General features: G+C 47.3%; 57 protein-coding genes, 1 rRNA gene and 2 riboswitches (1 of these 60 running past the window's edge). Of the genes, 2 read left to right on the top strand and 56 right to left on the bottom strand.

The window, feature by feature from the left end:
* The 45 genes from RCO25_RS23785 to RCO25_RS23565 all read right to left on the bottom strand — a co-directional run.
* Nucleotides 1-1,325: the 5' portion of an ABC transporter ATP-binding protein gene (locus RCO25_RS23785; RefSeq protein ID WP_308998608.1), read on the bottom strand. The gene continues 223 nt to the left of window position 1, outside the view; 1,325 of the gene's 1,548 nt are visible here — the first part of the coding sequence; its start codon is at nt 1,323-1,325; its stop codon lies off the left edge, out of view.
* A gap of 179 nt (nt 1,326-1,504) precedes the next feature.
* Nucleotides 1,505-2,560, bottom strand: a complete 1,056-nt coding sequence (locus RCO25_RS23780) for a BMP family lipoprotein (protein WP_308998607.1) — start codon at nt 2,558-2,560, stop codon at nt 1,505-1,507.
* Between the two features lie 349 nt (nt 2,561-2,909).
* Nucleotides 2,910-4,916 carry an ATP-dependent zinc metalloprotease FtsH gene (gene ftsH / locus RCO25_RS23775; protein ID WP_308998606.1) on the bottom strand — a complete coding sequence of 669 codons (2,007 nt, stop codon included), beginning with the start codon at nt 4,914-4,916 and terminating at the stop codon, nt 2,910-2,912.
* Nucleotides 4,917-5,014: 98 nt separating this feature from the next.
* On the bottom strand, nt 5,015-5,554 hold the full coding sequence (hpt, locus tag RCO25_RS23770; RefSeq protein WP_308998605.1) for a hypoxanthine phosphoribosyltransferase: 540 nt from the start codon (nt 5,552-5,554) through the stop codon (nt 5,015-5,017).
* A gap of 51 nt (nt 5,555-5,605) precedes the next feature.
* Entirely contained in the window at nt 5,606-7,018 is a 1,413-nt protein-coding gene (gene tilS / locus RCO25_RS23765) for a tRNA lysidine(34) synthetase TilS (protein WP_308998604.1), read from the bottom strand.
* 36 nt (nt 7,019-7,054) lie between these two features.
* On the bottom strand, nt 7,055-7,978 hold the full coding sequence (locus RCO25_RS23760; RefSeq protein WP_308998603.1) for a protein kinase domain-containing protein: 924 nt from the start codon (nt 7,976-7,978) through the stop codon (nt 7,055-7,057).
* Nucleotides 7,962-8,687: a VWA domain-containing protein gene (locus tag RCO25_RS23755; RefSeq protein WP_308998602.1), complete on the bottom strand. Its 726-nt coding sequence runs from the start codon at nt 8,685-8,687 to the stop codon at nt 7,962-7,964. Before RCO25_RS23755 ends, RCO25_RS23760 begins: the two co-directional genes overlap by 17 nt.
* 470 nt (nt 8,688-9,157) lie before the next feature.
* A complete protein-coding gene (gene spoIIE, locus RCO25_RS23750) occupies nt 9,158-11,650 on the bottom strand; it encodes a stage II sporulation protein E (protein WP_308998601.1) in 2,493 nt (830 codons plus the stop codon).
* A 501-nt stretch (nt 11,651-12,151) separates the two neighbouring features.
* On the bottom strand, nt 12,152-12,670 hold the full coding sequence (locus RCO25_RS23745; protein ID WP_053373356.1) for a S1 domain-containing RNA-binding protein: 519 nt from the start codon (nt 12,668-12,670) through the stop codon (nt 12,152-12,154).
* A gap of 148 nt (nt 12,671-12,818) precedes the next feature.
* On the bottom strand, nt 12,819-13,127 hold the full coding sequence (locus tag RCO25_RS23740; RefSeq protein ID WP_308998600.1) for an FtsB family cell division protein: 309 nt from the start codon (nt 13,125-13,127) through the stop codon (nt 12,819-12,821).
* An 8-nt stretch (nt 13,128-13,135) separates the two neighbouring features.
* Nucleotides 13,136-13,744 carry a spore cortex biosynthesis protein YabQ gene (gene yabQ / locus RCO25_RS23735; RefSeq protein WP_308998599.1) on the bottom strand — a complete coding sequence of 203 codons (609 nt, stop codon included), beginning with the start codon at nt 13,742-13,744 and terminating at the stop codon, nt 13,136-13,138.
* Nucleotides 13,741-14,028 (bottom strand): sporulation protein YabP, encoded by a 288-nt coding sequence (gene yabP / locus RCO25_RS23730; protein WP_308998598.1) that lies wholly within the window; start codon nt 14,026-14,028, stop codon nt 13,741-13,743. The genes yabQ and yabP overlap by 4 nt, the downstream gene beginning before the upstream one ends.
* Nucleotides 14,029-14,191: 163 nt before the next feature.
* Nucleotides 14,192-14,935: a hypothetical protein gene (locus RCO25_RS23725; RefSeq protein ID WP_308998597.1), complete on the bottom strand. Its 744-nt coding sequence runs from the start codon at nt 14,933-14,935 to the stop codon at nt 14,192-14,194.
* 193 nt (nt 14,936-15,128) lie between these two features.
* Nucleotides 15,129-15,413, bottom strand: a complete 285-nt coding sequence (locus RCO25_RS23720; RefSeq protein WP_308998596.1) for an RNA-binding S4 domain-containing protein — start codon at nt 15,411-15,413, stop codon at nt 15,129-15,131.
* A gap of 3 nt (nt 15,414-15,416) precedes the next feature.
* Nucleotides 15,417-15,689 carry an HU family DNA-binding protein gene (locus tag RCO25_RS23715; protein WP_053373361.1) on the bottom strand — a complete coding sequence of 91 codons (273 nt, stop codon included), beginning with the start codon at nt 15,687-15,689 and terminating at the stop codon, nt 15,417-15,419.
* 183 nt (nt 15,690-15,872) lie between these two features.
* The gene (gene yabN, locus RCO25_RS23710; RefSeq protein ID WP_308998595.1) at nt 15,873-17,366 is read right to left on the bottom strand and encodes a bifunctional methyltransferase/pyrophosphohydrolase YabN; all 1,494 of its coding nucleotides are present in this window, start codon (nt 17,364-17,366) and stop codon (nt 15,873-15,875) included.
* 212 nt (nt 17,367-17,578) lie between these two features.
* The gene (locus tag RCO25_RS23705) at nt 17,579-19,339 is read right to left on the bottom strand and encodes a polysaccharide biosynthesis protein (RefSeq protein WP_308998594.1); all 1,761 of its coding nucleotides are present in this window, start codon (nt 19,337-19,339) and stop codon (nt 17,579-17,581) included.
* A gap of 166 nt (nt 19,340-19,505) precedes the next feature.
* A complete protein-coding gene (spoVT, locus tag RCO25_RS23700; protein ID WP_308998593.1) occupies nt 19,506-20,048 on the bottom strand; it encodes a stage V sporulation protein T in 543 nt (180 codons plus the stop codon).
* A gap of 296 nt (nt 20,049-20,344) precedes the next feature.
* The gene (locus RCO25_RS23695) at nt 20,345-20,470 is read right to left on the bottom strand and encodes a hypothetical protein (RefSeq protein WP_308998592.1); all 126 of its coding nucleotides are present in this window, start codon (nt 20,468-20,470) and stop codon (nt 20,345-20,347) included.
* A 57-nt stretch (nt 20,471-20,527) separates the two neighbouring features.
* Nucleotides 20,528-21,301 (bottom strand): ABC transporter ATP-binding protein, encoded by a 774-nt coding sequence (locus RCO25_RS23690; RefSeq protein WP_308998591.1) that lies wholly within the window; start codon nt 21,299-21,301, stop codon nt 20,528-20,530.
* 48 nt (nt 21,302-21,349) lie between these two features.
* Nucleotides 21,350-21,509, bottom strand: a riboswitch (guanidine-I (ykkC/yxkD leader).
* Nucleotides 21,510-21,817: 308 nt separating this feature from the next.
* Nucleotides 21,818-22,513 (bottom strand): urea ABC transporter ATP-binding subunit UrtE, encoded by a 696-nt coding sequence (gene urtE, locus RCO25_RS23685; RefSeq protein ID WP_308998590.1) that lies wholly within the window; start codon nt 22,511-22,513, stop codon nt 21,818-21,820.
* A complete protein-coding gene (gene urtD, locus RCO25_RS23680) occupies nt 22,491-23,264 on the bottom strand; it encodes an urea ABC transporter ATP-binding protein UrtD (RefSeq protein WP_308998589.1) in 774 nt (257 codons plus the stop codon). The genes urtE and urtD overlap by 23 nt, the downstream gene beginning before the upstream one ends.
* Nucleotides 23,236-24,318, bottom strand: a complete 1,083-nt coding sequence (urtC, locus tag RCO25_RS23675) for an urea ABC transporter permease subunit UrtC (RefSeq protein ID WP_308998588.1) — start codon at nt 24,316-24,318, stop codon at nt 23,236-23,238. Before urtC ends, urtD begins: the two co-directional genes overlap by 29 nt.
* A gap of 21 nt (nt 24,319-24,339) precedes the next feature.
* On the bottom strand, nt 24,340-25,245 hold the full coding sequence (gene urtB, locus RCO25_RS23670; RefSeq protein WP_308998587.1) for an urea ABC transporter permease subunit UrtB: 906 nt from the start codon (nt 25,243-25,245) through the stop codon (nt 24,340-24,342).
* A 108-nt stretch (nt 25,246-25,353) separates the two neighbouring features.
* Nucleotides 25,354-26,631, bottom strand: coding sequence for an urea ABC transporter substrate-binding protein (urtA, locus tag RCO25_RS23665; protein WP_308998586.1), 1,278 nt, complete (start codon nt 26,629-26,631; stop codon nt 25,354-25,356).
* A 338-nt stretch (nt 26,632-26,969) separates the two neighbouring features.
* Nucleotides 26,970-27,977, bottom strand: a complete 1,008-nt coding sequence (locus tag RCO25_RS23660) for an ABC transporter substrate-binding protein (protein WP_308998585.1) — start codon at nt 27,975-27,977, stop codon at nt 26,970-26,972.
* A gap of 136 nt (nt 27,978-28,113) precedes the next feature.
* The gene (locus RCO25_RS23655) at nt 28,114-29,700 is read right to left on the bottom strand and encodes an ABC transporter substrate-binding protein (RefSeq protein WP_308998584.1); all 1,587 of its coding nucleotides are present in this window, start codon (nt 29,698-29,700) and stop codon (nt 28,114-28,116) included.
* An 84-nt stretch (nt 29,701-29,784) separates the two neighbouring features.
* Nucleotides 29,785-30,840: a peptidylprolyl isomerase gene (locus RCO25_RS23650; RefSeq protein WP_308998583.1), complete on the bottom strand. Its 1,056-nt coding sequence runs from the start codon at nt 30,838-30,840 to the stop codon at nt 29,785-29,787.
* Nucleotides 30,841-30,911: 71 nt separating this feature from the next.
* The gene (mfd, locus tag RCO25_RS23645; RefSeq protein ID WP_308998582.1) at nt 30,912-34,499 is read right to left on the bottom strand and encodes a transcription-repair coupling factor; all 3,588 of its coding nucleotides are present in this window, start codon (nt 34,497-34,499) and stop codon (nt 30,912-30,914) included.
* Between the two features lie 49 nt (nt 34,500-34,548).
* On the bottom strand, nt 34,549-34,779 hold the full coding sequence (gene fin, locus RCO25_RS23640) for an anti-sigma-F factor Fin (protein ID WP_169090087.1): 231 nt from the start codon (nt 34,777-34,779) through the stop codon (nt 34,549-34,551).
* Nucleotides 34,780-34,842: 63 nt separating this feature from the next.
* A complete protein-coding gene (pth, locus tag RCO25_RS23635) occupies nt 34,843-35,403 on the bottom strand; it encodes an aminoacyl-tRNA hydrolase (RefSeq protein ID WP_308998581.1) in 561 nt (186 codons plus the stop codon).
* Between the two features lie 188 nt (nt 35,404-35,591).
* On the bottom strand, nt 35,592-36,242 hold the full coding sequence (locus RCO25_RS23630; protein ID WP_308998580.1) for a 50S ribosomal protein L25/general stress protein Ctc: 651 nt from the start codon (nt 36,240-36,242) through the stop codon (nt 35,592-35,594).
* A gap of 341 nt (nt 36,243-36,583) precedes the next feature.
* A complete protein-coding gene (glmU, locus tag RCO25_RS23625; protein WP_308998579.1) occupies nt 36,584-37,978 on the bottom strand; it encodes a bifunctional UDP-N-acetylglucosamine diphosphorylase/glucosamine-1-phosphate N-acetyltransferase GlmU in 1,395 nt (464 codons plus the stop codon).
* Nucleotides 37,979-38,282: 304 nt separating this feature from the next.
* A complete protein-coding gene (gene spoVG, locus RCO25_RS23620) occupies nt 38,283-38,564 on the bottom strand; it encodes a septation regulator SpoVG (protein ID WP_028609566.1) in 282 nt (93 codons plus the stop codon).
* A 129-nt stretch (nt 38,565-38,693) separates the two neighbouring features.
* Nucleotides 38,694-39,092: a RidA family protein gene (locus tag RCO25_RS23615; protein ID WP_308998578.1), complete on the bottom strand. Its 399-nt coding sequence runs from the start codon at nt 39,090-39,092 to the stop codon at nt 38,694-38,696.
* A 51-nt stretch (nt 39,093-39,143) separates the two neighbouring features.
* A complete protein-coding gene (gene purR / locus RCO25_RS23610; RefSeq protein ID WP_308998577.1) occupies nt 39,144-39,971 on the bottom strand; it encodes a pur operon repressor in 828 nt (275 codons plus the stop codon).
* Between the two features lie 82 nt (nt 39,972-40,053).
* A complete protein-coding gene (gene ispE, locus RCO25_RS23605; protein ID WP_308998576.1) occupies nt 40,054-40,908 on the bottom strand; it encodes a 4-(cytidine 5'-diphospho)-2-C-methyl-D-erythritol kinase in 855 nt (284 codons plus the stop codon).
* A 136-nt stretch (nt 40,909-41,044) separates the two neighbouring features.
* Nucleotides 41,045-41,230: a small, acid-soluble spore protein, alpha/beta type gene (locus RCO25_RS23600; protein WP_308998575.1), complete on the bottom strand. Its 186-nt coding sequence runs from the start codon at nt 41,228-41,230 to the stop codon at nt 41,045-41,047.
* A gap of 198 nt (nt 41,231-41,428) precedes the next feature.
* The gene (gene veg, locus RCO25_RS23595; RefSeq protein WP_053373389.1) at nt 41,429-41,704 is read right to left on the bottom strand and encodes a biofilm formation stimulator Veg; all 276 of its coding nucleotides are present in this window, start codon (nt 41,702-41,704) and stop codon (nt 41,429-41,431) included.
* Between the two features lie 261 nt (nt 41,705-41,965).
* On the bottom strand, nt 41,966-42,850 hold the full coding sequence (gene yabG, locus RCO25_RS23590) for a sporulation peptidase YabG (RefSeq protein WP_308998574.1): 885 nt from the start codon (nt 42,848-42,850) through the stop codon (nt 41,966-41,968).
* A 75-nt stretch (nt 42,851-42,925) separates the two neighbouring features.
* The gene (gene rsmA / locus RCO25_RS23585; RefSeq protein WP_308998573.1) at nt 42,926-43,849 is read right to left on the bottom strand and encodes a 16S rRNA (adenine(1518)-N(6)/adenine(1519)-N(6))-dimethyltransferase RsmA; all 924 of its coding nucleotides are present in this window, start codon (nt 43,847-43,849) and stop codon (nt 42,926-42,928) included.
* Between the two features lie 4 nt (nt 43,850-43,853).
* Nucleotides 43,854-44,402 (bottom strand): ribonuclease M5, encoded by a 549-nt coding sequence (rnmV, locus tag RCO25_RS23580; protein ID WP_308998572.1) that lies wholly within the window; start codon nt 44,400-44,402, stop codon nt 43,854-43,856.
* Nucleotides 44,403-44,526: 124 nt separating this feature from the next.
* On the bottom strand, nt 44,527-45,675 hold the full coding sequence (locus tag RCO25_RS23575) for a resuscitation-promoting factor (protein ID WP_308998571.1): 1,149 nt from the start codon (nt 45,673-45,675) through the stop codon (nt 44,527-44,529).
* Between the two features lie 251 nt (nt 45,676-45,926).
* Nucleotides 45,927-46,107: riboswitch (cyclic di-AMP (ydaO/yuaA leader) on the bottom strand.
* Between the two features lie 184 nt (nt 46,108-46,291).
* The gene (locus tag RCO25_RS23570) at nt 46,292-47,065 is read right to left on the bottom strand and encodes a TatD family hydrolase (RefSeq protein WP_308998570.1); all 774 of its coding nucleotides are present in this window, start codon (nt 47,063-47,065) and stop codon (nt 46,292-46,294) included.
* Between the two features lie 17 nt (nt 47,066-47,082).
* The gene (locus RCO25_RS23565; protein WP_308998569.1) at nt 47,083-48,381 is read right to left on the bottom strand and encodes an HD domain-containing protein; all 1,299 of its coding nucleotides are present in this window, start codon (nt 48,379-48,381) and stop codon (nt 47,083-47,085) included.
* Nucleotides 48,382-48,652: 271 nt separating this feature from the next.
* Between RCO25_RS23565 and RCO25_RS23560 the strand changes: the two genes are divergently transcribed.
* Nucleotides 48,653-48,907, top strand: a complete 255-nt coding sequence (locus RCO25_RS23560) for an AbrB/MazE/SpoVT family DNA-binding domain-containing protein (RefSeq protein ID WP_028609554.1) — start codon at nt 48,653-48,655, stop codon at nt 48,905-48,907.
* Between the two features lie 129 nt (nt 48,908-49,036).
* On the opposite strand, the gene rsmI is transcribed toward RCO25_RS23560, so the two are convergent.
* From rsmI to RCO25_RS23510, 10 genes are all read right to left on the bottom strand, one after another.
* A complete protein-coding gene (rsmI, locus tag RCO25_RS23555) occupies nt 49,037-49,918 on the bottom strand; it encodes a 16S rRNA (cytidine(1402)-2'-O)-methyltransferase (protein WP_308998568.1) in 882 nt (293 codons plus the stop codon).
* A complete protein-coding gene (locus tag RCO25_RS23550) occupies nt 49,915-50,583 on the bottom strand; it encodes a tRNA1(Val) (adenine(37)-N6)-methyltransferase (RefSeq protein ID WP_308998625.1) in 669 nt (222 codons plus the stop codon). The genes rsmI and RCO25_RS23550 overlap by 4 nt, the downstream gene beginning before the upstream one ends.
* A 160-nt stretch (nt 50,584-50,743) precedes the next feature.
* Nucleotides 50,744-51,145, bottom strand: a complete 402-nt coding sequence (locus RCO25_RS23545) for an initiation-control protein YabA (protein ID WP_308998567.1) — start codon at nt 51,143-51,145, stop codon at nt 50,744-50,746.
* Nucleotides 51,146-51,207: 62 nt separating this feature from the next.
* Nucleotides 51,208-52,011 carry a PSP1 domain-containing protein gene (locus RCO25_RS23540; RefSeq protein ID WP_053373398.1) on the bottom strand — a complete coding sequence of 268 codons (804 nt, stop codon included), beginning with the start codon at nt 52,009-52,011 and terminating at the stop codon, nt 51,208-51,210.
* Nucleotides 52,012-52,014: 3 nt separating this feature from the next.
* Nucleotides 52,015-52,992, bottom strand: a complete 978-nt coding sequence (gene holB, locus RCO25_RS23535; protein WP_308998566.1) for a DNA polymerase III subunit delta' — start codon at nt 52,990-52,992, stop codon at nt 52,015-52,017.
* A 33-nt stretch (nt 52,993-53,025) separates the two neighbouring features.
* On the bottom strand, nt 53,026-53,469 hold the full coding sequence (locus tag RCO25_RS23530; RefSeq protein WP_308998565.1) for a YaaR family protein: 444 nt from the start codon (nt 53,467-53,469) through the stop codon (nt 53,026-53,028).
* Nucleotides 53,470-53,485: 16 nt separating this feature from the next.
* Nucleotides 53,486-53,815, bottom strand: a complete 330-nt coding sequence (locus tag RCO25_RS23525) for a cyclic-di-AMP receptor (protein WP_054025787.1) — start codon at nt 53,813-53,815, stop codon at nt 53,486-53,488.
* Nucleotides 53,816-53,947: 132 nt separating this feature from the next.
* Nucleotides 53,948-54,598 carry a dTMP kinase gene (gene tmk, locus RCO25_RS23520; protein ID WP_308998564.1) on the bottom strand — a complete coding sequence of 217 codons (651 nt, stop codon included), beginning with the start codon at nt 54,596-54,598 and terminating at the stop codon, nt 53,948-53,950.
* A 114-nt stretch (nt 54,599-54,712) separates the two neighbouring features.
* Complete coding sequence (locus RCO25_RS23515) at nt 54,713-56,212, bottom strand: aminotransferase class I/II-fold pyridoxal phosphate-dependent enzyme (RefSeq protein WP_308998563.1); 1,500 nt, start codon at nt 56,210-56,212, stop codon at nt 54,713-54,715.
* A gap of 104 nt (nt 56,213-56,316) precedes the next feature.
* On the bottom strand, nt 56,317-56,508 hold the full coding sequence (locus RCO25_RS23510; RefSeq protein WP_308998562.1) for a sigma factor G inhibitor Gin: 192 nt from the start codon (nt 56,506-56,508) through the stop codon (nt 56,317-56,319).
* A gap of 232 nt (nt 56,509-56,740) precedes the next feature.
* Here RCO25_RS23510 and RCO25_RS23505 point away from each other — a divergent pair, with 232 nt between their 5' ends.
* On the top strand, nt 56,741-57,271 hold the full coding sequence (locus tag RCO25_RS23505; protein WP_308998561.1) for a transposase: 531 nt from the start codon (nt 56,741-56,743) through the stop codon (nt 57,269-57,271).
* Between the two features lie 107 nt (nt 57,272-57,378).
* Here the strand turns inward: RCO25_RS23505 and rrf are convergent.
* Nucleotides 57,379-57,495, bottom strand: a 5S ribosomal RNA gene (gene rrf / locus RCO25_RS23500).
* Nucleotides 57,496-57,671: the final 176 nt, after the last annotated feature.

Here is a 57,671-nt window from a genome sequence, read left to right as displayed (position 1 = left end):
TATTCAATAGCGCCGATATCCAGCCCGCGAGTCGGCTGCACGGCAATCAACAAATCCGGATCCTTGTTCAGCTCACGCGCAATAATGGCCTTCTGCTGATTGCCTCCTGATAACGCGCGCGCATGGGTATGAATGCCCGATGATCGAACGTCAAACTCCTTCACGAGCTTATCGGACAGCACATCCATTGCTTTGTAATCAATGAACATCGACCTTCCGAACACCGGTTCGAAGTATGTGTTTAAAATCATATTTTCACTAACGCTGAAGTCGAGTACTAAACCATGCTTATGCCTGTCCTCTGGAATATGGCCTACGCCGGCTACCGATACTTGCCGCGGAGAACGGTTGGTCATATCATGGCCGTTCAGCTTCACACTGCCGCTATCGACCTTACGCATTCCTGTAATCGCATAAATGAGCTCGCTTTGCCCGTTACCGTCAACTCCCGCTATCCCGACAATTTCTCCGGCCCGGATATTAAAGCTAACGCCATTCAAAGCATTTTTGCCTTGTTCGCCCTTCATCTGTAAGGCATCTACCGATAAAATAACCTCGCCAGGCTCTTGCTTTGTTTTCTGAACTTCAAAGGAAACGTCCCGGCCAACCATCAGCTCCGCAAGCTGCTGCTCATTTGTCTCTTTCGTTGTCACGGTTTTGATCACCTTGCCGCGTCGAATAACAGTTACAGAGTCTGCAAGCGCCATAACCTCTTTCAATTTGTGCGTAATGATAATAATCGATTTGCCTTCCGCAGCCAGGTTGCGAATAATCTCAATTAGCTCCTCGATTTCCTGAACGGTCAATACGGCAGTCGGCTCGTCAAAAATAACGATTTCCGCACCGCGGTATAACGTTTTTAGTATCTCAACACGCTGCTGCATACCTACTGTAATATCTTTAATTCGCGCCTGAGGATCTACTTTAAGACCATAACGCTCGGAGATTGTCCGAACCTTCTCATTTGCAAGCTTGTAGTCAATTTTCAACCCTTTTACAGGCTCATTTCCAAGTACAATATTTTCTGATACTGTAAACGGCTGCACGAGCTTAAAATGCTGATGCACCATGCCGATGCCTAGATCAATAGCCTTTGAGGCACCCTCTATAACAGTCTGTTTTCCGTTAACCCAAATTTCACCCTCATCTGGCTGATAAAGGCCAAAAAGGATGTTCATAAGCGTCGATTTTCCTGCGCCATTCTCGCCGAGCAGCGCATGAATCTCACCTTTTTTCAATTCAAAATTGATGGAATCATTGGCAACCAGTCCAGGAAACCGTTTGGTGATTCCTTTTAATTCTACTGCTGTTATGCTCCGGTCCATTCTTCATCATCTCCCCGGTTTTTACCCCTATGTAAACATGAATCGCAAATTAAGAATCCGATAAGCGAGAAAACTTATAGATTCTTTTGATAAAAATGAATAAAGACCGGCCGAAGCCGGTCTTATCTGATCCATCGACAAACGATCCTCAATCAAAGGATACCATTGAATGGTGAAAACTATTCAGTCGGTACTTTGATTTCGCCGCTAACGATTTTTGCTTTGTATTCTTCTACTTTAGCAAGCACATCAGCAGGAACGTTCTTTTCAGATGTATCCGGCAAACCAACAGCATCATGTTTCAAACCTAGCTCTTGCGTCGTACCGCCTGCAAAATTCCCGGCGATCAAATCTTTCGATACTTTATGAACCGCCGCTTCAACGCCCTTCATCATCGATGTAAGCGTGATTTCATCACCAAATTCTAGCGATTGGTCTTTATCTACACCGATAACCCATACATCGTCTCCATTGTCCTTACGGGCTTTTGCTTCATTAAATACTCCGTTACCTGTTCCGCCAGCTGCATGGAAAATAATATCCACTCCGCCATCGTACATTGTAGCAGCAGCCAATTTACCAAGGTCGGACTTACCAAAATCACCAGTATAATCTACCTCAACCTTAGCATCAGGTTTAACGGCAGTAACGCCTGCTTTAAAGCCAGCCTCAAACTTTTTGATAACCGGGATTTCCATTCCGCCTACAAAGCCAATTTTGTTTGTTTTGGTCATAAGACCCGCCACAACGCCCACCAGGAAAGAACCTTCATGCTCAGCGAAAGTAATAGAAGCAACGTTTGGCGCTTCAATAACACTATCGATGACAGCGAGCTTAGCATCAGGGTTCTCTTTTGCTACTTTGCTAAGCGCATCATTGAATAAGAAACCGATACCCCAAGTCAGGTTGTAGCCTTCTTTAACGAAGCTGTTCAGATTCGGCTCCATATCGGCTTCGCCTTCACTCTCCAAGAACTTAGTAGCAGCACCCGTCTCGGCTGTTACAGTCTCAAGAGCCTCCCAAGCGCTTTGGTTGAAGGATTTGTCATGTACGCCTCCTACATCAGTAACCATGCCGATCTTAAAGTCTTTACCCGTTCCATCGGATTCAACTTTAGTACCCTCATTAGTACCTGTGTTTGCTCCGCCCTCATTGTTATTCTTCGCTCCGCAAGCCGACAACACTAGTGTCAACGCGATCATCATTACAAGCATTAAGCTAAATGTTTTTTTCATGCGTGTTCTCTCCCTTGCCCTGAGTTTTGGTAATGCTGTGCAACCCCTGTTTACCTTCTTATTCTTGCTGATCTTGGCCGCTATTATTTCATTATAGTTACAAAAAAATAAACGTCAATGATTTAATGTAAGGTTATGTAACATAAAACCATCAATTTTACATTCGTGTAGTATTTATGTAACATATGGACAAAAAATATAAACTATCGTGTTAGCTTTTTTGTTTTTTCGCTATTGGTTTATACCCGTATTATAGGCTAAACCCGAACATTAATAAAGAAAAAAATAGTCGTCCTGCCACTTATTACAAGCAGCAGGACGACTATAGCTAGCCATTAATATTAGAAATCTACTCGTTCTTGTCCGGATCTTCTACGTTATCGCGCTTCTCCAGGACTGGATCTTTCGCTTCATCCTGTTCACGAGTTTGGATGCGTACCTTCACATCGCCAATCGTTTCAACAATTGGCTCAGTAGTCGGTTCAGTTGTAGTTGCAGTTGCAGTTGCGTCAGAAGACGGGCTGCCATCCAAAGAACCTGTTTCAACTAAACGTTTGATTTGCTCGAGTTCGAGCGTTTCCACGCTAAGCAGCGTTTGAGCAATCAAGTGCATTTCCTTGCTCTTCTCTGACAATAGCTTCTTCGCGCGATCGTAGCATCCCGAAATTATGGATTGCATTTCTTGATCGATCTCATATGCAATCGCATCGGAATAGTTTTGTTCATGGCCGATATCGCGACCCAGGAACACCTGACCTTGCGAGCTGCCAAATTGCATTGGACCAAGCTTATCGCTCATCCCGTATTCCATAATCATAGCACGCACGATGCTAGTCGCTTGTTTAAAGTCACTGTAAGCACCTGTACCGATTTCTCCAATGAACAGCTCTTCTGCTACACGGCCTGCAAGCAAGCCGGTAATTTTATCAAGCAGCTCTTGCTTGGTAACAAGCATACGGTCTTCCTTCGGAAGCATGATGACGTATCCGCCTGCGCGGCCGCGAGGAATAATCGTAACTTTATGAACCATATCCGCATGCTCCAGGAAGAAGCCTGCAATGGTATGTCCCGCTTCATGGTATGCGACAATTCGTTTCTCGCGATCACTAACGACACGGCTTTTCTTCTCCGTACCGACAATGATTCGGTCAATCGCATCATCAACCTCTACCATAGCGATATCTTTTTTATTGCGACGAGCAGCCAGAAGCGCTGCTTCATTAAGTAAGTTTTCAAGATCAGCGCCGCTGAAGCCTGTCGTACGCTTGGCAATAATCTCAAGCTTAACGTCCTTAGCAAGCGGTTTATTGCGAGCATGTACTTTCAATACAGCTTCGCGGCCTTTCACGTCTGGACGGTCAACCGTAATTTGACGGTCAAAACGGCCTGGACGGAGAAGGGCTGGATCCAGAATATCCGGACGGTTGGTTGCCGCAACGATAATAATACCTTCGTTAGCGCCAAATCCATCCATTTCAACAAGCAACTGATTGAGCGTTTGCTCACGTTCATCATGTCCGCCGCCAAGACCAGCGCCACGCTGACGACCTACAGCATCAATCTCATCGATAAAAATGATACATGGTGCGTTTTTCTTCGCGTTCTCGAAAAGATCACGTACACGGGATGCGCCGACACCGACGAACATCTCTACGAAATCAGAACCGGAGATACTGAAGAAAGGCACGCCCGCTTCCCCTGCAACTGCACGAGCAAGCAAGGTTTTACCTGTACCCGGAGGACCCACAAGCAATACGCCCTTAGGAATACGTGCGCCTACCAGATTGAACTTGCGCGGATCCTTCAAGAAGTCAACAACCTCAACGAGCTCTTGTTTCTCCTCGTCAGCGCCTGCAACATCCTCGAATGTAATCCGTTTCTTCTCATTATCATAAAGCCGCGCTTTGCTCTTGCCAAAGTTCATGACTTTGCCGCCGCCGCCCTGCGCTTGATTCATTAAGAAGAAGAACAGGACAAAAATAATGACAAACGGAATAATGGAGGTGAGGAATGTAAGCCAAATGCTTGGCTGGTCCATTTCCTTGCTCTCTAGCTTAAAACCGAATTGCTCCTGCCAAGCGAGGATCTTCTCCTCTGCTTTGACGCTGACCCTCGATACAAATTGATCGCTTTCTGCGCCTGCAGGCTTTGTATTATATTTACCAGAAACAAAATAAGTTTGATTCTCATACTTAACACTCAGTTCCTTTACATTGCCTGATTCAACCGCAGCGCGAAGCTCGTCATATCGCAATCCAACTGTCGTGTCATTTTGGCTGCTGATAAATTGAAAAATCCCAACGGTCACCAAAAAGATAATTAAATAAAAACCAGTATTACGGATGATCCGATTCATCCCCAACCTCCTCTCAGACGCTTAAAATATTTTACCATATCATGACTTTCCATAACAATAGAGGTATACGGAGAAGGGCATGTACGGGTGAATCGCTGCTATTTTTCATAGACCTGCGGCTTCAAAATACCAATATAAGGTAGATTACGGTATTTTTCCGCAAAATCCAGTCCATAACCGACAACAAACTCGTCCGGCAGCGTAAAGCCTTTGTAATCCGCTTCCAGTTCAACTGTGCGGCGCGCCGGTTTATCGAACAAGGTTACAACTGTAACAGACTTCGCGTTTCGACGTTCGAGAACATCAATTAAATAGCTGAGCGTTAGCCCGCTATCGATAATATCCTCGACGATCAGAACATCGCGGCCTTCGACCGAAACATCAAGATCCTTGATAATTTTAACTACGCCAGATGACTTTGTGGATTGCCCATAGCTGGATACGGCCATAAAATCAATTTCAAGCGGTACTGTTATTTCCTTGACCAAATCGGCCATAAAAATAAACGCGCCCTTCAATACACAAATAACGAGCGGATTACGCCCGCTAAAATCTTTGCTCAGTGTTTCGCCAAGCTCTTTTACCTTCTCACCAATTTGCTGCGCGTCGTACAATACTTCTTGAATATCATTTTGCAAAGTAGAAATCCCCCTACGCCTTAACTATGTTTATGAGTGTACCAGTGCTTCTTATTCGTTGCCTGCCCTTATGAACAACACGTCTATTGTGTGCGCATCCGTCAGAGCATGACTTGATCTTCGAATGCCCGGAATCCAGAGCAACCTCCCAGCTGCATCGAACAGCAAAGGATAAAGCTCCCGCTTCAGCGGTGCGATTTTCTCATCAACGAACATATCTTGCACTTTTTTTGAGCCATTTAATCCTAAAACCTGAATTCTGTCCCCCGGACGCCGATTTCGAACGACAAGCGGATACGATAACTCCGATGCATCGAAGATGGCTTCGTAACGCGATACCGGCTTACGGCTATCTGTTGCCGAAGCATGGACAATCTCAAATGCCCACCCGCATGGCTCGACCGCAAATTCAGCTGTTTCCTTGCCCACCTCGTAGAAATAGGCGCTTGTTTCAGTTAACGCAAGCTGCGATTCACTGATCCATCGCATCCTATCGTATTCTCGAGCACAGCGAATTCCGGCTCCAGCGTCGATTCGCCAAGTTGCAGGCGCATGTGCGGAAGCGGCAACCCTCATCGTCTCAATCTGCTCGAAGGATATCTTTTCCGTTTCCTTAGAAAGATAACTTAATATTAGTTTAATCAATCTCCTTTGTAAAGCGACGTGGAGACCGTGCAAATCGATGCAGCTAATCGCGCATTCATTGGGGGATAACGTAACGAGCTGCGCAAATAACGCTTCGGTTTGTTTCTCCATCCACTCATCCTCCGCCCCCGCTACTTCTGCAAGGTGCTGAAGCGATTGGGACAGCTGCGGATTATGTTTGGACAGATACGGTAAAATATCTAGCCGAATAATATTTCGGAAATAATGGCGTTCCTTGTTGCTGCTGTCCGTGCAGTAAGGAATATGATAGTCTTCGCAGTAACGCAGAAGGTCTGACTTGTTCATACGAAGCAGCGGGCGAATAAGTTCCACGTTTTTTTCTCTTCTTTTGCTAAGCATTCCAGCCAGCCCGGTTAATCCTGTTCCGCGAATTAAACGCATAAGCACCGTTTCGGCCTGATCATCCGCATGATGGGCAAGCGCAATCCTCGCGGCTCCATACCGTGCTGCAATTTCATGCAAAAAAGCGTAACGCTTCTCGCGGGAAGCAGCCTGTCCATTCATGCGCGTTTCTTCTATGTATGCGGGCATATCGAGCGTCACAGTCTCACAAATCACCCCTAGCCGTTCCGCGAAATCCTGAACGACCATCAGCTCATGCGCGGACTCCTCTATTCGAAATCCGTGATTCACATGAGCCGCTATAATGGTTAAATGGCTTTCCTTCGATATTGTTGAAAGCATATGTAAAAGCGCCATTGAATCCGGTCCGCCGGAAACCGCCACTACGATACAATCGCCGGCCGACCAAAGCCTGCGCTCCACAGCCGCTTTCTCAAGTTCGATTTGCAGATTCACAGGTAGCACCTCACCTTCATTTCCCTTTCCAAGCTGCTATAGCACATTACGCAGCAGCCAATATACCGATGTTCCTAGCAGCACTGCAGATGCAACCGCAAGCCCCTTCAACCATCCAGGTGTTGCAGCGGGCCTATGCGTATCACGCCTATGCATTAATAACCGCCATGCCGCAGATGCGTCGCCCGCATCCGTAAATTGTCCCGCAAAAGCTTTCCGCAGCCAGCCAGCAATCGGCTTTAACGCCTCGCTCGTTTCAACAATTTGCATTAGCTCGATTGCGGATCGATTTTGCGGTAAAAGCTCCGCGGTCAGCTGATACAGACGCTTTGACTCATGCAGCTGTATACAGAGCACTGCAAAGGAAAAAAGATCGTAGCTCGGATCAGCCGACCGCGAGCCCTCGTTCCAGTAGCCGCGGTCATAGATTTCAGTAAATTGGCGAATGCCCTTTCCTACCGCTGTCACACCACCATAATCAACAAGCTCAACATGCCCATAGTCAGCTACCAGCACGTTTTCAACCTTCAAATCGCCAAATACCCAACCCGCTTGATGCAGCTTCGTCAACTTGCCCAGCAGATTCAAGCCAACGAGCGGAAACCATTCCGATCCCTGCTGCTTCAAGTACTCATTCATCTTGGCTCCAAGCACATAGCGCATAATATAAAAGGGATATTCCTTTCCATCCGGACCATATAAATCATCCACTTCAAAAAGGTAGGAATCCTGTCCGTGCTGCTTCTGCTTCGCGATAGATTGCAATACGTTGATTTCGGATTGAAGATCTAGCGCATCCATGCCAAGCTTCATCGCAAACCAGCTGCGATCACGCTGTACGAGATATACTTTACCGTTTGCGCCCTCCCCAAGCAACCTTTCCACCCTGTACCGCCCTTGCTTCCACTTGCCGGTCACCACCGTGCCCCGGCGAAGATCAACCTTAAACGACGTAGTCACTCATCATCCCATCCGTTTCGTCTCTGCTCTGTCTACCATAATCGCCCTTACGATAAAAATCAACAATCTGCATAATCGCAGGGCCAGTAGGTGTGGTTCCACCCATTTGCAGTTTCGGGAAAATGGCATGCACGCCGTTAAGGTGACTCGTCCAGTCTAAATCCATTACACAATCATCACCATGCCTTGAGCCAGGGAAATGAAAAACAGATATTTCACTTTTTCCTTGTCTTGCTTGAAGGCTTAGCATCAGATCACGTATAGCTTCCTCTACTGCCGCAAGCTTAGGCTTCATACTTGCACTTGCATCAATGAGCAGTGCCACTTGCAGGCGCGACGTTTCCCCCAGTTCATCGATTACGCGTACCACATCGCCGCGCTTCTCTGGCGGCAGCGCCTCAATAGATCCATTGCCAAGGACATGCTTCAATTCCTTCTGAACAGCTAGCTGGATCGTCTGAACGACTGTCTTGCGTGTCATCATTTGTACGGTCTGCGAGAGCTGCCGCATATTCACCATCCTGCTTAGCCCGCCGCCCGCACGCGCAATTTCGTCGATCTCCGCTGCGCCCAGCTCACCTACGTCACCATGATCCAGCACGCCTACCACATTAACCGAAATCCCATCCGACTGCGCATGCGCAGCCGCCACTACTGGACTGAGCCCGACATTGGAGCAGCCATCCGTAATCAACAATATTTGTTTCATAATCGTTTACCCTCCTAAAGTGTTTGTGTAACAAACACAGCTTCGTAAGCACAGGCTTCGTGTTTGAGTAACAAACACAGCTTCGTAAGCACAGGCTTCGCCTCAGCCTTTCTATTAGCTTTGCCTTTTTTAAGAGGGTTAAACAGCTAGTCTAGCAAAAAGATAGATAAACACCGATATGCCTGCGGACACCTACCCTGCAGTTACGTTATGTAAAACAAAACCTCCAATCTCATTCATCGTTCTAGCAGTATGTAGTCAAAAGAACTTACCCCGCCGTTTCATTGGTTCAATTTAGGGGTAATTAGAAATAATTAGAAATTTTGTGCGTAGCCAATCAAAAAAGAAGCCCCATGACCGCCAGCTGCAAGTCAGCCGACGGACAAAAGGGCTAAAGCTAAATACCCACACGATAGAATCAACGCCAGCTCACCGTTCTAACGTTCATTCCGCATGGCATTAAAATAGGATCAGCTCACCGTCCTTGGACGCTCCATGCGCGTTACGCCAGGGAAGCGGAACGAAGCCCACTCCGGCAAATGCTTATCAATGCGCGCAACAAGCACCGTCATATCATCAACAATTTCTCCATTATGGTGGCGTACCACCTTCTCGAGCAGCGCATCTGCCATCTCCTGAGGATTATCCGTTTCAAGCTCATTAATAATACGCTTCATCCAGAGCTCCTTGTTAACCGCGAGGCCAGGCGCATCATAAATGCCGTCGCTCATCATGACAAGGGTATCGCCCGATTGCATTTGCATGGATACAAAGTCGACGTCAATATCCTGAAGAATACCGATAGGCAAGTTATTTGCAGTAATTGGAATGACCTCATTTCCTCGTTTTATAAAGCTCGGAGTAGAGCCTATCTTCATAAACGTCGTTTGTGCTGTATAGAGATCCACAATCGCCAAATCGACGGTAGCGAATACTTCATCGGAGGAACGCAATAAGAGCACAGAATTCACAGATTTTACTGCAAGCTTCTCATCCATTCCGGATTGCAGCAGCTGCTGGAGAATCGATAACGCCGCACTGCTTTCCTGCCGCGCCCGCTCGCCATTCCCCATTCCATCGCTAATCGCGACGGCAAACTTACCGTTTCCAAGCTCAACCATGCTAAAGCTGTCTCCTGACAGCAAATCTCCTCCCTTGGCGGCGCCTGCAATACCTGTCTCTACCTCATATTGCTTCGCCGATCCAAATGCAACTAGCGTCGGCTCACCGCTTCTCGTTGGGGGAATCTCAGATTTTACTGCGATATGCTCACCCAAGATGTCGCTTAACAGCGGAGCAATAATTTTTCGGCATTCGTCGTAGCCTTGCCCAAACGAATGATACACCTCTATATCCACATTCCCCTCCTCTAGGCTCACAATATCAATACCCTGAACAGATAACCCTAATCCTTCCACCGCCTCCCGAATTTGCTCCTCCTGTAAGTGCAGCGTTTGCCCCTCTCTTTTAATTTCTTTAGCTAAATCTTCCATAACCTGCGACACGCCTTGCAACTGATCTGCCACAAGTTGACGGGAGTCGTATATTTGCTTCTTCCAGTGCATATTATTTTGATATAGCTCGTATTGCTGGCTCATGTCTATTAGCACCTGCGAGGATTTGACGCAGTGCGCTGACCAAGCCTTCGGTATTTCTTTAGCAGACGGCACACGTTTCTCCTCCACGACCGTCATCATATCCGTCATCATTTTGTAGGTGTGAAAAAACTTGTCCTCCCAGCAAGCATTTTGCCTGTGGCAGCTGGCACAGCTGCGTTCAGCAACTGCATTCATAAAGTGTCCGATCTCTTCCTCCTTATTTAAGGTTGTTACATTGTTATTGAGCTGCCCAAAGCTGCGGGAAAGTTGGCTAAACACCTCCGAATATTGTGATACGCGGTCCGCTGTCACCTCTCGAACCCGCTTCGCATAGTCATGCTGCGACTTGGCATGCTCATTGGTTCCGGGAACGTACCGGGAGATCGTACGAATCATGCTGCGCGGTGTCAGCATAAGCAGCGTCGCGGCTGCTACCGATTCCCAAGTCGAGCTCATCACATCGGCCTGGCTCCCTACATATATGGATAAAATCGATGTTCCAAGCAACATTCCGAAAGCCGCTGCCATTTTGCCGCCGTCACGCAGCAAGCCAGCCAGCAATCCCGCAAAAGCGAGTAAGCTCATTTGAACGACTGCACCGAAGTCAGCCAAGCTTAGAATGAGTCCTGCAACAACACCGACCGAAGCGCCTAGCGGTGCGCCGCCTGCTAAAGCAAAGAGCAGCAGCATATAACGAGACATCACGTGTTCTGCCGACATGCCGTAGAACACCCAACCGACAGCCCCTGTCATGACAGAAGCGAGTAAAATCATCAAACAAATAATTTCTTCGTTTTTGAGCGAGGCTGATTTTTTGGTCATCGTAAGCACAGGAATCGCCTGAATGAACACTAAGGTAAGCACAAATCCGAGTGCCGCCTCCACCACAACGAGCATAAAATTGTACCAGCTAAGCTCGTCCCCAATAAATACGCTAAACATCTGCACGAGCAGCGTTGACGCGAATACCAGAATCGGCGCCGACGACAGCTCTGCCTTCTCATACGCCTCGAGTCCCTTCAGAAACAGAAACAGCACCGCAATCTCCATAGCGATCCACATGGGGGCCGGGTCAGCAGCAAGCCAGCTGCCTGCAACCAAGGATATAGCCACCCACGGATAAATATCCCTTCTCATAAAGTAAATAACGGCAAAATAAGCAATGGCAAACGGCATAAGCGATTCGAGGATTACCGCTCTTCCTAGCAAGAAAGCTACACCTACGAGTAGAAATGTCCACTTTTTGGCCAAAATGACCTGAATGAAACGACGCGCTGCCGCCCATTCCCGTCCCTTCTGCATCATCGTCTGAGCCAGACCAGTCCGTTTCATACCGGGAAGCACTACCGTGTTTTCCTTTTCCATGAGCAGACACCACCATTTCCGAGTGTAATGTGTTTTTCATTATAGGAGGTTGTCCGCATGAAGTTTGTCAGTTAACGTAACACGCTCAAAAATTTTTTCCGACAAAAATAAATGGCATCGCAACCGTTGTCAACATGCCATCAAACACATGCCCCGTATAGGTTTGCTGTGCCTCCAGCACAAGCGCAACGCATATAGCCGACAACAAATTGTGTGCTGAATTTTTTTCATATGATGGCGAATCAACGTTGTAACGTGTCGGGAATGAAGGAGGATGAGAGAAAAGTATTTTTTTTCCAAAAAGGCGCGGCTTATAAACGACAACGACCGTGCCAAAACATCGCTAATGCAGTCATTCTCCAGTATATACAGGCTTTCTGTCCTGCTTCGACAGCATTTGGTAAGCGCTTTCTAAAATATCCGCCATTTCCTTGCCGATAGACGCAAAAAAAGCAGAACCGGTTAGGTTCTGCTCCATGTATAGAGTTATGACGATCCAGCTTATACTCGCTTGGCACCGCGTCCGCCGCGTTTGCCCTCCGTATTCTTCTTCAAAGAGGAGATGCGCTCTTCGCTGTCTTTCAGGAACCGTGACACTTTATCCTCGAATGACGGTTTACCGTATGCCGGTCTGCCAGACGATTGCTTGTTGAAGGGACGTCCGCCGCCACCACCACCGCCGCCGCGGTTGAAACGTTCGCCACCACCACCACTACCGCCAGTGCTTCCACCGCCGCCTCCGCTATGACGCTCGCGTTGTTGTGGCGCTGGTTGGCCCTCTGGCCGGTCAATGGCTTGCTTAATGGAAAGTCCGATCTTTCCGTCTTTGTCCACGTTGATCACTTTAACTTTCACGACATCGTCGATTTTCAGGTGATCCTTCACGTCTTTGACGTAATTATCAGCAATTTCCGAAATGTGAACAAGACCCGTGACACCTCCCGACAAGTCGACAAATGCCCCAAAATGCGTAATGCCTGTCACTTTTCCTTCTAACTTAGCGCCCACTTCAATTGCCATAAAATAAAATGTTCCTCCCTAAAAGTTATGCGAAGCAAAACTGAATTCATAAGCATATGCTAAAAGTTTTGCGAAAACGCTATTAACGTGATTATAACCGAACCGTTCAAGTAAGGTCAACAGACGTTCACCCGATTTGAAGCCCTATTTAATCACTGAAAATCTGCTGCTCGCCCTTCTTAACCATGCCCTGCTCTTTAGTTGCTAGTTGTTCGATATATTCCGGGTCGTTTAAACGTTCAATTTGACGTTTGAGCGCTTCGGTTTCTTTGGTAGAAGTTTCAATCTTCCCTTGGATTGTAGTTAGCTTTACGCCGGTAGCATTCTTCTGCTGCATTTGGCCAAAGATCGTATACGCCGCCCAACCCATAAATAGCACGATGAACATCATCCAAAGTTTAAACCGGCGTTTTGTGCCAGCATTCCCTGGCGCCTTATTATCAACTGCTGCTGCCATGAGCGGTGTTACCTCCTAAACCATTTGCTCCACAATCGAGCGATTAGTTGTCCCATTTTGCTGAACCTCTCGGCCAACTGCCATTTGGATGCGAAACGCGACAACCAGCGCCCAAGCGGGCGAGTTACTGGTCTTACCATCCAAACAAACAATTTCCAAAACGGACGGACTAATTGTATCACAATTTTAAATATGAAAATAGTGAGTGCGGACCCAAATGCCAAAATAACAAGGACCATTTTGTAGATTAACAACAACGGCTTCACAATCAGAATTTCCAAACATTTCAAAATGAAGGTAATTAGCTTCCGCACCGCCCCAATAAGCCATTTGACGGTTGCGATTACCATTCTGCTAAACAAAAAATAATAAATTACGATGCCAATAGCCAGTCCGATAAAAACGTACGCCCGCACCTCGCCATTGTTGCTGGCGTACAACACCCGAAAGACGACTAGCGCCGCCGCCATCCAATAGATGACGTCAAGCACGGGAATCCACCAGCGCGGGAACTTGAGCTCATTCGTCACGACCCGGTAGCCGTCGAATACCGTTCCCATGCCAAGGCCCGACAGCAGCATGACTGCCATCGTCAACCACTGCATGCCCAGTGTCACTTAAACAGTTTCCCGAACAGCCCTTTTGATTTAGAAGAGGCATTATTGCTGTCCATATAGGCGAGCGAATGGACAAGCCCCTCAATTGCGACCATTCCTTGTTCAAGGCTAAGATGCTTCATATGCAAATTTTGGCCCTTTACCGCCAGGTAACCAAGCTCTGTCTCGAGTAAAAACTCCTCGCTGTCGAAGCTCTCCACGTTTACGACACCGGTAAGCTCCAGCAGCTTGCGATTTAGCATTTTGACTTCCTGACGCTTCTGCCCCTTGCCTTGGTCAACCATAGACTCGTCCTCCGCTTCGTTAACATGTCTAGGCGTAACGGCTATCGCCGACCTGCGGCGGCGCAGCATACGTTTCGCTATTAATATAAGAGATCGATAAGCGATAAGCTTATCCTGCCTTATATTTTAAGACTAGCTTATGGGGCGGGGACGAGATTTAGAACTATTCCGCTTGATTAATAGAGTCTGGTGCCTGCTCGTTCACTTCCGTCTTCACCTGTAGAAAAACTAACAGCATCACGATTGATATCAGCTGAATGAGCCAATCAAAGCATAAATCGAATAGCGTAGCTGTTATCCAAGAATCACTCGACATGAAGGAAAATAATGCAATCAGAATGAAAAAAAGCACTGCAAACGCAGCGTAACCTCCTACTGCATACAAGACAAATTTAAAGTAACGCCTGCGTGCCAATTCGCGGCAGACCGTCAGCGGATTGATCCTTGACGTATCCATAACGGAAACAATGACCGGCAGCAGCATAAGCCAAACCGCGAATAACAAGCCCGGAACGACAAACATCACAATTCCCGCAGCAACAATGGCTCCATTCAAAAAACTGTAAACGATCATTCGCGGCCATTTCCGCAACCCCCAGAGCAGGGATGCTTTTAGACCGGCGGTTGACGCATTCATCCGACCTAGGATGAAGTGTATGACCATTGGCGTTATTGCGCTTAGAAACAATAAATAAACAAGGTTATCCATCCGGCTGCTCGGAAAAAAGATTTCGCTGTCCGACGGTTCAAAAAAATAGTAATTTTTGATTGCCTCGACCGGAACAGCCATAATGGCTACGATGAACAGAAGAGGCAGACCGTTTTTAAAGAAAAGAGTTACCGCATGTTTAAGCAAGGAAAAGCCCTTCCGCCGATATTCGGGAATGGGAAGCTGCAGATGATTCATAGATTAGTCCTCCGAATAAATAAACCAAAATCACGATATTGAAACATTAAATTTCAAGCGTAAACAAATTTTATATACAAGCATAAACGGCTGTCGCCGTCATCTGTGGCAAAAGCCGGCGTTTTCAAACCCTGAGCCAAACAAAAAAGCCGCCTACAAGTTTTTATGCTTGTAAGCAGCCTCGTTGTTATTGCTATTGTTCCCAGTCGAGTGAATTCTCGCGCTGGCGTTGTTCTTCTTTCACCAAGGTATACAGCTCTCCGGCTTCATCCTTACGTGTCGTCTCCGCAATTCGCTCAACGCGTACGGTTACGATTTTTTGACCGTATTGGATTTGGAGCTCATCTCCGACTTTTACGGCGCTGCTAGCTTTCGCTTCGCGGCCATTGATCCATACGCGTCCTTGCTCGGAAACATCCTTCGCAACGGTACGGCGTTTGATCAGCCGGGATACCTTAAGAAATTTATCTAATCGCATAAATTATTGGATAGCTTCTTTCAACTTGTTGCCTGCTTTGAAAGCAGGAACTTTTGCTTCCGAGATTTCGATTGGAGCGCCTGTTTGCGGGTTGCGGCCCGTGCGTCCAGCACGTTTGCGAGTTTCGAAAGTACCGAAGCCGATCAATTGTACTTTGTCGCCGCCTGCAAGTGCATCTGTTACTTCGCCCAAGAAACCGTTAAGTACTGCTTCTACGTCACGTTTAGTCAAACCGCTTTTTTCTGCAATGTTGTTGATCAAGTCTGTTTTGTTCATTATAAAATCCTCCTAATTGTTTACCATTATTTTTGGTCGACGCTTAAAGCGCCGCCGTTGCTTCAAATGCTTACTCTCACGAAGAATACTTATTCTGCCTGGTAGCAATTAAATCCTGCCGCTATTTGAAATTTTTTTGCGATTGGTGCGGAATAAAGGCGATTCATGACGAAATGAAAACGATTATTGACGCTTAGCCTCTTCCCACCAATGATCCATTTCTGTTAAATCAGTCTGGTCAAATTGCTTGCCACTTATACGAAGCTGCTCCTCAATATACGCAAATCTTTTGCGGAATTTTTTGTTCGTACGCGAAAGCGCCTCTTCCGGATCGGCATGGATGAAGCGAGAGGCATTAACAACCGCAAACAGCAAATCACCAAGCTCGGAAGCCTGCTCCTCTTCGGACTGTGAAGCAATCGCTTCGCGAAGCTCTGCGAGCTCCTCTTCAATCTTGTTAAGCACCGGATCAAGCTCGTCCCAATCAAAGCCTACCTTGGCTGCTTTTTTCTGAAGTTTATAAGCTTTCATTAGGGCTGGCAGATCAGGCGGAATACCATCAAGCACTGATGTGCGGCTCACATCAGTCCCTTTCATCCGTTTCTCCTCGGCCTTCATTTGTTCCCAATTGACCAGCGCTTCTTGTGAATTGCTGGCGTCCAGCTCTCCAAATACATGCGGATGGCGGAAAATAAGCTTCTCGTTAAGTGATTGTATCACATCATAGACTGAAAATGCGCCTGTCTCTTCTTCCATTTGGCTATGAAGCATCACTTGAAGGATAACATCTCCAAATTCTTCCTGCATGCCGTCGGGATCATCGTTGTCGATCGCTTCGAGTGCTTCATACAGCTCTTCGATAAAATTTTTGCGAATCGACTGATGCGTCTGCTCGCGGTCCCACGGGCAGCCCTCAGGACTGCGCAGGATGGATACGATCTCATGCAATCGCTCGAAGGAGCGATTCCGAAGCGCCGCATCATCCGAGCGCGGAACCCAAATGAGTGACAGATTGCCATAGCCTGGTGTACGGTCAAGCTCATAAAGCGGGACGCGAAGGATCTGCTGCTCAGAGTCCACGCCTAGTGCATGTCCGACAACAACCTCGTAATCGTCGGGATAACGCTCCATCAGCGCAAGCTTAACATCGGATGCCGTATAGGTATCATACACTTGGCCAATTAGCGTATGCAGCTGCGGCTGCAAGAGAGAAGGCTGCAGCTCCGCGGCATCAAGCAGCGCAAAGCCTTCAATGGGATCAATGCCAAGACTGACGAACGCTTGGTCCAGGAAGCTCTCGCCCCCGATAATTTGCAGCGATATGCCCGCTTCCGGACATTGCTCGCGCAGCAGCTGGACAGTACGTTCAGCTACCATCGGGTGGCCAGGCACAGCATAAACAACAGCAGCCGAGTCGCCGGCAGCCATACTTTTGGCTTCGGCGATCAATGTCTCCGCGATTGCCTTATACACATCCGGAAATGAATCATGCTGCTCGTATAACGCGTCGAATGAGCTATAAGCAATGCCGTTTTCATTCAGCAAGGAAAGGGCGGGATGCTGCGCGGTGCGCACAAAAACGCGCTCTGCCGCTTGCAGCCTGCGCCAAACGCCTAGCGTCAATTGATCCGGATCGCCTGAACCGAGACCAACGACGGTAAGATGTGGGGTTGCCATCCTTTTTTAGCCTCCTTGAAATTATATGGATTTATGGTCATGGTTGAGTTGAAGCCGCATGTAGCCGGCCCACTGCAAAAATAGGATGTTGAGCGCCGAATGACGAGTTTTTTCCGTACATGCGATACGATTCTGTACATCATGACAAATATTACTTTATTTTTGTTCAAAAAGAAATCATGCGATGCCGCTCTGCAAAGTCCGCTGCAGAGCTAGCCCTCCTCCGGCGCCCGCGGCATAAGCCGCCAGCGCTGCAACCGGGCGGCAAGCACGCCGCCGCCCGGCAACGCGCGCAATTCGCGCGCGCTTAAAGCGCCGCCGCGCAGAGCCGCGGCGCCAAAGGCGCAAGCGCCGACGGCTACGCACGTCAGCGCAAGCGCAGCTGCTGCCGCCCGAGGCGGCAGCCCGCCCAGCGCGGCGCCCATCGCCCGCTCGGCGACAGCAAGCGCCGCGGCCATCACCGCGAGCGCAAAGCCCGTGCCTGCGGCCGCGTTCCTGAGCAGCGGCCGGCGTCTTTTCACCCCCGCGCTCCGCCGCACTCCCCAGCTGCCAGCGAGCGATGCCCCCGCTTCAGCCGCTTTAAAACGGACCGCGGCCGTACCGAGTAATGCTGCCGCCGTTAATGCCGCTATACCCGCGATAGCCGCGCCTTCAATGCCGTACAAAGGCACCAAAACGGCATTAAATACACCCTTGAGAAGAGCCGCCGCAAGCAGCAGCGCAGCTGGAATCCGCACCGCCCCAAGCCCTTGAAGCACAGGCGCAGTAATGGCATTTACACATCCCGCGAGCGCGGTACAGCCAACAAGCGCAAAAGCATATGTACCCGCCGAATTCTCGTACAGCATAATATTAAGCGGCTCAGCCAGCATCGTTAATCCAATAGCTGCCGCCGCTCCAATCGCCCATGCTGTTCTTTCGACAAAAGCCAGCTGCACCCGCAGTTGTCCGTATGCCCCCCGCATTCTAGCAAGCACTAAGCCCGGGACGAGCGCTGCCGCTGCTGCCCCGGCAACCATGACAACGAGCTGTACAAGCGGCTGCGCCCGGCTATATATCCCGAACAATGCCAAGGACTCATCTTCCGATGCCCCTCCGGCCTGCAGCAGCCTCGGCACCATAAAAGCATCCACAACGCCAAGTACAGGAACAACCACCGCTCCAAGCGCAACAGGCAGCGCGATCGCAGCAAGCTTCTTCATCTCTGCCCGCAGCATGCCTGCTTTAGGAGCAAGCCGCTCCCGTCTGCGCCCCCGCCATAGATAAAAGGCGAGAACAAGGAGTGATGCGCCTGCCCCAAATGCCGAGCCGCTCATGACTCCGGCCGCTACATCAGCTTCCCCCCAGCCAGCCGACCAGCCCAAAGCGAGGACAAGGAGCATTACAGCCACGCGAATCATTTGCTCCGCAACCTGCGAAGCAGCTGATAATCCCATTTTTCCGAGCCCTTGCGTATACCCTCTCAGCGCGGCAACAAGCGGAGCCAATAGCAGCGCGAACGAAACGGAGCGTATAGCGGCAGCGGTCTCAGAATCTCCGATCCAGCCGGCCGCTCGGTCTGCCGCAGACCACATGAAACCAAAAGCAGCAATGCCCGTTACTCCCAGCAGCAGCAGCGCACCGTATAACGTTCGCCTGACGCCTTCCGGATCATCTCCCTTGCGCAGCCTTTCAGCAATGAGCAGCGATACGGCTGTCGGCAGGCCTGCGGTTGCGAGCACTGCAGCCAGCTGATAAAACGGATATACCGCATTGTATATGCCAAACACGCGGTCCCCCGCCAGATTTTGCAGCGGGATTTTTTGAAAAACGCCGATAAGCTTAGACAATAATGCCGCGCCAGCCATTAACACAACGCCATTTGTCAAAAACCGCTTCGAGCTGCGCGCAACCTGAACCCGGCCCTCAGTAGGCAAATCCACCGTTTTCACCGTCTCCGCTGAATGACCTCTTTTCCCCGGCTTGCGGTTCATTCCCCACACTCCTGCCTATCCCTCGATTGATATTGGTATCTATTATACCTCACAATCGCAAACGTTGAAAAAGCTTCCCCAATCGAGATTTCTCTCGATCAAAGAAGCTGTCATTTTCCTTTTTTCTGCTTTTTTAAGTTTTGCCTGCAGCTAAGTAACCGCGCTGCTACTGCTCCATCTGCTTAGCCAAAAAGCCAGCAGCCGTTTCTGCCATTTTCGTTTCCATATTCGCCATTTTTACAGATTCGTCCTTGCTAAGCAGAACGACCGTACCTATCGGATCACCGCCTGCGATGATCGGGGCAATAACGAAGGAGCTGTACGTTTCCTGCGTATCCTTCACGATCTCGAAAGCCCCGCCGTTTGCTTCAGCCTGCGTCTTACGGTTTTCCATACAGCTCTCCAGCACGGAACCCACCTGTTTATCAAGCAGTTCTTTCTTGGAGGCACCTGCAACAGCGATTATGGTATCCCGGTCCGTGATCAATGTAATGTGGTTTGTGCCCTCAAATAACGACTCCGCATATTCTTTCGCAAAGTCGCCAAGCTCGCCGATAGGAGAATATTTTTTCAAAATAACTTCGCCATCACGATCTACAAATATTTCTAGAGGGTCACCCTCGCGAATACGCAGTGTACGGCGGATCTCCTTCGGAATCACCACACGCCCGAGATCATCGATGCGACGTACAATTCCAGTTGCTTTCATTTCTTGTTGCCCCGCTTTCCTAGAGGATTTTGAATCGACTGGATTCTTGCAGCTTGTTTATAACGAAGAAGAAACATCCTTCAAAAGATTTTGAATCTGACCATAGTATTCATCCGCTCCCAAATTCTTATGCACGGATTACAGTTCTAGCCAAACGTTCCATCTCTTTTTGAAAAGGCCGCCGAACACTCACTAAGCCCCCGCGTTTCCGCTTCCTTATTATCCATTTTCAGCATTCCCCATTTCTCCCTTTTGCTTGCATGCGGAAAATATTCATTTCGTAACGCACCCCGCATTCAGCTTTTCGGTCCTTTAAACAGAAAACATCCTGCCGCTCCGGAAAGAGCTGCAGGATGTCGAAAAAACATGGCGATTACAATGATGCCGAGTACCCTAAGAATACGTTGTTTTTTCATCATCATTATCCCTCCTATATTTCGTTACAAAAGATTCCGCCTAGCAAAATGGCAGCCATTATGTTAATGCTTAAGCAGCTGCGCCAGCTCACGTTTTAAGGATAAGAAATCAGGATGCTCGCGGACTTCCGGCGTTCGACCTTCTGGAAGCTCTACGCGGAACTCCTTCAAAATACGCCCGGGACCCGCTCCCATGACGACAATCCGCTGCGATAGGAATATGGCCTCATCGATATCATGCGTAATGAACAGAACTGTCGTCTTCTCCTTCTCCCATACCTCTAGCAGCATCTCCTGCATTTCCAGCTTCGTCTGCGCATCAAGCGCTCCGAACGGTTCATCCATCAAAAGCACCTTTGGCCGGTTAGCAAGCGCACGCGCGATGGCAACCCGCTGCTTCATGCCGCCCGACAGCTGCTTCGGATAAGCTTTATCGAAGGATTCAAGCCGAATGACCTTAAGAAAATAATTCGAAATTTTCCGGCGCTCCAGAATGGGTACGCCCTTAAGCTTCAACCCGTATTCAATATTCTCGCGCACGGTTAACCAAGGAAACAGGGTATAGCCTTGAAACACCATGCCGCGGTCGGCGCCTGGACCGATAATATCCTCTCCGTCTACCTGAAGTGATCCGCCGCTTGGTTCATCGAGGCCTGCTACCATTCGAAGCAGTGTCGACTTGCCGCAGCCGGAGGGGCCTACAATCGTAAGGAATTCATTTTGTCCGATGGTCAGATCGATGCCTTGAAGCGCCTCAAACCGGCTTTTTTTCGACTCATATACCTTATGCAATCCCTCAATATTAATGGTTCCATTCGTTGATTTTGCGGCCAGCATAGGATCACTCCCAACATTTTTTTGAAAATATGAAAAGCCCGGGAGAGAATCTCCCAGGCTTTTATCCTTCCGTGTTATACAGCCTGGGAGCCTATCAGGCAGCCGCTTGCTATACGCCATCTCTCGGACCAGAACTTAAATGCATTTGCCCGCCCGCTGATCGCGAAACGCTGCAAAAGATTCAAACGGAACCCTAGACGGCTTATTGCTTTCACGATGAACTTCTTGTGAAAGCCGATATTTAATTGTGATAAAACCTAACGTTAATTCGTAGTATAGTGCGGAATGTACGTATCTGTCAATTGTTATGTCAGGTTTTATTACATATAGTAATTTACAAAGCTTAAACAGCAAAAAAGCGGCCATCGACTATAGCTCGATAACCGCCCGCAATCACTTACACCATCACCTGGAATGATATCATTCCTCTTCTTTGTTAGGCCGTTTTAGCCTGCCCGCCTTGCCCAGCGCTTCTCTCAGCAAAAATTCAATGTGCCCATTGACGCAACTGCTCTTCTAAACGGTCAAATATTTACGGATCACTTCATCGTCCAGCGACTCTAAGCCACCCTCCCACGCAATAGCGCCCTTCTCCAGCACATAGAAATAATCGCCCACGCTCTTCACAAAATCAAGGCTCTGCTCTACCAGCAGGATCGCGGTCTTGCCATCGGCTTTGATCGAACGGATGACATCGCGGATATCGTCTACGATAGAGGGTTGAATGCCTTCGCAAGGCTCATCCAGCAGAAGCACCTCCGGCTTGGAAGCAAGCGCCCTTGCGAACGCAAGCTGCTGCTGCTGTCCGCCGCTCAGATCGCCTCCCCGGCGCGTATACATGGCCGGCAGAACAGGAAATTTCGCAATCGCTTCCTCCGGCACAGCAGACATCTTCACCCGCGAGGCCTCTAGACCAAGCAGCAAGTTCTCATAAACCGAGAGCTGCGCAAATATTTCGCGGCCCTGCGGCACATAGCCAATCCCGCTCTTTGCCCGCAGCCCTGGCGCCTTCTTGGTCAAATTCGAGCCATTGTAAGATACAGAACCTTCACGCGCCTTCAGCAGCCCCATAATGCTTTTCATCAGTGTTGTCTTGCCTACGCCGTTACGTCCCAGCAGGCAGACAACCTGCCCCCGCTTCACCTTCAGAGATACATCGCGCAAAATAACACTCTCGCCATAACCGGCTTCAAGCTGTTGAACGGCTAACATCGGCATCCCGCCTTTTCCCCAAATACACTTCCGCCACGCGGTCGTCCCGCTGAATTTCATCCATCGAGCCTTCCTTCAGCAACTTCCCTTCGTGCATGACCGTGACCTTGCTTGCAAAATTCCGAACAAACTCCATATCATGCTCCACGACAACGATTGAACGCTTGAGGGCAATCTGATGAAGCAGCTCGCCCGTCTTACCCGTCTCTTTGTCCGTCATCCCCGCGACCGGTTCATCCAGCAGCAAAATTTCAGGCTCTTGCAGCAGCATCATGCCGATCTCCAGCCACTGCTTCTCTCCGTGCGACAAGCCGCCTGCCCGCCAATCCGCTTTCTTTTGCAAGCCGATCATCGTAAGCTGCGCATCGATTCTTGCACGTTCCTCCTCCGCCATTTTGGCAAAGAGGGTAGCAAATACGGCGCGCTTCTGGCGCATCGCGATTTCCAAATTCTCAGCCACTGTCATGGACGGGAATATGGAAGGCGCCTGAAACTTGCGGCCAATGCCAAGCTCGGCAATTTGATGCTCCTTCTTTTTCGTTATATCCACCTTGCCGAAGGTCACGCGTCCCCCGGTCGGCCTTACTTTTCCGCAAATGACATCCAAAATCGTTGTTTTTCCCGCACCGTTCGGACCAATAAGAAACCGAAGCTCACCTTTCTCCAGCTTCAGGTTCATCCCTTGGACCGCTTTAAAGCCGTCGAACTCAACCGTCACATCATCACACAGCAGGATTGCGGACTCCTTCATGATTCGGCTCCCTCCTCTTTTTGCGTAATTTCAATTGACTAACCAAACCGGCCACACCTTTCGGCATAAAGACAACAACGATAATAAACAGCAAACCCATGAAGAACAGCCAACCCTGCGGATAGGCGGTACTGAACTCACTTTTTGCCCAGTTCATCAAAATAGCCCCAAGAGCAGCTCCGACAAGCGTTCCGCGTCCGCCAATGGCTACCCATAGCACCATCTCGATAGATGGCACAATCCCAAGCATCGACGGTGAAATAATGCCGACATGGAGCACGAACAGCATTCCCGCTATGCCGGCGATCCCCGCTGAAATCGTAAATACGACCATTTGGTAGATTGCCGGGTTATAGCCGATAAAGCGAACACGGTTCTCCCCGTCTCGGATGGCCCGCAGCACCTTGCCGAAGCGGCTGCCGATCACGTAACGGCAAAAAACGAAGACCGCGATGAGTGCGACGACCGTAATGTAATAAAGCGCGCGTTTGGTTTCCGGTGCTCCTATCGAAAAGCCCAGCACGGTCGAATAACCCGTAATTCCGTTTGTACCGCCCGTGAAAGCTTGCTGGCCGATCAGAAGCGTTGTCGTGATAATAACCAGCGCTTGCGTCAAAATCGTAAAGTAAACGCCGCGAATTCGGTTACGGAAGGTGAAATAGCCAAGCACCAAAGCTAGCAGGGCCGGTATGGCAATTCCCATCGCCGCCGCAAACCAGAAGCTTTGAAACGGCTGCCAAAATAGAGGAAGCTCCTTTAACCCGCTCCAGCCCATAAAATCGGGCGGCTTCCCTCCGCTTGCTTCAAGCTTCAAATACATGGCCATGGCATAGGCCCCGAGACCGAAGAAAATGCCATGCCCCAAGCTCAATATGCCGGTAAAGCCCCATATAAGGTCAAGCCCCAGCGCCACGATGGCAAAGGCTAGAAATTTCGCGAGCAAATTAAGCCGAAAATCGCTTACGAAAAGCGGCGCAGAGAATAGCGCCGCAGCTGCAGCTGCGTATCCGATTAATATCCATATACGCTGTGGCGTGAATTTTTGCAATCGCATGAGCATCCCACCTTTCTTATCCTAATCAAGCGAACGTGAACGCATGGCTACAAGTCCCATAGGCTTCCATTGCAGAAATGCAACGATGCAGACAAACACAAGCACCTTGCCTAGCGAGGCATTCGTCCAGTACTCAAACAAGGTATTGAACATGCCGATCCCCGTTGCCCCAAGCACGGTTCCAACAAGCTTGCCGACTCCGCCGAGCACAACCACCATAAATGCATCAACGATATAGTATGTCCCTAGTGACGGGCCTATCGGTCCGAGCAGCGTCAGCGCACAGCCGGCAATGCCGGCAATACCGGAGCCAATAGCAAAGGTCATCGCATCAACGCGCCGCGTCGATACCCCTAGACATGAGGCCATGTCGCGATTTTGCATAACCGCCCGCATCCTTCTTCCCTCATGGCTGCGGTAAATATAGAAGTACATCGCCACTAAACAAGCAATAACAAGTGCGATAATAAATATCCGTTTGTAAGGAAGCAGCGTGCCATCCATAATTTTCAATCCGCCATTGAGCCAAGCCGGGCTCGTTACCGCTACGTTCGGCGCTCCGAAGATCGACCTTGCCAACTGCTGCAGCACGAGACCAACGCCCCAGGTCGCAAGCAAGCTATCGAGCGGACGGCCATATAAGAAACGAATAAGCGACATTTCTAAAATGAGTCCGAATAGAAAGGCAATGATAAAGCTAACCGGTACAGCCAGTACGAAATACCAATCAAACATCGATTTCGGCAAATAATCTTGAAATAGATTTTGCGTGAGGTACGTGGAGTAAGCGCCAATCATAATGAGCTCGCCATGCGCCATATTGATGACCTTCATCAGGCCGAAGGTAATGGCCAGCCCCAAGGCAACCAGCAATAAAATGGAGCTGATACTTAAACCGTTAAAAAGCTGCAGCAGAAACACTTCCATATAACCGCTCCTTTCCAGCGTAAACCAATAAAACAGAAGGGAAGTATTCGAAGCTGCCGAATACTCCCCCGTGTATTGCTGCGTAGTAGACTAAAGCTTGCTTATGGATTATTCCGTAGGTTGAATGCTTGCCGCCCAATCATAGCCCTTCAGGTATGGATCAGGCTTGACTGCTTCACCCGAATTCCAAAGTTCCTTGAACTGGCCGTCGGCTTGCACTTCCCCGATACGAACCGTTTTGTATATGTGCTGAGTAGCGCCGTCAATTTTCACTTTACCCTCCGGAGCTTCCCACTCCAGCTCTTTTGCAGCTTCCTTCACTTTATCCACTTCAATGGAGCCGGCCTTCTCAACTGCCGCAGCCCATAGATAAACCGCCGTGTAGCCAGCCTCGATCGGATCCGCGGTCACTCGCTCATCGCCGTATTTCTTTTTGTAGTTTTCGACGAAAGTCTTGTTAGCCGGCGTATCCGTTGTTTGATAGTAGTTCCACGCCGCCAAGTGGCCTTCCAGCACATCGACGCCAATACCGCGAATCTCTTCTTCAGCTACCGATACGGACAAAGTAGTCAAATCCTTGGCCGTAATACCCGCATCCTTCAGTTGCTTAAAGAAAGCAACGTTGCTATCGCCGTTCAAAGTGTTATACACGACATCCGGCTTAGCCTCTTTGATTTTGCTAATCAACGTACTGTAGTCGGTATGGCCCAGCGGCGTGTATTCTTCACCAACCAGCTCGCCGCCCTCCGCTTTCAACTGCTCTTTAATGACGAGGTTTGCCGTACGAGGAAATACATAATCCGAACCAAGCAGGTAAAATTTCTTGTCGCGATTTTCAAGCAGCCACGTAACCGAAGGGACAATTTGTTGGTTTGTCGTAGCGCCTGTGTAGAAAATATTAGGGGATGATTCCAATCCTTCGTATTGAACCGGGTACCAGAGCAATCCGTTTAGCTCCTCGAATACCGGTTTCATCGCCTTCCGGCTTGCAGATGTCCATCCGCCAAACACGGTAGCCACTTTGTCTTCCGAGATAAGCTTGCGCGCTTTCTCTGCGAATGTCGGCCAATCGGATGCGCCATCCTCAAGCACAGGCACGATTTTTTTGCCCAAAACGCCGCCAGCTGCATTGATTTCATCAATGGCCATCATCTCCGCATCGATAACCGATACCTCACTGATCGCCATCGTGCCGCTCTGCGAGTGCAAGATCCCTACTTTAATTTCCCCCTCCGCGCTTGTTCCCGTATTTGCGGCATTCGTTGCCTTATTATCTGTTTCCCCATTTGTAGATGCCTCTTTGTTGTTATTGGCGCCGCAGCCTGCCAATACGATCGTTACCGCAACAAGCAACAAGCTGAATTGATAAAACAATCTCTTTTTCATCTTCCCACTCCCCAAATCTTTATATTTGTCTCTATTTCCGAACATTCTCTCCAAAACACTATCCAACGTTCGTGTTTTTATTATAGTTCGACCATTATATGGATGTCAACATACTTTACACTAAATTTTTATATGAGTAGGTTTTAAGTTGAAAATGGTCATTTTGGGGCATTTTTATTTATTATATGTAATGTATACTGACATAAAATGAATGCCACTTCTTCTTATATTCGGATTTTCGTTTTTTTATGATAACTAAATTAACATTAAGTCTAAACAAAAAACTCACCTCTAGGCAAAATGCCTTAAGATAGTCTGATTTCCAAACGAGTGCATGCTTATTTTTTATTTTCTTCCGCCCGCTCCACAAGCATATCAACAAAAAGGTCTATTTGCCCCATAATAGCAATGGGATCATAACGATAATAGGTGTCGAAATCGTTATAGAATATCGTATTGTTCTTGGATGCGTTCAACCCTCTCCAAACACCCGACTCCTTCAGCTTTTTGAGTTCTTCGCCCTTTTTCTCAGGGTCGTACGTGGTTAGGAACATGTAGTCAGCGGCATATTCCGGCAATGCCTCAAGCGATAATTGGACCGTTTGTTCCTTTGCATTCTCGTTAATCGCCGGCATTTTCAGCTTCAAGGCATTATAGATTGCCTGCCCGCCGCGGCCTGCGTTATCTCCGAATATCCAAAGTTCGCCTTTGTCTGTCAGTTCATAAAGGCCAAAGGTCGCATTTTCATCTACCACACCCTTCAGCTTTTCACGGCCCTCTGCTGCTTTTTTGTTAAAATCAGCAATAAATTGCTCAGCCTTATCTTGTGCACCGGCTATATCGCCAAATAATTTTACTGTCTCATAAATATTTGTCGCAGTGCCATATGGAATGTGCAGCGTCGGAGCAATTTTCGACAATGCTTCATAGCTCTCGTCATACATAACGACAATCAAGTCAGGCTTGAGCTCCAAGACCTTTTCCACGTTGATTGGTGCGCCTACATCCTCTGCTCCCTTAAGCTGCTCCTTCAGAAAAGGATTATCGAAGGCGCTCGGTTCAACACCTACCACATTAGCCCCGACAGCAAGCAGCTCGCCGCCGTAATAGTCCGTAACCACTCTAAGCGGCTTTGTCGGAATTTCAACCGCTCCTTTTGCCGTTTCGTAACTGCGCAGCTGTGCGGCAGGCTCCTCCGTTGCGGCAGGAGTTTCGGTCTCCGCTGCCGGTGTATTCGTCGCTGCATTATTTCCTTTTGTATTGTTCGTTCCGCCGCAGGCAGATACGAGGACTGACAACATAAGAATAAGTGCGCTAATCATGACATAGGAATTCTTCTTTAACATGGTGTGCCTCCCTTTTTTCTATGGACGATAAATTTTTTTTGATAATGGGAATCATTATCGTTAGAAGCATATCAAATGCTTGCAGCAATCGTCCATAGATAGAAGTCACCTGATTGCATGGATTATTGTCACCTCTTTAAAAGTAAGAAAGAAGGGCTTGTGCGATCATGACCGTCAGCTTTTGTAAGGATACGCCATCATTTGAGAAACATTTATTGGCAGGTATCATATGGATCCGGTTATTTTGGACAGCGGGCAGCTGCCTCCACTCCCTGCTTGCCAACAATCTTGTCGTTTGCTCCATTCCGCCCTCTTCATATATGCTTACTACCATATGATCAGCTCCATAAGCGGGCAGCTCATCGAGCGCTATTCTTCTGCTTTTTCCGGCTTTTAACACATTGTTATGTATGATTTCGGGCGGTAGAAACCCTAAAACATCATAAATAGCATAAGCCCCGCGGTCTTGCCGGCCCAGTACATAAACTTGTCCATCTGCAATTTCATAGGCTGCCACGGTTTCTTCTGGTTGCCATACCTGCTTCAGCCTACGCTTATGCTGATCGGCCATCTGATTAAATTGAACGATCCAAGACTCCGCTTCCTTTTGCTTCCCGAGAATTTGCCCCATCAATCGAATACGCTCAATCGGACAAATCTCTTCCCAGGACTGTGAAATGACAGGCGCAATGGCACGCAGCTGCTGGAGCTGATCCGGTCTCAAATAATTGGGTGCTACAATAATATCGGGCTGAAGCCTGCGCACTTGATTAAAATCCCATTCCTCAAAGCTCGTAACGCCTTTCAGTTCACCCTTAAGCTGCTGGGAATAATGAAAAATACGCGACTCTACGCCAACTGGCGTAATCCCTAATGCCAGCAGGGTACCAATATATTGAAAGGCAACGATGCGTTTTGGCGTTTGGCGGAACTCCGTCGGATACATACCCGTCGCCTGGCTGAATTTGCGGCTGAAATACAAAGCATCCTGATACCCTACAGCAGTAGCTATCTCATTGATATGGCTGTTTGTCGTAGAGAGAAGTTCCTTTGCCTTCTCCGTGCGGAGCTGAAGAATGAAGTCCGATATGCTTTGCCCTGTTTGCCTATTGAACTGCTTCGATAAATAATGTGGGTGATAACCTGTTAATTGAGCCAGAAAAGGACGGTTCAGCTTGGTGTTGTAGTTTTCCTTAATATAGTGAATGGCCTTCTGGATTGGTGTTTCTTGATTAAAATAAGGTATTTTAGGACCGGCAATGAATACCTCATGTAACAACTCAAGCAGCAGGCGCTGCTCTTCAAATGGATTACTGGTCGCGTCCGACTGTTTGCCGGCCTCAATAATCGCTTTAAATAAACCTAGCACAGTGCCAAATCGCGGTGCGGCAATTAGCCCGTTTTCCGGGAGCCCCTCCCCGTCAATGCGGTAAAGCAGCTGCTCGCGTTCGTCAATAACCCTTTTATATTGATCAAATTGGATTACATACAAATGAAAATTACTATTGCTTGAGCTTGTTATTTCAACATTGGCCCTTGCATGCACAAACAAGAGATAACCGAAGCTAAGCTCAATAGCCCTCTCGTTTATGGTCATCATTCCGCAGCCCTCGCTAAGGATCATGATGGTTGGGGCGCTAATATTCATCACGGTGGATATATCAGGGGCTTTTAATACAATGCTTACTGCCTGTCTTAGCAAATACTGGTTCGTCTTCATCATGCCACCAATCCTACCCTGCATAGTTCTGTAAAAAGACCCCTTAACCACGTAAGGGTTAAAGGGTCTAAGGAGCTGGAGCTCCGCTTATTTTGCTGCAGGCGCTTCTGTTGCAGGAGCATCAGTCGCCGGTGTTTCTTCGCCGGCAGGAGCATCGCTTGCAGGAGTCTCCTCTTCAGCTTTAGGAAGCTTACTAACGATTTCTTGCTTCGGAAGCTCGTCCGTCATGTATTTATTCATGAGTGTGTAAGCTACTGCGCTTCTTACTGCTTCTTTATCGGTGTCGCTCAATTTATCGAATGCCGGTGTATCGCGCTTCTCAACAAGAATAACGTGGTAACCGTACTCTGTTTCTACTGGATCACCGATAACGCCAACTTCTTGTTTATAAGCTGCTTGTTTAAACTCCTCAACCCAGCTTCCGTTTTTCTTGTCGGCGTAAAGGCCGCCCGTTTCCTTGGAGCCTGGATCATCGGAGTACTCTTTCGCAAGGGCCGCCCACTCTCCGCCGGCTTCGAGCTTTTGCTTCACTTCTTTGGCGCGAGCCAAAGCTACTTCCGACGTACGAAGCTCTTTCTCTTCTTGCGTTGTTTCATCCGTCGTCTTCGTTGCTACCAAAATATGACGAACCGTTACCGTCGCATAGTCTGCGCCGTTCGTTTCATATTCCGTTTTCATTTGCTCATCCGTTACTTGGGAATTCATATGTGCGACTACTTTCGAAGTAAGCAGCAAATAGTTTTCCATATCTTTGTTTTTCAATTTCTTCTCATCTAGCGCTGCTTTCAATTCGGTATTCGTCTTAAGCTGTTCCTTGAATTGCTTCATTTGTTCTTCAACTTCTGTTTTAGCCGTTTTCACCGATTCCTCGGAAGCCTGGCTGCCTAAAATTTTGTAAGAAATATACTGCTGGAGCAATTGCTCCTTAAATTGCGGAATTTCAATAAGCTGCGCATAGGTAGGCTGAATAACAGTGAATACATCCAAATACTTGTTGAATTCCTTGTCTGTTACATTACCGCCTTTATACGTTGCAACTTCTGTTTCTTTCGCGCCGCATGCCGCCATTGTCATGACTAGCAACACTGCCACGATAAGCAGCGCGCCCTTGCGCCATGCCAATTTGCGTGAATTGTGTAACATGTTGAATCCCCTTTCATATTGTGAACTTGATAGTATTGTATCAGAAAAGGGATATATAAAGCGAATATTGTCTATGGCGTCACATTTTGCAATTGGTCAGAAAAAAGGAGAGTATCCTTGTAGCCTTGCAAAAACTGTTCGATCATATGAATCTTCTGCTCCATATTTAATCCCTTGCCCCGCAGCAGGATGCTTGGATTAGGCTCTTGGTCGCTTCCCTGCTTAAAACGGTTCTCGTGCTTCAGGCAGAGCTGATCGACCTTTTTGCGATCGATGCGGCGTTTCTCGGCTGCGGCGAAGCGGAGTAATATATCATCGCCCTTGCCGCTAATTTGCTCTATTCCGTTCATCGTGCCGTAAACTTTCATTCTCGCCACTGCCAGCAAGTTGCTTACTGCCTGCGGTAAATCGCCAAAGCGGTCGACTAGCTCGTCAATGACATCATCCGACTCTTCAAACGTTCGAATGGCCGCAACCTTTTTGTAGATTTCAATTTTTTGAATACTATCGTAGATATAGTCGGAAGGCAAATAGGCATCGATACTGACATCAATTACTGTGCTAACCGGCTTCTCTTCCTTGATTTCTTCGCCGCTCATTTCCGCCTTACGCTTGGCAATCTCATCGGCAAGCATTTGCGAGTACATATCAAACCCTACAGAAGCAATGAAGCCATGCTGCTCCGCCCCAAGCAGGTTGCCCGCTCCGCGAATCGATAGATCCCGCATCGCGATTTTGAAGCCGGATCCAAGCTCCGTAAACTCCTTGATCGATTGCAGACGTTTTTCCGCTACCTCAGTGAGCACCTTATCCCGTTGGTACGTAAAATAAGCGTATGCGATCCGGTTTGAACGCCCGACACGGCCGCGCAGCTGATAGAGCTGAGAGAGCCCCATTTTATCCGCATCATGTACGATTAACGTATTGACGTTTGGAATATCAACGCCGGTTTCGATAATGCTCGTGCTGACAAGCACATCCGACTCCCCATCAAGGAAATCGAGGATGGTCTTCTCCAGCTCCTGTTCCGACATCTGCCCATGGCCTACTGCAACTCTAGCACTTGGCACAAGCGCATTGATCTGCTCAGCCATTTGATAGATGCCTTGGACCCGGTTATATAAATAATAGACTTGGCCGCCGCGCGCAAGCTCCCGCTCGATTGCCTCGCGAACAAGGGACGGGCTGTATTCCACTACATAGGTTTGTACAGGGAAACGATTCTCAGGCGGCGTTTCGATAACCGACAAGTCCCGCACGCCGAGCATCGACATATGCAGCGTTCTCGGAATCGGGGTAGCCGTTAACGTAAGCACGTCGACGTTTGTTTTCAGCTTTTTCAGCTTTTCCTTATGGGATACGCCAAAGCGCTGCTCCTCATCGACAATCAAAAGCCCGAGCGATTTAAATATAATATCCTGTGAAAGCAAGCGATGCGTCCCGATGACTACGTCAACCGTTCCCGCCTTCAGCCCCTTCATCGTGTCATTTTGTTCCTTGCGCGAACGGAACCTGCTGAGCACCTGTACATTAATGGGATAACCCGCAAAACGCTCGCGGAAAGTCTCATAATGCTGCTGCGCCAAAATCGTCGTCGGCACAAGCACCGCTACCTGCTTGCTGTCCATCGCTGCTTTGAATGCCGCACGAATCGCGACCTCGGTTTTGCCGTATCCCACGTCGCCGCAAAGGAGACGATCCATCGGCTGCGTTTTTTCCATATCCTTTTTAATCTCTTCAATTGCCCGAAGCTGGTCACGCGTCTCATCATAAGGAAACATCGCTTCGAATTCATTCTGATACGTGGTGTCTTGTCCAAAGGAGTAGCCTGGTGCCGTCTGCCGCTCGGCATACAGCTTGATCAAATCATCAGCAATATCCTGAACGGAAGCTTTTACTTTACTCTTCGCCCGTGTCCATTCGCTGCCGCCAAGCTTATTGACCTTCGGCTCTCTCTCTTCGTTGCCGACATATTTCTGAATCATATCGACTTGCTCGATTGGAACGGACAGCTTATCGCCGCCCGCGTAAAGAATATGCAAATAATCTTTATGAATGCCTGCAATCTCGAGCGTCCCGATACCTACATACTTACCGATACCATGATTATGGTGAACGACGTAGTCACCGACCTTGAGCTCCGTGTAGCTCTTAATGCGCTCGGCATTGTCTACCTTCTTATCCATTCTTCTTGCTTTGCGCTGCTTCTGCGTGAACATCTCGCCTTCTGTAATAATAACTAGATGGGCGGATGGCAGCTCAAACCCAGACTGCAAATTCCCCTCCAGCAGGGTAGGCAGCTCAATGTTGTAGTCATCGAGAACACGGCGCATGCGCTCCATACGCTCAGCATTGCCGGCCAGCATCATGACTGTTGCGCCCGTCTTATGCCAGCGCTCCATTTCGGTCTTGAGCAAATTCATCTGCCCATGGAAATTTTGCATCGAACGGCTGGTCATGTTCAAAATATTTTGCGGCTGCGAATGCGGGATTTGCCTCAGGAACAACGACAGGAACAGCGTTGGAAACGGGCGGTGGTGCAGGATCTCCTCCGTATCGCGCGCCAAAGCAAGGTCCGGCAGCGATTTGCCGTTTTGCAGCAAATGCATCGACCATTCCGCTTCATCCCGCTCCAGCTGCTTAGACGTCTCTATCAAACGTGTCGGCTCGTCTAGTATGAGCAGCGTGTCACTCGGCATATAATCGAGAATGGTTTGACGCTCTGGATATAACAAAGAAACATATTTATATATTTCCGGAAAATAAACATGCTCGCGCATACGTTCGATCTCTCCGCCAAGCTCCGTGCGAAGACGGTCCTTTGCCGTGCGATCCGTCATTTTATCAAGCTGCTTCTCAAGCAGCCGCTGCGCATGATTGGCCGCAATCTCCATGCGATGTCCGTCAGCGAGCAGCTCCTGACATGGCGGAACGACAAAAGCTTCTAATCGATCGGAAGAACGTTGATCGGCTGGATCGAAGGCACGAATGGAGTCAATATCGTCTCCAAACCATTCGATCCGGTAGGCGTGAGATGCCGTTAAGGGATAAAAGTCCACAATACCGCCGCGAACGCTCATCTCTCCGCGCAGCTCCACGCGGTCAGCTCTCGTATAACCGAGCGCCGTCATTTGGCGCAAAAAGGTATCAATCGGCAGTGAATCGCCCACTTTAACCGCAATTTGGGCTTCAGCCATCACGCTGCTTATAGGCAAATAACGCCGCACCCCAGAGAACGGCACGACAACAATCCCGCGATAGCCTTTGGACAGCTTGATCAGCACATCCATTCGCTGCGCAAGCGTCTCGGGACTCGAGATCGCCGCTTCGGCAGCAACCAGCTCATTCGCGGGATAAAGCAACACATGGTCAGGAGAAAGACATTCCTGCAAATCTTCCGCAATCTTCTGCGCAGAGAACATGTTATGGGTAACAACGAGCATTGGACGATCAACATCCTCCTGCAGTGCTGCAATGAGCACCTGCCTGGAAGAGCCTGCGAGACCAGATATCATCTGTTCACGCATGCCTTTACGAATACCGGATATGACGGACTGAACGTCCGCATCCGCGGCAAAAGCATTAATTAACGCTTTCAACTTTTGCGACACCCCGTTTCTATACACAATCGGAGATTGATACGATCGCTCCCTGTACATTGAAAAGAAGCCTCAGCCAACCGCTAAGGCTCAAATTATTCACTTACCGTCATTGAAGTGGATTTGCTACCAAATGAAGCTCCGGGTTTGCGTCAATCGCCTCACGGCAATAATCGCAGACCACCTTTACCGTCACATCTCCATTTGGGTCATACGCTATTATATCGCTGCGTTCTTCAGGGGTCAAGAAATGGAAACCGAGCTGATGCTCGGTTATATTTGACCCGCTGAGTGACCCGATTGATGTTCTGCAGTGCCGACAGATATAGTTTACAGCCATATGTATGCCTCCTGAAGGGTCGTTATACCCTTCAGTATGCCCGCAATATCGCAATCTAACAGATTATCGGTTAAACTTTGCCATCGTCTCCTCGAAAGGCGCTTTCAATCTAAACTCTATAGCGTCGCAGGCATCTGAAATCATCGCTGATAATGAATCATGTTCGCCCTTCGGAAAGGTAGAGAGTACATAGTCCGCGATGTTCATTCCCGGCTGCGGACGAGAGATCCCCATCCGAACGCGGTCGAAAGTCTGCGTGCCTAAATGCTGAATGAGTGACTTTATTCCGTTATGTCCGCCTGCGCTGCCTTGATAGCGAAGCCTCAGCTTCCCTATTTCGGTATCCAAATCATCATAGACAATAACACCGTCTTCAACATCCGCCTTAAAATAGTCCAGGAATGACCGAACGGACTCCCCGGACAAATTCATATATGTCATCGGTTTAATGAGAACGACCTTAGTTCCCTGCACATTGCCCTCGCCGATTAATGCCTTACATTTGCTTTGCGTTACGCTAATGCCCCAGCGCTTTGCCAGCTCATCAATGACCATAAATCCGACATTATGTCTTGTATTCTGATAAGCCGCACCGGGATTCCCCAATCCTGCAATCCACCTCATTGCTTGCTCTCACTCCTTTACCTTTACGGACAAATGTAACATAATCTGTTGCAAGCGTAAACATCTGAAGATACCCGGTAAAGGCAAGCTTATTGCTGCGATCGCTGTCATTATCAACCGCAAACAACGCCGTCCTGTATAAGGACGGCGCCGCAGCATGAAAGTTACTTCTTATTCGGAAATAGTGACTACAGGCTCTTAATGCCTTCAAGCTGCGCTTCTTTGGAGCGTGATTCCGCCTCTATAGCTTCCACGGCAGCGTCTTCTGCTTCTTCCTCGGTAAGCTCTTTTTGCGGTGCAAGAATTGTCACCACAACCTGCTCCGGATCAGCAAGCACTTCGACACCCTTAGGGAGCTGCAGATCGCTCACAAGCAAGCTGCCGCCTATATCTAATGATGAGATATCGACCGTTATAGCATCAGGGATATTGCCCGGCAAGCATTGCACCTCGAGCTCGTGCAAAATTAACTGCAGAATGCCGCCCTCACGGACGCCCTGCGAGTCGCCTTCTGTGTGAAAGCGTACGTTTGCCCGCACATTCTCATTCATATTGATTTGATGAAAATCAACATGCAGCACCTGGCGGCTTAATGAATCGCGTTGTATCTCCGAGATCATCACAGAAGTCTTCCCGTGTGACGGAATATTAATTTCAAGCACCGCATTCGGATGGGAACGCAGCAATGCCTGCAATTCCTTGCCATCCACAATGACTTGCGCAGAATCCGTTAGCTGTTTTCCGTAAATAACACCTGGTATTTTTCCTTGGAGCCGCAATTGGCGCAACTCACCTTTCGTCGTGCCAGTTCGTTGATCCGCGTTCATAGCTATCGCCATATTGATTACCTCCTAATGTTTTACCTAGTTTTGAATAGCAAACTAAGCTTCGTAAATCATTTCCCTATAACTTACCCACTCCATCCAAAAATTAAACTTTATCCGCCACATTTTGCTTGTATTCCTACATCAAAAGTCGAATTTGGAGCTGCATTGCGGCAAAGCAGTAATCGTTCTACTGCTTTCCGCATCATTTATAGCAAGCGTATACCGGCTGTAGCCGTTCATTTGCGGCAATAGCTCGTTTCGCGAAAAACCTATAAATATATAGGCAAAAAAGATGCAGAGCTGAATTCATAGTCTGAATTCAGTCCTGCATCTTATAAAAACACTGGTGCTTATTATTGTTTTTTTTCTTTCTTTGCTTTGGCACGTCCCCGAATCTTATCGGCATACCCCGGCTTATTTACTTGACGCTCGCGAGCTATGGCAAGGTCCCCAGCAGGCACATCATGCGTCACCGTAGAGCCAGCAACGACATAGGCTCCGTCTCCTATTTTCACAGGGGCAATCAAGTTAACGTTGCTTCCGACAAACGCATTGTCGCCGATCTCAGTCACAAATTTATTGTAACCATCATAGTTGACCGTAATCGCGCCACAGCCGATATTAACGTCCTTACCCACCTTAGCGTCTCCGACGTAGCTCAAATGGGAAACTTTACTGCCATCGTCGAGTGAAGCGTTTTTGAGTTCAACGAAATCACCGATTTTGCAGCCGACACCCAGCTTCGAACCTGGACGCAAATTCGCATAAGGTCCCACCGAGCTTGTATCACCTACGATGGATTCTGCAACAACGGAATACTTAATCGTAACGCCGTTCCCGATCGAGCTGTCTGTGATATCCGCTTGCGGACCAATAATGCAATCCTCGCCAATAATGGTTGAACCGCGCAGCACGGTTCCCGGATAAATGACAGTATCGGATCCGATTTGAACGTCTGCTTCAATATAGGTTGATGAAGCGTCTATGAGGGTCACTCCGCCGAGCAAATGGTTCCGGTTAATCCGATCGCGCATAAAGCGCTCAGCTTCTGCTAGAGCCACGCGGTCATTTACGCCAATGGCTTCTGCCAGATCAGTGGTGCAATAGCCTTGCACCGATTCGCCATCTTCACGGAATATGCCGATGACATCGGTCAAATAAAATTCTCCCTGTGCATTATTGCTCGTTACCTTTGCAAGCGCAGCAAACAGCTTCTGGTTATCGAAGCAATACGTACCCGTATTAATTTCCTTTACGGCCACCTCTTCAGGTGAACAATCCTTTTGCTCCACGATCCGCTGGACTGTACCGTCTTGACCGCGAATAACGCGTCCATAGCCAGTTGGGACCTCGAACGCTGCCGTTAATACCGTTGCTGCGGCGCCGCTGGATTTATGCAGCTCAAGCATGGCGCTGATCGTAGATGCTTGCACCAACGGCGTATCGCCGCAAATGACGATAGTCGTGCCTTCTTCTCCGCCGAGCAGTGCCTCTGCCTGACGTACTGCATGACCCGTACCGAGCTGCTGCTCTTGCAAAACATATTCAGCGTCATTACCCAAATACGATTTAACCATTTCTGCTCCGTGTCCCACAATAACGACCGAACGCTCTGCCGCTGCTTCCTGTACAACCCCCAGCACATGACCGACCATAGGCTTGCCGCACACCGGATGAAGCACTTTATATAACTTCGATTTCATTCGCTTGCCCTGTCCCGCAGCAAGCACAATCGCCATAACTTTCAAATAAAAGACCCCCTAAATCGTCTATGAATGATAACTTCAGTATAGCTTACTATTAATCCATGCCTAATTCAGGCAGCATTGGCCATCATCATGTCACCAAATATTAGCTATATTATATTCCATTATACGAATATGTTCTTGGATTTCCAAGCGATAACAGCATATGCCAGTCACACCCTTCAGAAAAGCATTCTACAGGTTACTCTTGAATGCAAGATAGGAGAACTGCCGCTTATCGCAAAAAAAAGAAAAGAGAGCCGTGGCTCCCTTCTCCAATCAACCCCAAAATCATGAAATGCTTTGGTTAAGCTCCTTCTTCAATCGCAACTTCTTCTGCTGCGCGCTCATATTCAGCGAGAACAGCAGCCTGGATTTTCTCCCGAGTTGTTGAAGAGATCGGATGAGCAATATCCCGAAATTCTCCATCCGGAGTACGCTTGCTTGGCATGGCAACGAACATTCCATTGTTTCCGTCGATGACACGAATATCGTGAACAACGAATTCATTATCAATAGTAATGGATGCGATAGCCTTCATACGCCCTTCGGAATTTACGCGGCGGAGTCTGACATCAGTAATTTGCACTTGTGTTCACCACCTTTGTCTATGAGAGACTTGGTGTATACTTCCACATTTTTATGCCAATTCCTTCTACATTTCTGGTAAAATCATGCTCTATTTAAAATATTTTTTTAAATTTAATTTTTTTCGTTTTCATTCGACATTTGTCGATGCAATGACCTCTATTTCGACAAGGACATCCTTTGGCAGCCTTGCGACCTCAACGGTCGAACGAGCCGGCTTATGCTCTCCAAAGTAGGAGGCATAAATGCCATTTACCGCTGCAAACTGATTCATGTCTTTTATAAATACGGTTGCCTTCACGACATCCTGGAAGCTGGCACCTGCTGCCGAAAGCACGGCCTCCAAGTTGCGGAACACCTGATGGGTCTGCTCTTCAATGCCGCCCTCTACAAGCTGACCTGACGAATCAAGTGGAATTTGTCCTGATGTGAACAATAATCCCCCCAGCTTAATCGCTTGCGAATAAGGCCCGATCGCCGCAGGTGCTTGATCTGTTGCAATCACTTGCAGTTGTTGCTTCGTTGTCATTATGGTCCCAGCCTTTCCTAGATGGAGATATAAGCCCTCTTATACACGTATCTACGCTTTAAAATAATTTCCCGGAATTACCGTCGTTTGCTTCGTCTTCATATCAACGGCAGTCAGCTTAGCCAATGATATATAGTCCTCAAGCAGCCGCTCTTCTAATTCCACCTCGCCGGATTCAACAAATACGCCGACTCCCGCTACGATAGCCTTAAACTCAAACAACAGGTCCATCATGCCTTGGATCGTTCCGCCTGCTTTCATGAAGTCGTCAATAATAAGGACACGCGACTGCTCCTTAAGAGCTCGGCGAGCCAGGGACATCGTCTGTATACGCTTGGTAGACCCCGATACATAGTTAATACTAACCGCGGAGCCTTCTGTCACCTTATTATCTCGACGCACGATAACGACAGGTATGTTCAAGCAGGCCGCAGTCGCATAAGCAAGCGGTATCCCTTTTGTTTCTACCGTCATAATCACATCAATCTTCCGGTCTGCAAAAGCGGTTGCAAACATTCTGCCGACATCCGCCAGCAATTCCGGCTGACCTAGCATATCCGTTATATACAAATAACCGCCGGGAAGAACCCTCTCAGGCTGCTCTAGCTGGCGGCATATGCTCGTCATAATGGTAAGAGCCGTCGTTTCTTGCATTTTCGGCGTATACTTTACTCCGCCAGCAGCTCCAGCAAGTGTATGAAGCTCACCAATGCCTTCTTCCTCAAACACTTCTTTGATGATCGCCAGGTCCTCACTAATAGAAGACTTTGCCGATTGATATCGATCAGCAAATGCTGTAAGTGAAATTAACGTGTGGGGTCGACTTAACAGGTATTGGGTCATTTCTACCAACCGCGAGCTCCGTTTCAACTTCTTCAAACACATCTCCCCCCACTAAATCCGAATAATATAATGTCAATATAACATTTTTATACGGATTTAATCAAGAAGAACGTCAGTCCTATGTCAGCATTCTTACCACATAGACTTCTTTACAAAAGCCGCGAAGCCCATTATAAATGCGTGGAAGCTTGGCTTCCTTCGAAACAAGGCCGAATACGGTAGGCCCGCTTCCCGACATTAACACACCATCAGCCCCAAGCCGAATCATGCTTTCCTTCAATTGCATAACCTCAGGATAAACGTCTAAGGTGACATTCTCCAGCACATTGCCCAGCCCTTCGCAAATATCGTTAAAGGAACCTCGCTCGAGCGCGCTTACCATATTAGGAATCGATGGATGCTCTTTCAGCTCATTTGCGCGGAATCTGCCATACACATCAGCTGTCGACACATTAATTGGCGGCTTCGCCAGCACTACCCAGCATTGCGGAGGATTCGCGATATGCTCAAGAACCTCGCCTCGGCCGCGAGCAATGGCTGTACCTCCTGTTACGCAAAACGGAACGTCAGATCCCAGCTCAGCGCCAAGGCGGCACAGCTCATCTTCTGGGATTTGCAGCTTCCATAGTCGATTTAGTCCGCGCAGCGCAGCAGCAGCATCACTGCTTCCGCCGGCGAGACCAGCAGCCACAGGTATCTTCTTGTCTAAATGAATATAAACGCCTTGCTTTACATCATAGCGTTCTTTAATAAGCCTAGCCGCCTGAAAGGCTAGGTTCTTCTCGTCTAGCGGTATGTAGCCAACCTGGCTTGAAATAATGATAGTATCCCTAGGCAGCTCTTCCATTTCAAGTCGGTCAGCAAGGTCAACCATCGTCATGATCATTTCGACTTCATGGTAACCATCATCACGCTTGCGGAGCACATCGAGCAGTAAATTAATTTTGGCAGGAGCTTTTTCATAAATTTTCATCCGATAAGTTCACCCGTTCGTTCATAAGCTTAAGCATCATTATATCAAACGAACGCAATAAAAGCTAAGAGATGACAATCAATGGATTTCCGATTGTCATCAGCTTAGCTTTTTCTTGCCAAAATATCGATTTTAATTAGGGTTGGTTCGATTTTGCGGCGGCCTGTTCAGCAAGCTGAATAGCACGTTTAACCATATTGCCGGCATCCTTCGCGCGTATGCCTCCCCAGCCCTCTTGCTGCACTGTATCGTAAAACCCTAGATCTTTTGCCAGCTCATATTTCAATTGCTCCGACATTACGCCGCGCCTTCTGCGACCCATTCGCATAACCTCCACATTCGAATTCAACCGATTCAAAATATACGCCTGTCACTATTGCACAGGTAGTATGCTTCCACACCGGCTCCACGATACGTGAAGGACAGAAACCATAATCCGGAATGGGCTGCTGCTGTTTGTAGGCAAAAAAAAAGCGCAGATGCGATCTGCGCTAACATGCCTCACTAGGCGATATATATTCTATTGTTGCAAATGGGCGATACGGACTTGACCTTCATCATTGCATACGGTCACTTCCACCGACTCAGTCAGTATATCCGCATAACTGTATGAGACACGCTTGAAAGCATGTTGTTCTTCATCCAGCTTAACAATGAAAACAGAAGGGTAGGTTTCTTCCAACGTACCGGTTCGTTCGATGGTCTTTCGTCGGCCACCGTTCGCTCGAAGACGGATTTTGGAGCCAACATGAGCTTCCAAGCTGCGTTTAATATCCAATAGCGCATTTTTTGCCATTGTCCACTACCACCTCTTTCCTTGTTCATTATAACCAAAAAGAGGGGGCTTGTCAAATGAGGCAAAATATTATATCAGTCGGAATATTTACTTGTCAACGGTGATTTCACCCATTTTTAAAAAAGTATGCATAGGAATGCAAAAAATATACATATTAAGAAGTTGCTTGAACTCCAATATGTATATTTGCGCTTTTAACAGCGATCTTTTGCACCTTCGTGTAGGTAAAAAATTATGGAATAAAGCTCAGCAATTAAGCCATTATTGCTTCAATACTGAATTGGACGCCGTTATTTGGGGCTTTGGAAGACCGACACGGAAGCGTCCCATTGTCTCAATACCGCCCACACCGTCGATTCCACTAATCGTGCCGTGAATAACATCCGATAAATTAATGGTGTCTTTAATTGACGTGTAGCTTGCTTTGATAGCTATATAGACCGGATCAAGCGCGTGGATCAATATTCGCCCAGGTGAGCTTGCAAAGTTTGAGCCCACCTGCAGCAGTGCCTCAAAATGTGATTGGCAAGCGCCGGCAATAACGATTAATCCATCTCGATTTCTCTCATATTCACGTGCAACGCGTACGGCATTAACAAAATGCTGTGAGTTTTTGTAGCTGCTTAGGCTGTACAGGTCCATTTGCGCCCGGTTCTTCAGTACACCGTCGTGGCCGGTAATAACGACAATATCCGGTTGAATTTGTGGCAGTAGTCGGTACAGCACATCAGCCATTTGGGATTCATGCACGTGGAGGCCATGCGAAGGGACATGCATCGTATTGTACAACTGCATGCTCTTCTTCAAATAGTTACCGTCGCCGTCGAGATGAAGCACTTTTCCTGGCACTTCAAAAAATGGCTGGCTCTGCTGCAACGCATGCCGAATATTATCTTCGTTCTCAATCGCTTGACGTTCTCGTTCGGAATGCATTCGTTTTAAGGAATCATTTACTTTAATACGAACTTGCTGCACCGCACTTGTCGTTTCTGGATCGCGTATGACCGACAGATCAGGAATCGGAGCATCCGCAAGCAATCGGTAGTCCGTGCCTTTCAGAACGGCAGTATGTGTACGAACAGCCTCAACCTTGAATAGCACGTCACCGCCATACGATTTGCGGACGACCAGGTCCCCTTGCTTCATGGGTAAATCACCTCTTCGTCTATCCTATGGGCAGACAGGGCGAATGGTGAGTATTTTATGACGAAAGGATTGGCTTTACCAGCCCGCCTCCAGCATGCTCCGGCTAATACGGGCAAATTCCTCGAGTGACAGCGTCTCTCCGCGCCTAATCGGATCGATATCGTTCTTCAAAAGCATCTCTGTTAGTGCCTCGCGCCGTTCCTTGCCCACAAAAGCTGTCAGATTGTTGGCTAGCGTCTTCCTGCGCTGTGCGAAGCTGGCCTGTACGACACGGAAAAAATGATCCTCATCCGGCACGTCGACAGCCGGCTTGTCACGCAAAGATAGCTTAATTACGGCAGAATCGACATTTGGCTGCGGAATAAACACCGTATGAGGTACCATACAGACCACCTTAGGCACGCAATAATACTGAACGGCAACGCTGAGACTACCGTACTCCTTGCCGCCTGGCTTAGCAGCCATCCGCTCTGCCACTTCTTTCTGAATCATGACAACAATATGCTCAAGCGGCAGCTTCTCTTCCAACAACTTCATCAATATCGGTGTAGTGACATAGTACGGTAAATTCGCCACGACGCTTACGCCAGATACATCAGCAAATTGTTCCGCAAACAGCTGTTTCAAATCCAGCTTGAGCACATCGCCATGAATGACTGTCGTATGTGCTTCATCAGCCAGTACATCCTTCAAAATCGGAATAAGCCGATTATCAATTTCCACAGCCGTCACCTTGCCAGCAGCTTGTGCAAGCCGCTGTGTAAGCGCACCGATGCCAGGGCCAATTTCAAGAGCTCCTTTTGTTTCATCAAGCTCGGCAGCCGCTACGATATTGTTCAAAATATTTTGGTCGATCAGAAAATTTTGGCCCAGGCTTTTCTTAAAGGAAAATCCGTATTTCGCAATAATTTCTTTGGTCCGTTTTGGTGTAGCCACTTCAATCGAAGCCTGTTTTACCGCTGACCCGCTTGTAACTTCATTCTGCTCTTGACCACTCATCCGGCTAACCCTCCAGTTCCTCTTCCATTTTGCGGAATGCTTCTATAAATTCCGCTTTGGAAATTCGAAAGCTTGTACAGCGTTTATAAAATTGTTTGCCGTTCGCATACCCAATCCCGAGCAGTCTGCCTATGACCAAACGTCGATTAGACGCATCGGGATGCACAATTAGACCCGCTTCCATTAAATCCTCGAAGCTAACTTCTCCCGCTTCATCCGCCGTCTCTGTACGAAGCTCGGAGAGCGCAGTACGTATCGCTTCAGGACTCGCGTTTTCGATACCGATATCTCCTTTGTACAAGGCCTTCTCCTGCGGCAAAAAAGCATGCTTGCATCCCGGTGCGTGACGCGCGACTATTTTTCGAATCCGTTCTCCCGCATGATCGGGATCTGTAAATATGATAACGCCGCGACGCTCATTCGCCAGCGCGATTCTCTTCAGCACATCCTCACCGATTGCCGAACCATTTGTCTCAATGGTATCTGCTTCCACCGCCCGTTTGATGGCCACAGTGTCGTCTTTTCCTTCAACGACAATGATCTCTTTGATCATCAAGACATCCCCTTCTACATAAGCTGCATTAACCCCAAAAACATGCAAAAAGAAGAGGCAGTGCCTCTCCTTATGATGGCATATTTAATTGATAATGGCGATAAGATGATGGTAACGATACTAATTAGCTTGCAGTAGGTTTGTTAGGTCCCAGGACATACACGGTGATGCCTTTTTTTCTTCCGAACTTATTGGCAACCTTCGTGCTATCAAAGTATACGTCAATTTTGTTTCCTTTAATCGCGCTGCCTTTATCCTCAGCCCGGCGGAAACCGATTCCTTCAATATATACCCACCAGCCTATTGGAATAACCTTCGGATCAACGGCTATCGTACGTCCCTCTTGTACGCGTGCCCCTGATGCCGTAATTCCATATTGCGGATGGTTTGTATCCTTACCCGTTGAAGCCACACCTGCAGAATAAGCAGTCAGCATGACATTCTTAAGTACCTTCTTCGCCTTGAACGTTACTCCGCTTTTCGTTAACGATGCAATGCTCGGGCTTTTGCTCGAGAGCACCGTTACCTTAGGCGCTTCCTTCTTCGTTCCGATCGCGACAACCTGATCAACTGCAGCCGTCTCAACAACCTTGCTGACCATCTTCTTCGAAATAAGAACGCCATCCTCGTATTGCTTCTCGATGCTCTCCACAATGACACCTTGCTTACCGGTTTGCACAAGCTTTTCCTTGCCCGCCGCAAGTGTCGGATCCGACTTTTTCACTATAGAGAATGGCATCGCGCGTTCGGTCTCTGACACCTTCGTGTCAACACGAACAACCGTTACCATCTGCTCTGCATCCAAAACCGTATTGAGTGGAGGTATTACTTTATCTTGACCACGAACTGGAATATGTAATTCCTCGATCGCTGCCTGCACTGTTCTCTCTGTCGTGTACACAGTAGAGGTCTTGCCATCAGCTTTCACAATTACCGGTATCGCATGAGTTACCTCGATACGATCTCCGTCCTTTATTGCCGCGTTAAGCGGTATGGACACCTCATCATGTGGTCCAATTGCGATAGCTTGTTCATCCAGTAGGCGTTGCAGGACCCATTGCTTCGTTTCCACAATGGTTTCTTGTCCGTTCACTACTACGGAGACGCTTTTGACAGCCGTTCCGTACAACAACACCAAAAACATGAAAGTCATAGCGATTGAGATAATAGCACTCAAAAGAATCAAACGCAAGTTTTCACGCTTCCATCGCAATGCGAAAGACATGCTGGATGATCGTTTCCCATGGGTGTCCTTAACCTGGAGTATTCCCACTTCATCGGTCCTCCTTCATAGCCCCGCCGCCAAGTGTTACGCATGATACAACTGACGCGACTATAGTATATTGGCGTGCAAGCACGCAATCCAGTACTACCTTATCGATCCTCCCACCCCCATCTTTAATCCCTATGTCGACATATTTCCGATTATTCGAAAATAAAAAGAAGCCGTCGACAGAGGATCTGTTTCGTGGCTTCCCGAGTAATTGATTACACTGGGATACAGAAAAATGGATGCACGAGGTTGATCACTCTCTATAACGCTTACGAGGTTAGCTGACGGATTCGGGCAAGAGAGTCGCCCTATTCGTTACACAATGCTCATGGCAAAGGCATCGAAATTCACCCCTGAAGAATTCAAAACACGGTACATTAACCCGCATCTGGTTCCCCCGCTCTCCAATTGGAGATTAAGCGCAAACTGGAAATCCAATACAAAATTTTATTGCTCTGAGATGAATCATACCCTCATACGAGGTCAATTGTAAAGATACGATAAAAGACGATTTAAGCGAAAATGGTGGATAAAGAGGGAAAAAATAAGCGATATTCAGTACAAAAATCACTTTTTACGCGATAAAGGTCTTTCATTCTCTTCATTTCTCTCATTTTCATACAATACCAAAACATTTTTTTCCGTTTTCGGTCGTAATTACGCCTATTTCTTCTACCGTTTTACCCAATAATTCGGCTGCGGTCTCTGCTACAAGCGATACAAAAGAGGACTCATTTCGCTTCCCTCTGAATGGATGAGGAGCCAAATATGGAGCATCGGTTTCAATCAAAATCCGATCGAGTGGTACCTGCTTCAGCACCTCTTTCGGCACCCTTGCATTTTGGAATGTAACCGGTCCTCCGAATGAAATATAGAAGTTCATATCCAAGCATTGCTTGGCCGTTTCCCAGCTGCCTGAGAAACAGTGCATAACACCTCCGACCTCAGCTGCATTTTCCTCTTGCAAAATGCGAATGACATCTTCATGCGCATCTCGATTATGGATGACAATCGGCTTTCCTACCTTGCGGGCAAGTCGAATTTGCTCCCGAAATACACGCTGCTGGACATCCTTCGGTGAAGTATCCCAGTGATAGTCAAGACCAATCTCACCAATAGCAACGACCTTTTCATGAGAGCATAACCGTTCGATCCATTCCAAATCACTAGGAGCCATATCAATGCTGTCTACGGGATGCCAGCCTACCGCTGCATAAATAAAATCGTATTTCTCTGCTAGCGCCATGGTTGTGGGAATTGTTTCACGGTTAAAGCCGATATTGACGAGCATATGCACGCCTGCGTCCTTGGCGCGCTGAATGACTTCGTCGCGATCCTCCTCGAACTTATATGAGTCTAAATGGGTATGCGTATCAAAAAGTAATGTCATATTTATGTCAGGCTCCTTTAAGCGAGTTTGAATAGGTTTTTTAGTTTTTCTGGGATTAAGTGTATATTTTTTTTGAGCGGCTCCTCTGGGTAATACAAATGATATTCACCTTGATGAAGCCCCGTAATTGAACGAACGATGTCGGATTTGGCAGATATTTCGCATATTTCATCCTGAACATCTAACAACAAAATCGGCGCTTTTTCTTTCTTTTCGCCTTCTTTTTTATCTGGACGGTATACGTCATACGGCAGGTCAAAGGGGAAGTCAATCTCCATATGATAGTCTGGATTCATTCCTATAGAAGAGAAGCAATCACTAATTTCATTTAGAAGTGCTTCATCAGGATCTTCGATGGTTATGTACTTATATAATTGACGGTTCATAAACCTGCTGCATAGATCGCTTAGCAAAGGATCCCGCTCCTCAGCCCATTGCGTGAAGGCCGTTTGAACCAAAGCCTCATCCAGCTTTAAATAGTCTTGGACCGTCATCGTGTTATGAATAAGCCCCTTAATCGGCTTCGGCATCCATTCAAATACGTACCCACCCACATAAAGCTCCTGCGCTCTACGAAATATTTGACGTAAAATAATCTCAGAGCTTCTTGTAACTGGATGGAAGTAAATCTGCCAATACATTTGGTAACGCGACATCAAATAATGCTCTACCGCGTGCATTCCACTTTCTTTGACAACAATTTTCCCTTTATAGGGACGTAATACACGCAAAATTCGTTCTAGATCAAACGTACCATAATTGACACCGGTAAAATAAGCATCTCTAAGCAAATAATCCATACGGTCCGCATCCATTTGACTGGATATTAGACTTACGACAATTGGCTTTGGATATGTTTTTTGAATGACTGCCGCTACCTGCGCAGGAAACTGCTCCGATACTGCACGCAGCACTCGATTGATTTCTGTATCCTCCAGCACGATTTTACATGTCCACTCTTCATGGTCCGTGTCGAATACTTCTTCTAATGAATGAGAGAACGGACCATGACCGACATCATGAAGAAGCGCTGCACAGAGTGAGACTAATCTTTCCTCAGCAGGCCAATCCGGATACCCGTTACGTTCAAACTGAGAAATAATTTTACGTGTAATTTCATATACGCCAAGCGAATGGGAAAAACGGCTGTGCTCAGCCCCATGGAATGTTAAATAGGAGGTTCCTAATTGACGTATCCGCCGCAGCCTTTGAAACTCTTTTGTGTTAATTAAATCCCAAATCGTTTGGTCTTGAACATAAATATAATTATGGACCGGATCCTTAAAAACTTTTTCTTCAGTCAGCTGTTGCTTCATCGTCTCTCAACTCCTTTGTTCATATTTTCGACACAAAAAGCGAATATGATGTCGAACAGTGTCGTAAATCAGTTTCCAAATTGTCGAAGCTGTTGTATTCTATTACAGAGTAATATGAGCCTAGTATCTAGTCAAATACTTATGGTAACGGCATTTATTGGCAATATTCCTAGTTGACTATTATGGTAATCGTTGGTATTATAGTATTCATAAAAGCAAAAACTATGTCGAACGATGGCGAAACATATTTTGAGAGGGGCAATGATAGATTATGATGAAATCTACTGGTATTGTTCGTAAGGTTGATGAGCTGGGACGCGTCGTTATACCAATCGAATTGCGTCGTACACTCGGTATAGGCGAGAAAGACGCACTTGAGATTTATGTAGACGGCGAGCGCATCATGCTTAAGAAATATGAGCCTGCATGTATCTTCTGTGGCAATGCAGAAAACGTTTCTTACTTCAAAGGAAAAATTGTTTGCCATATTTGTTTGTCAGAGATGCCTACACCTGTGACAAAATAAAAAAAATAGGTTATACTGTACTTATCAACTTGTTAATTCTAACCTTTTTTATACTCCTTGTTGCCTTCCTGCGCTTGAACCCGGCCAGGAAGGTCTTTTTTTGTCTTTTTTTCTTTTTAGAAACATTTTCTATCTATTTACCTCATTATATACATCCCGCTTCGGTAATCCTCGATCCACAGCAACCCTTTTAATCGCTTCTTTTCGGTCATATTGCTCTTCATAATGAGCAACATGTGCCTCTAGATCTAATTCTGACCACCAAATTTCGGGAAGCAGCTGTTCACTCGCCCCTATCCCCTCTGCCCCCTCGACTACAATACAAAACTCGCCCAGCGGCGGATGCTCTTCGAACCATTCCATACATTCCGTTACACGACCGCGTACTGCTTCCTCGTGACGTTTTGTCAGTTCTCTGACACAAGCAATTTGGCGATCACCGAGAACTTCCTGAAGTACCGCAAGTGTTTTGTTTATCCGATGCGGGGATTCGTAAAAAAGGAGAGTTCCTTTCTCGCTCTGCAGCTCCATCAGCCATTTCGTTAATGATTTTTTTTCCCGAGGCGGAAACCCTGCAAATAAAAACCGTTCAGTCGGTAAGCCTGAAATAATTAATGCGGACAATGCTGCATTCGCTCCAGGAACCGGAATAACAGGGATGTTATTTTCAATCGCTTCTTTTACGAGATCAGCGCCAGGGTCTGAGATAGCGGGCAATCCCGCATCGCTTACTAATGCAATAGATTGTCCCTCCAGCAGCAACCTAATCAGCTCGGGACCGCTTGCACGCTTATTATGCTCATGGTAGCTTACAATCCGTGTTCCAATCTCAAAATGAGTAAGCAGCTTACGCGTTTGCCTCGTATCCTCCGCTGCGATGAGCTGGACCTCCTTCAAGGTACGTATCGCACGAAAAGTCATATCCTCTAAATTGCCTATTGGCGTAGCAACTAAATATAGGCTGCCGGAACCTTCTTTGGCAGCATCAGTAAAGCTTTTTTGTATATTCAAACGATCTGCACCCCGTTTTCATAAACCATGATAGGTGGAAGTAGCTTAATATCAGGTTTTCCATCCCGCATAGCTTCTATTAGTACCATGTTTGCCTCCGCCTTTGCATGCGGATGGACAAATTGAATACGCTTTGGCTCAAGCCTCCATTTACGCATGGTTTCAACGATATCGAGCAGTCTTGACGGACGATGAACCATGGATACCTTGCCTCCGGGACGTACGAGCCGTGAGCATGCTTCTGCTACGTCATCCAGCGTACAGTGAATCTCATGCCTAGCGATGGCATAATGCTCATTTTCATTCTGATCTCCTGCCGTTACCGGCATGTAAGGCGGATTCACCGTTACTGCATCGTATACGCCGTTACCAGCTAGCTTTGGATATAATCGCAGATCCTGTTCAATGACAGTAATCTGTTCAGTCAACTGATTAAGCATTACGCTTCTTCTCGCCATATCCGCCAATCTCGGTTGAATCTCAACCGCATCGATCCGAGCATTCGTACGAGTCGTTAGTAGCATAGGAATAACTCCGTTACCCGTGCATAAATCTACGATACGGCCATGCCTTGGCACGCTTGCAAAGCGTGAAAGCAATACCGCATCAAGCGAGAAGCTAAATACTTCCCTGCTCTGTATAATTTTTAAGCCTGATTCTGTCATGAGATCATCAAGTCTTTCATTCTCTGCTAAAATAATTTGTTCCGACACGATTTAAGCCGCTCCTTTTAAGTATTCGGTATACATTTCTATAATTTTTCATGACCTGCTTAATAAAAATACCGCCCTTTGCGGCAAGGACGGCATGTCGATACGGATTCCATTATTTATTTAGAAAGGATAGACAGAACAAACAGTCACCCTCCGTCCGCAAATGCCCGTAATAAACGTTGCATATGTGGAATCCTTCATGATACAACCGGGTCAAATTATCGTGGCCTTCCCCAATCGCAACACTCGCTTCTGCAAATGATTGATTATTGGGCGAATGTGCCTCTTGATTTGCTCCCGATTTCTTGCCTTTAGCTGGCGCTTTAACTACTTCACGCTCCAGCTCTGCTTCTCTCTTAAACAACTGACGCAGCTGGTCGTTCTCTTCACTAAGTCGCTTATTATCCTCGAGCAGCTCTTTTACCTTCTGCTTCAAATCCGTAAGCTCCTTATGGAACACACCCACTTGGTTATCCAGCTCGTCCATTTTTGCGAATATATCGTTCTTCTCCAAGTTCCCACCCCAGAGCTTCAAGCGTGAGTGTAACCTCACCCGTGAGAATCGCACTCTGCCGCTTATTTGATGACGACATCATCCATCGACAGTTCTTTCGGTTTACCTGGTGTATCAAATAATTGAACATACACGCTTTTGGTAGATGTGTTAATACCCGTTACTTTACCTTCACCATATGAGGTGACTACGAATTTACCAATTGCCGGAAGCTCTTCACGAATGCTTTCGTAATTGTCATGCTCATATTTAAGGCAGCACATAAGGCGTCCGCATAACCCGGAGATTTTTGTCGGATTAAGCGATAAATTCTGATCCTTGGCCATCTTTATCGATACGGGTTCAAAATCGCCCAGCCAAGATGAACAGCATAGTACTCGTCCGCATGGACCAATCCCGCCTAGCATTTTCGCTTCGTCCCGAACCCCAATCTGTCTGAGTTCGATACGAGTACGAAATACGCTGGCTAAATCCTTGACTAGCTCACGGAAGTCGACTCTACCCTCTGCCGTAAAGTAAAAAATAATTTTGTTGCGGTCAAACGTAAATTCTACGTCAACTAACTTCATACGAAGCTGGTGACCTTTAATCTTTTCAAGACAAGTAGAAAACGCATTTTTGGCTGCTGCACGATTTTCTTCGACAACCTTTGCATCGACATCGCTTGCAATGCGTATTACTTTCTTAAGAGGAAGAACAACATCCGATTCACCGACTTGCTTCTGTCCCACCACCACTTTACCGTATTCGATTCCGCGTGCTGTTTCAACAATAACATGTTGCTCCTTATCCACGGGATGCTCAACCGGATCAAAGTAATAGATCTTGCCCGCTTTCTTGAAGCGGACACCGATGACATTATACAAGAATTAGCCCTCCTGTAAGTTTACCAATAGTTGCTCAAATGCGAGCTGTGGCGTAACATTTGCACGCATACGCTTACTCGCTTCTAACGTATGTTCGATGCAGGACACCCAGCCTGCGAACGAACGATTAAAAGCATGCTTGCTTATCCAATCTAACTGATCTATAAAAACGATGTTGTCCTGCCTGCCGGCCTGGAACTGTATCAAATCTTTAAACCATATAACTAATAACGACAACAGCAATTGTGTATGTTCCACTAAATCTGTTTTAAATAGCTGTTGTCCAGCAGTGATCATCGCCGCGGTGAATCGGGTCAAACTCTCCTTGCCTAATTGTATCACTAGGCTTCTGATTTCTGCAAACTGATTCTGCTGGAGAAATTGTCTTGCACCATCCAACCCTGATGTTAATTGAACAGCCGTTCGGCCTAAAACAGATGGAGCCCCCTCAGCAATAAGCGTTTGCAGCATAATTTCAGGTGACATCGGTAAGAATGGAACCCACTGTGTACGAGAGCGAATCGTAGGAAGAACGGCTTGTCCATTGTCGGTAATCAAAATAGCTACGACAGGAGACAACGGCTCTTCTAGAAACTTGAGCAAGCTGTTCGCTGCTTGCATCGTCATTTTGTCAGCCTGCGCGATCATATAGACTTTGCGCTTCGTTCCGCTATTGCGATAAGAAAAATCGCGCTGCAGCTCTCGAATTTGGTCGATTTTTATCGATTGGCCATCGGGTACGATCGTCGTTAAGTCTGTTTGGTTTCCGTGTTCAAACTTCCTGCACTCCAGGCACTCTCCGCATGCATCCGCACCGCCTGCCGTACAGAACAACGCTTTAGCGAACTCGCGTGCCATTGCCATTCGCCCAGTACCCGATGGACCGTTAAATAAATAAGCATGAGAAATTTTACCACTTTGCAGCGCATGTGACAAAATCCTCTGTGCTTTCCATTGCCCTGGAATTTGTTCAAGGCTCATCGTCGTTCCTAACCTTTCCCTGCTCTCTCCTCATTAAAATAACAAGTTAATAAGAAGACCACGTATCTCACCGATCCTGTTAAGCAAATCAATTCTTCCCTGCTCACTATCCAGTAAATCCTCGGCCATTGAGATAAGCGTGGCATCAATCTCATCCAGCAGTTTATATCGCTTAATTCGTCCTCTGCGATCAAAGCCTTTGACTTCCTTCAGAACGACTCCTCGCCTAATGGTGTCTTCCAAAAACTGCTTGATCATTTGACGGTAAAGTTTTAATTCGCGGACAGTCATTATTCTAGCCAACCGCTCGCCTTGTTTATGAATGTCCTGCAGCTTTTGTTGTAGCTGCTCTTGGGTACGATCAGCATCCTGTTGAACCATGACGTCGGCAAAGCTTCTTGACTGAACCTGCTTGTTTAACGCATCGTTGTTCGTTCTATTTTGCCCTAATGGCCGGAAGCCTTGATCAATTTTCATTTAATGTCACGCCCAATCAGAAATGCTCAAATCGTTCAACAGGCATTACGAATACCGCTGCGCCGCCGACCTGTACTTCAACAGGGAAAGGAATATAGGAATCTGTCGACCCGCCCATCGGAGAAACAGGCGTAACCAACTGGTCACGCACCTTACAATTTGCATTAATGACCTGCAGCACCTCATGCACTCTCTCGTCTTCAATACCAATCATAAAGGTTGTGTTGCCTGCTCTTAAGAAGCCGCCCGTACTTGCAAGCTTTGTGGCTCTAAATCCCTCACGCACAAGTGCATTCGACAACCGGTTGCTATCCTTATCTTGAATAACCGCAATTACTAATTTCATCTTCATTCCCCCTTGACTACTATTAGAATAGGTTATTAATAACTTGCGTTTGTTTCTTAGTGTGCCTTTGTATCCCTTAAAGCCTTTTAGCGAGAATAATTTCTATCCCTCAAAAAAGCCTATTGTTTAAAATTAGACATCGGTTGCAAGAAATCCTGCAAGTCGGCTGTCAATTGCCGTTAAAACGTCATTAAGCACCAATTCTGGACTTTGTTCGGCATCAATTCGCACGATTCGATCAGGATTTTGCTTCAGCAGCTGCAAATAGCCTTCTCGTACCCTTTCATGAAAGGAATGCTTCTCTAAATCCAGCCGGTTGATTTCCCGCTCAGACGCTTGCGAGATACGCTTCAGACCTACTTCAGGGGATACATCCATATAAATGGTCAAATCCGGCATAAGATCTTGGATAGCGAATCGATTTATTGCCCAAACCTCATCCATTCCAAGGCCCCTGGCATAACCTTGATAAGCGAGGCTGCTGTCTACGAAACGATCACAAATGACTATTTGCCCTTGTTCAAGCGCAGGTGCAACCTTTTCCACAAGATGCTGCCTGCGGGCAGCTGCATAAAGCAGAGCCTCCGTTCTTGCATCCATCGCGATATGCTCACGGTCCAAAATGACGGTACGAATTTGTTCCGCAATCGGGATCCCGCCAGGTTCCCTTGTCGTAGTGACCATTTTTCCCCTTTGAAGCATCTTATTCGATAGCTGTTCAATCAGTGTCGATTTGCCGGCACCTTCGCCGCCTTCTATGGTAATGAAAACACCTTTTCTCAAACTAAGGCTTCTCCTAACGTTTATGTTAACTATACTTTCTTCTATATTAACAAAGCGGTACCCCTTGTACAATGAAGAAATGCCTCATTCAACAAAACCTGCACTTATTCCAGCTCATTTAGGGTAAACAGCAATTGTTTGCATTTTCGGATCTGCTGCCCCTTGAAATTTTGTGCCTGCGAAGGCAAGCTGTGTGATATGCTCGATCATCGCCGCCTTTATTTTTTCTCCGGGGTACAAAATCGCAATACCCGGCGGATACGGCGTAACCATCTCAGCCGATATATGGTGTTCAGCCTCATGTAATAATATGCGTTCGCTTGTTTCCTTTTTAAACTCGCCTCTTGCAAATGAAACTGGCTCAGAAATGCTGCTGCATAAATTAACGGATACGCTCGGCGTTATGGGTTTAACTATTTCTCCTAATGTCCTGTTAGCAGCACTGCTCATTTTCTCAATGGCCAGGTGGAGTTTACGTATGTCCATTAAGGAAGTTTGAATGCCTAGTACAAGCACGACATACCGCGGATCAGCCATCTCAGCGAAACAACCCTGCTGCTCCAATTGCTTTTGAAGCTCAAAACCGGATCGCTGGCCGCTTTTATCATGGAGCACGATTCGTAAGGGGTCAAAATAAAGTTCCGTTTCTCCATCGTTACGCGTTTTCATTTCGATTATGTCCGATTGCTGTTCACTTAACCATTTGCGAAAAGCCGCTGCTGAATCCAGACTTTTTTGAAACATATCCTCCCCCAATGTATCGATCATTGCGCGGGAAATATCCATAGAAGCAAGAATCGGGAATGACGGGCTTGAACTTTGAATCATCGCTAATGACTGACGTAGCGTCTCTCTAGAAATTCTGTTTCCTTGGATATGAAGCAAGGCTCCCATCGTTAAGGTTGGCAATGTCTTATGTGCCGATTGTACTACTGCATCGACACCCTCGGATAACGCCGCGTTTGGAAATGAAGGATGCATTCCGAAATGAGCGCCATGTGCCTCGTCAATCAGAATTGGTTTATTTTTACGGTGTACAGCCTCAACATAAGGCCTTAGCTTTACACCCATTCCATAATAATTAGGGTTAGATAATAAGACAGCCTTGGCCTCAGGGTATGAGACGAGGGCTTCTTCTACTTGCAGAACAGTTGGTATGGTAGCTAGCCCAGACATAGGCTCAACTTGAGGCGTTAGAAATACAGCCTTAGCTCCAGCTAATTTCAATCCGTTTAGGATTGATTTGTGTACATTACGCTGCACAATAATAATATCATCCGGTTCGCAAACGGTAAGCAGCAAAGCAATGTTACCCGATGTACTGCCACCTACTAAAAAATAAGTCTCCTCCGCCCCAAAGGTATGAGCTGCCAATTGCTGCGCTTCTTGTATTGAAGCTTCAGGATGATGCAAATCGTCAGTAGAAGAGAGCTCGGTAACATCAATCTGCATGATTTTATAAAAGTAATCGATTATGTCGTCATTTGCTTTGTCTTTCCATTTAGACTGCTTAAGCGCTTGTCCTCCATGATGACCAGGCACATGAAATCCCGTCGGATGCGAAGTAACATGACGTACAAGCGCATGAAATAACGGTGCTATAAACGGCTTCATTATATTCTGACATTCCTTTCAAATAAACAAACATGTAGAACCTTCATCCTATTGTACATTAATAACAGGCAAAAAAAAGAACGGCTTCTTATGTCAGAAACCGCTCATGCATTTTCGCCCAAAAATATTTGTTTCATTTGATGAATGAAGAAAGGATATTTCGCATCTTTAACATCGGTTTTTACCATTTCTTCTTCACAGCTCTCACAAATGAAACCCGAAACTATTCGGATGCCTTGTCCTTCTTCCTTTTTCTCATAACAAATATTACATTGATACTCGCGATTATCGTCCATAACAATCCCCGCTTTCAGTTTGACCCTATATAGCTATTATTATGACACATAGTCTATCTATTTATACTTGTTTCATAGCGCATTTCAAATATTTATATATCGTATGCCCCATCTGGGCTAATGGTTACTAAATCAGTGAAATTGTTTCACTAAAGATATGGACAGATTGCTCGCAAAAACCGATATAGTTAACGAGAGTCCCTGTACTTTGAAATAGAAAGGACGTTCGACCATGCAGCAAAAATTGTCTGAGCAAAAAAATGCCACCATTTATCAATACCAGCTTGTGAAACGAAAGGTCATACGCCCGGAACTCATTCAAAGCCATTTGCTAATTGCGGCCATTTTATTGGCTTTTCAAATGCTTATGTACCAAATGGACGGTTTGTTTTCCTGGTTGTTCGGGTTCGCGGTGGTCCAAATCATACATATCGCAATAATACTGCTCACCTTTATTGGAGTAGACGAAGCCGCTGACCGCAAGTGGATTTGGCGAATTACACCGCCTTGGATCGGTTTTAAGCCTGCAAACGATATTAAGCTTCTATTATTCCGCCGAGTTCATCGACATATGTTTTGGATTGGCCTTTGTGCCATTGCCCTTCTATACCCTTGGATTAAAGAATCATTGATGATTAGCATCGTAAGCTGGCATCTATGGCTGCTTTTACCGCGTTTACTTCTCTCCTTCTCTTTCCGTAAAGAACAGAAGGATGGTGTGCTTCGACTCGAGGCTCGAGAAGCATCGTATTACCGTCGATAAACCAAAGGCCTTAGAAGCTCAAATAGAGCACTCTAAGGCCTTTGTTCTACCTATTCAACTCCAATGAAACAAAAAACCTATCGCATCACATGCGATAGGTTTCTCGTGCTTGGCGACGTCCTACTCTCCCAAGACCCTGCGGTCTAAGTACCATTGGCGCTGGAGGGCTTAACGGTCGTGTTCGGTATGGGAACGCGTGGTTCCCCTCCGCCATCGCCACCAAACGTAGCGTGTTTGCACGCTGAAAACTGGATACGAAAGTTAGGTTTGCTGAAACCTTCTAGCTGCTGTCTGCCGGATGTATGGGTCCGGGGCAAACTTAAGCGTATGCTTACGATGTAAGTTTGCTTCTCAAACTTTTTAGGATAAGCCCTCGACCGATTAGTATTCGTCAGCTGCA

The organism is Paenibacillus sp. LHD-38 (assembly GCF_031157315.1).
Classification (GTDB): domain Bacteria; phylum Bacillota; class Bacilli; order Paenibacillales; family Paenibacillaceae; genus Pristimantibacillus.
Note: the sequence above shows the minus strand (reverse complement) of the source record. Positions and strands in the feature narration are given on the sequence as shown.

Coding starts and splice junctions, on each gene's coding strand:
- RCO25_RS23780 (WP_308998607.1), bottom strand. CDS start 2,560: ATGAAAAAAACATTTAGCTTAATGCTTGTAATGATGATCGCGTTGACA.
- ftsH (WP_308998606.1), bottom strand. CDS start 4,916: ATGAATCGGATCATCCGTAATACTGGTTTTTATTTAATTATCTTTTTG.
- RCO25_RS23755 (WP_308998602.1), bottom strand. CDS start 8,687: ATGAAACAAATATTGTTGATTACGGATGGCTGCTCCAATGTCGGGCTC.
- spoIIE (WP_308998601.1), bottom strand. CDS start 11,650: ATGGAAAAGGAAAACACGGTAGTGCTTCCCGGTATGAAACGGACTGGT.
- RCO25_RS23745 (WP_053373356.1), bottom strand. CDS start 12,670: ATGGCAATTGAAGTGGGCGCTAAGTTAGAAGGAAAAGTGACAGGCATT.
- RCO25_RS23740 (WP_308998600.1), bottom strand. CDS start 13,127: ATGGCAGCAGCAGTTGATAATAAGGCGCCAGGGAATGCTGGCACAAAA.
- yabP (WP_308998598.1), bottom strand. CDS start 14,028: ATGGTTGACCAAGGCAAGGGGCAGAAGCGTCAGGAAGTCAAAATGCTA.
- RCO25_RS23725 (WP_308998597.1), bottom strand. CDS start 14,935: ATGAATCATCTGCAGCTTCCCATTCCCGAATATCGGCGGAAGGGCTTT.
- RCO25_RS23720 (WP_308998596.1), bottom strand. CDS start 15,413: ATGCGATTAGATAAATTTCTTAAGGTATCCCGGCTGATCAAACGCCGT.
- RCO25_RS23715 (WP_053373361.1), bottom strand. CDS start 15,689: ATGAACAAAACAGACTTGATCAACAACATTGCAGAAAAAAGCGGTTTG.
- yabN (WP_308998595.1), bottom strand. CDS start 17,366: ATGGCAACCCCACATCTTACCGTCGTTGGTCTCGGTTCAGGCGATCCG.
- RCO25_RS23705 (WP_308998594.1), bottom strand. CDS start 19,339: ATGAACCGCAAGCCGGGGAAAAGAGGTCATTCAGCGGAGACGGTGAAA.
- spoVT (WP_308998593.1), bottom strand. CDS start 20,048: ATGAAAGCAACTGGAATTGTACGTCGCATCGATGATCTCGGGCGTGTG.
- RCO25_RS23695 (WP_308998592.1), bottom strand. CDS start 20,470: ATGATGATGAAAAAACAACGTATTCTTAGGGTACTCGGCATCATTGTA.
- RCO25_RS23690 (WP_308998591.1), bottom strand. CDS start 21,301: ATGCTGGCCGCAAAATCAACGAATGGAACCATTAATATTGAGGGATTG.
- urtE (WP_308998590.1), bottom strand. CDS start 22,513: ATGTTAGCCGTTCAACAGCTTGAAGCCGGTTATGGCGAGAGTGTTATT.
- urtD (WP_308998589.1), bottom strand. CDS start 23,264: ATGAAGGAGTCCGCAATCCTGCTGTGTGATGATGTGACGGTTGAGTTC.
- urtC (WP_308998588.1), bottom strand. CDS start 24,318: ATGCGATTGCAAAAATTCACGCCACAGCGTATATGGATATTAATCGGA.
- urtB (WP_308998587.1), bottom strand. CDS start 25,245: ATGGAAGTGTTTCTGCTGCAGCTTTTTAACGGTTTAAGTATCAGCTCC.
- urtA (WP_308998586.1), bottom strand. CDS start 26,631: ATGAAAAAGAGATTGTTTTATCAATTCAGCTTGTTGCTTGTTGCGGTA.
- RCO25_RS23660 (WP_308998585.1), bottom strand. CDS start 27,977: ATGTTAAAGAAGAATTCCTATGTCATGATTAGCGCACTTATTCTTATG.
- RCO25_RS23655 (WP_308998584.1), bottom strand. CDS start 29,700: ATGATGAAGACGAACCAGTATTTGCTAAGACAGGCAGTAAGCATTGTA.
- RCO25_RS23650 (WP_308998583.1), bottom strand. CDS start 30,840: ATGTTACACAATTCACGCAAATTGGCATGGCGCAAGGGCGCGCTGCTT.
- mfd (WP_308998582.1), bottom strand. CDS start 34,499: ATGTACAGGGAGCGATCGTATCAATCTCCGATTGTGTATAGAAACGGG.
- fin (WP_169090087.1), bottom strand. CDS start 34,779: ATGGCTGTAAACTATATCTGTCGGCACTGCAGAACATCAATCGGGTCA.
- pth (WP_308998581.1), bottom strand. CDS start 35,403: ATGAGGTGGATTGCAGGATTGGGGAATCCCGGTGCGGCTTATCAGAAT.
- RCO25_RS23630 (WP_308998580.1), bottom strand. CDS start 36,242: ATGGCGATAGCTATGAACGCGGATCAACGAACTGGCACGACGAAAGGT.
- RCO25_RS23615 (WP_308998578.1), bottom strand. CDS start 39,092: ATGACAACGAAGCAACAACTGCAAGTGATTGCAACAGATCAAGCACCT.
- ispE (WP_308998576.1), bottom strand. CDS start 40,908: ATGAAAATTTATGAAAAAGCTCCTGCCAAAATTAATTTACTGCTCGAT.
- RCO25_RS23600 (WP_308998575.1), bottom strand. CDS start 41,230: ATGGGTCGCAGAAGGCGCGGCGTAATGTCGGAGCAATTGAAATATGAG.
- veg (WP_053373389.1), bottom strand. CDS start 41,704: ATGGCAAAAAATGCGCTATTGGATATTAAACGCAGCTTGGAAGCTCAT.
- yabG (WP_308998574.1), bottom strand. CDS start 42,850: ATGAAGCAAGGGGACCTGGTCGTCCGCAAATCGTATGGCGGTGACGTG.
- rsmA (WP_308998573.1), bottom strand. CDS start 43,849: ATGAGTGGTCAAGAGCAGAATGAAGTTACAAGCGGGTCAGCGGTAAAA.
- rnmV (WP_308998572.1), bottom strand. CDS start 44,402: ATGATCAAAGAGATCATTGTCGTTGAAGGAAAAGACGACACTGTGGCC.
- RCO25_RS23570 (WP_308998570.1), bottom strand. CDS start 47,065: ATGACATTACTTTTTGATACGCATACCCATTTAGACTCATATAAGTTC.
- RCO25_RS23565 (WP_308998569.1), bottom strand. CDS start 48,381: ATGAAGCAACAGCTGACTGAAGAAAAAGTTTTTAAGGATCCGGTCCAT.
- RCO25_RS23560 (WP_028609554.1), top strand. CDS start 48,653: ATGATGAAATCTACTGGTATTGTTCGTAAGGTTGATGAGCTGGGACGC.
- RCO25_RS23550 (WP_308998625.1), bottom strand. CDS start 50,583: ATGACAGAATCAGGCTTAAAAATTATACAGAGCAGGGAAGTATTTAGC.
- holB (WP_308998566.1), bottom strand. CDS start 52,992: ATGAGCCTTGAACAAATTCCAGGGCAATGGAAAGCACAGAGGATTTTG.
- RCO25_RS23530 (WP_308998565.1), bottom strand. CDS start 53,469: ATGAAAATTGATCAAGGCTTCCGGCCATTAGGGCAAAATAGAACGAAC.
- RCO25_RS23525 (WP_054025787.1), bottom strand. CDS start 53,815: ATGAAATTAGTAATTGCGGTTATTCAAGATAAGGATAGCAACCGGTTG.
- RCO25_RS23515 (WP_308998563.1), bottom strand. CDS start 56,212: ATGAAGCCGTTTATAGCACCGTTATTTCATGCGCTTGTACGTCATGTT.
- RCO25_RS23510 (WP_308998562.1), bottom strand. CDS start 56,508: ATGGACGATAATCGCGAGTATCAATGTAATATTTGTTATGAGAAAAAG.
- RCO25_RS23505 (WP_308998561.1), top strand. CDS start 56,741: ATGCAGCAAAAATTGTCTGAGCAAAAAAATGCCACCATTTATCAATAC.